Source organism: Nisaea denitrificans DSM 18348 (assembly GCF_000426505.1).
GTDB classification, from domain to species: domain Bacteria; phylum Pseudomonadota; class Alphaproteobacteria; order Thalassobaculales; family Thalassobaculaceae; genus Nisaea; species Nisaea denitrificans.
On sequence record NZ_AUFM01000015.1, the window covers coordinates 397,918 to 455,588 of the forward strand.

General features: G+C 61.2%; 51 protein-coding genes (1 of these 51 running past the window's edge). 26 read left to right on the forward strand and 25 right to left on the reverse strand.

The window, feature by feature from the left end; all coding sequences use genetic code 11:
* Positions 1-31: 31 nt before the first annotated feature.
* Together K328_RS0112345 and K328_RS23805 are read left to right on the forward strand one after the other, a co-directional pair.
* Positions 32-1,555 (forward strand): YifB family Mg chelatase-like AAA ATPase, encoded by a 1,524-nt coding sequence (locus K328_RS0112345; RefSeq protein WP_028466239.1) that lies wholly within the window; start codon positions 32-34, stop codon positions 1,553-1,555.
* Positions 1,556-1,628: 73 nt separating this feature from the next.
* Positions 1,629-2,456 carry a DNA/RNA non-specific endonuclease gene (locus tag K328_RS23805; RefSeq protein WP_051284837.1) on the forward strand — a complete coding sequence of 276 codons (828 nt, stop codon included), beginning with the start codon at positions 1,629-1,631 and terminating at the stop codon, positions 2,454-2,456.
* A gap of 4 nt (positions 2,457-2,460) precedes the next feature.
* Here the strand turns inward: K328_RS23805 and gshB are convergent, their stop codons facing one another.
* The 5 genes from gshB to rsmI all read right to left on the reverse strand — a co-directional run bounded on the left by gshB (position 2,461) and on the right by rsmI (position 6,236).
* On the reverse strand, positions 2,461-3,399 hold the full coding sequence (gene gshB, locus K328_RS0112355; protein WP_028466240.1) for a glutathione synthase: 939 nt from the start codon (positions 3,397-3,399) through the stop codon (positions 2,461-2,463).
* Between the two features lie 81 nt (positions 3,400-3,480).
* Complete coding sequence (locus tag K328_RS0112360; RefSeq protein ID WP_028466241.1) at positions 3,481-4,302, reverse strand: SirB1 family protein; 822 nt, start codon at positions 4,300-4,302, stop codon at positions 3,481-3,483.
* A 3-nt stretch (positions 4,303-4,305) separates the two neighbouring features.
* Complete coding sequence (locus K328_RS0112365) at positions 4,306-4,896, reverse strand: BON domain-containing protein (protein WP_036553986.1); 591 nt, start codon at positions 4,894-4,896, stop codon at positions 4,306-4,308.
* 9 nt (positions 4,897-4,905) lie between these two features.
* Positions 4,906-5,325, reverse strand: a complete 420-nt coding sequence (locus K328_RS23810; protein WP_281169433.1) for a YraN family protein — start codon at positions 5,323-5,325, stop codon at positions 4,906-4,908.
* An 8-nt stretch (positions 5,326-5,333) separates the two neighbouring features.
* The gene (gene rsmI / locus K328_RS23815) at positions 5,334-6,236 is read right to left on the reverse strand and encodes a 16S rRNA (cytidine(1402)-2'-O)-methyltransferase (RefSeq protein ID WP_245577518.1); all 903 of its coding nucleotides are present in this window, start codon (positions 6,234-6,236) and stop codon (positions 5,334-5,336) included.
* Between the two features lie 275 nt (positions 6,237-6,511).
* On the opposite strand from rsmI, the gene K328_RS23820 reads away from it, so the two are divergent.
* Positions 6,512-7,810 carry a penicillin-binding protein activator gene (locus tag K328_RS23820; protein ID WP_169721206.1) on the forward strand — a complete coding sequence of 433 codons (1,299 nt, stop codon included), beginning with the start codon at positions 6,512-6,514 and terminating at the stop codon, positions 7,808-7,810.
* A 16-nt stretch (positions 7,811-7,826) separates the two neighbouring features.
* Here K328_RS23820 and hemW read toward each other — a convergent pair whose 3' ends face one another.
* The 3 genes from hemW to rph are packed head-to-tail and all read right to left on the reverse strand — an operon-like array spanning position 7,827 to position 10,413.
* Positions 7,827-9,023 (reverse strand): radical SAM family heme chaperone HemW, encoded by a 1,197-nt coding sequence (hemW, locus tag K328_RS0112385; protein ID WP_028466243.1) that lies wholly within the window; start codon positions 9,021-9,023, stop codon positions 7,827-7,829.
* Between the two features lie 7 nt (positions 9,024-9,030).
* A complete protein-coding gene (gene rdgB, locus K328_RS23825) occupies positions 9,031-9,678 on the reverse strand; it encodes an RdgB/HAM1 family non-canonical purine NTP pyrophosphatase (RefSeq protein ID WP_051284840.1) in 648 nt (215 codons plus the stop codon).
* Between the two features lie 3 nt (positions 9,679-9,681).
* Positions 9,682-10,413, reverse strand: a complete 732-nt coding sequence (gene rph, locus K328_RS0112395; RefSeq protein WP_028466244.1) for a ribonuclease PH — start codon at positions 10,411-10,413, stop codon at positions 9,682-9,684.
* 231 nt (positions 10,414-10,644) lie between these two features.
* On the opposite strand from rph, the gene hrcA reads away from it, so the two are divergent.
* Both hrcA and grpE read left to right on the forward strand, forming a co-directional pair.
* Positions 10,645-11,691 (forward strand): heat-inducible transcriptional repressor HrcA, encoded by a 1,047-nt coding sequence (hrcA, locus tag K328_RS0112400; protein WP_028466245.1) that lies wholly within the window; start codon positions 10,645-10,647, stop codon positions 11,689-11,691.
* A gap of 119 nt (positions 11,692-11,810) precedes the next feature.
* Positions 11,811-12,434: a nucleotide exchange factor GrpE gene (grpE, locus tag K328_RS0112405; protein ID WP_028466246.1), complete on the forward strand. Its 624-nt coding sequence runs from the start codon at positions 11,811-11,813 to the stop codon at positions 12,432-12,434.
* A gap of 53 nt (positions 12,435-12,487) precedes the next feature.
* Here grpE and K328_RS0112410 read toward each other — a convergent pair whose 3' ends face one another.
* Complete coding sequence (locus K328_RS0112410; protein WP_028466247.1) at positions 12,488-13,375, reverse strand: DUF1848 domain-containing protein; 888 nt, start codon at positions 13,373-13,375, stop codon at positions 12,488-12,490.
* 178 nt (positions 13,376-13,553) lie between these two features.
* Here K328_RS0112410 and dnaK point away from each other — a divergent pair, with 178 nt between their 5' ends.
* A complete protein-coding gene (gene dnaK, locus K328_RS0112415; protein WP_028466248.1) occupies positions 13,554-15,497 on the forward strand; it encodes a molecular chaperone DnaK in 1,944 nt (647 codons plus the stop codon).
* Positions 15,498-15,622: 125 nt separating this feature from the next.
* Entirely contained in the window at positions 15,623-16,744 is a 1,122-nt protein-coding gene (gene dnaJ, locus K328_RS0112420) for a molecular chaperone DnaJ (RefSeq protein ID WP_028466249.1), read from the forward strand.
* Positions 16,745-17,217: 473 nt separating this feature from the next.
* Here dnaJ and K328_RS0112425 read toward each other — a convergent pair whose 3' ends face one another.
* Positions 17,218-17,754: a PadR family transcriptional regulator gene (locus K328_RS0112425; RefSeq protein WP_028466250.1), complete on the reverse strand. Its 537-nt coding sequence runs from the start codon at positions 17,752-17,754 to the stop codon at positions 17,218-17,220.
* Positions 17,755-17,900: 146 nt separating this feature from the next.
* Between K328_RS0112425 and dapB the strand changes: the two genes are divergently transcribed.
* Positions 17,901-18,707: a 4-hydroxy-tetrahydrodipicolinate reductase gene (gene dapB, locus K328_RS0112430; RefSeq protein WP_028466251.1), complete on the forward strand. Its 807-nt coding sequence runs from the start codon at positions 17,901-17,903 to the stop codon at positions 18,705-18,707.
* A 12-nt stretch (positions 18,708-18,719) separates the two neighbouring features.
* Here dapB and K328_RS0112435 read toward each other — a convergent pair whose 3' ends face one another.
* The gene (locus K328_RS0112435) at positions 18,720-19,217 is read right to left on the reverse strand and encodes a DUF2244 domain-containing protein (RefSeq protein ID WP_028466252.1); all 498 of its coding nucleotides are present in this window, start codon (positions 19,215-19,217) and stop codon (positions 18,720-18,722) included.
* 156 nt (positions 19,218-19,373) lie between these two features.
* Here K328_RS0112435 and nth point away from each other — a divergent pair, with 156 nt between their 5' ends.
* Complete coding sequence (nth, locus tag K328_RS0112440; RefSeq protein ID WP_051284875.1) at positions 19,374-20,015, forward strand: endonuclease III; 642 nt, start codon at positions 19,374-19,376, stop codon at positions 20,013-20,015.
* A 6-nt stretch (positions 20,016-20,021) separates the two neighbouring features.
* Here nth and K328_RS0112445 read toward each other — a convergent pair whose 3' ends face one another.
* The 3 genes from K328_RS0112445 to K328_RS0112455 all read right to left on the reverse strand — a co-directional run bounded on the left by K328_RS0112445 (position 20,022) and on the right by K328_RS0112455 (position 21,887).
* Positions 20,022-20,504, reverse strand: a complete 483-nt coding sequence (locus K328_RS0112445) for a hypothetical protein (protein WP_156901305.1) — start codon at positions 20,502-20,504, stop codon at positions 20,022-20,024.
* A 10-nt stretch (positions 20,505-20,514) separates the two neighbouring features.
* Positions 20,515-20,961 carry a bactofilin family protein gene (locus K328_RS25845; RefSeq protein WP_169721207.1) on the reverse strand — a complete coding sequence of 149 codons (447 nt, stop codon included), beginning with the start codon at positions 20,959-20,961 and terminating at the stop codon, positions 20,515-20,517.
* A gap of 257 nt (positions 20,962-21,218) precedes the next feature.
* The gene (locus tag K328_RS0112455; protein WP_028466255.1) at positions 21,219-21,887 is read right to left on the reverse strand and encodes an EI24 domain-containing protein; all 669 of its coding nucleotides are present in this window, start codon (positions 21,885-21,887) and stop codon (positions 21,219-21,221) included.
* 234 nt (positions 21,888-22,121) lie between these two features.
* Between K328_RS0112455 and K328_RS0112460 the strand changes: the two genes are divergently transcribed.
* Both K328_RS0112460 and K328_RS0112465 read left to right on the forward strand, forming a co-directional pair.
* Complete coding sequence (locus tag K328_RS0112460; RefSeq protein ID WP_028466256.1) at positions 22,122-23,114, forward strand: adenosine kinase; 993 nt, start codon at positions 22,122-22,124, stop codon at positions 23,112-23,114.
* A complete protein-coding gene (locus tag K328_RS0112465) occupies positions 23,107-24,444 on the forward strand; it encodes an AmpG family muropeptide MFS transporter (RefSeq protein ID WP_028466257.1) in 1,338 nt (445 codons plus the stop codon). Before K328_RS0112460 ends, K328_RS0112465 begins: the two co-directional genes overlap by 8 nt.
* 24 nt (positions 24,445-24,468) lie before the next feature.
* Here the strand turns inward: K328_RS0112465 and phoB are convergent, their stop codons facing one another.
* From phoB to K328_RS0112505, 8 genes are all read right to left on the reverse strand, one after another.
* On the reverse strand, positions 24,469-25,167 hold the full coding sequence (phoB, locus tag K328_RS0112470) for a phosphate regulon transcriptional regulator PhoB (RefSeq protein ID WP_416366266.1): 699 nt from the start codon (positions 25,165-25,167) through the stop codon (positions 24,469-24,471).
* 35 nt (positions 25,168-25,202) lie between these two features.
* Positions 25,203-25,919: a phosphate signaling complex protein PhoU gene (gene phoU / locus K328_RS0112475; protein ID WP_028466259.1), complete on the reverse strand. Its 717-nt coding sequence runs from the start codon at positions 25,917-25,919 to the stop codon at positions 25,203-25,205.
* 23 nt (positions 25,920-25,942) lie between these two features.
* The gene (gene pstB / locus K328_RS0112480; RefSeq protein WP_245577532.1) at positions 25,943-26,689 is read right to left on the reverse strand and encodes a phosphate ABC transporter ATP-binding protein PstB; all 747 of its coding nucleotides are present in this window, start codon (positions 26,687-26,689) and stop codon (positions 25,943-25,945) included.
* Positions 26,690-26,777: 88 nt separating this feature from the next.
* On the reverse strand, positions 26,778-28,076 hold the full coding sequence (pstA, locus tag K328_RS0112485) for a phosphate ABC transporter permease PstA (protein ID WP_051284878.1): 1,299 nt from the start codon (positions 28,074-28,076) through the stop codon (positions 26,778-26,780).
* Between the two features lie 7 nt (positions 28,077-28,083).
* Entirely contained in the window at positions 28,084-29,466 is a 1,383-nt protein-coding gene (gene pstC, locus K328_RS0112490) for a phosphate ABC transporter permease subunit PstC (protein ID WP_028466262.1), read from the reverse strand.
* 138 nt (positions 29,467-29,604) lie between these two features.
* A complete protein-coding gene (locus K328_RS0112495) occupies positions 29,605-30,645 on the reverse strand; it encodes a PstS family phosphate ABC transporter substrate-binding protein (RefSeq protein ID WP_245577520.1) in 1,041 nt (346 codons plus the stop codon).
* A gap of 120 nt (positions 30,646-30,765) precedes the next feature.
* Complete coding sequence (locus tag K328_RS23835) at positions 30,766-32,280, reverse strand: ATP-binding protein (protein WP_169721208.1); 1,515 nt, start codon at positions 32,278-32,280, stop codon at positions 30,766-30,768.
* A gap of 189 nt (positions 32,281-32,469) precedes the next feature.
* Positions 32,470-34,734 carry an NADP-dependent malic enzyme gene (locus tag K328_RS0112505; RefSeq protein ID WP_028466264.1) on the reverse strand — a complete coding sequence of 755 codons (2,265 nt, stop codon included), beginning with the start codon at positions 34,732-34,734 and terminating at the stop codon, positions 32,470-32,472.
* A gap of 330 nt (positions 34,735-35,064) precedes the next feature.
* Between K328_RS0112505 and mutS the strand changes: the two genes are divergently transcribed.
* A complete protein-coding gene (mutS, locus tag K328_RS0112510) occupies positions 35,065-37,710 on the forward strand; it encodes a DNA mismatch repair protein MutS (protein ID WP_036553997.1) in 2,646 nt (881 codons plus the stop codon).
* Here the strand turns inward: mutS and K328_RS0112515 are convergent.
* The gene (locus tag K328_RS0112515) at positions 37,707-38,900 is read right to left on the reverse strand and encodes an NAD(P)/FAD-dependent oxidoreductase (RefSeq protein WP_028466266.1); all 1,194 of its coding nucleotides are present in this window, start codon (positions 38,898-38,900) and stop codon (positions 37,707-37,709) included. The genes mutS and K328_RS0112515 overlap by 4 nt on opposite strands.
* Positions 38,901-39,056: 156 nt before the next feature.
* On the opposite strand from K328_RS0112515, the gene K328_RS23840 reads away from it, so the two are divergent.
* From K328_RS23840 to trpS, 3 genes are all read left to right on the forward strand, one after another.
* Positions 39,057-41,885: a [protein-PII] uridylyltransferase gene (locus K328_RS23840; protein ID WP_036554000.1), complete on the forward strand. Its 2,829-nt coding sequence runs from the start codon at positions 39,057-39,059 to the stop codon at positions 41,883-41,885.
* An 84-nt stretch (positions 41,886-41,969) separates the two neighbouring features.
* Positions 41,970-43,535 carry a murein biosynthesis integral membrane protein MurJ gene (gene murJ, locus K328_RS0112525; RefSeq protein WP_028466267.1) on the forward strand — a complete coding sequence of 522 codons (1,566 nt, stop codon included), beginning with the start codon at positions 41,970-41,972 and terminating at the stop codon, positions 43,533-43,535.
* 80 nt (positions 43,536-43,615) lie between these two features.
* A complete protein-coding gene (gene trpS / locus K328_RS0112530; protein ID WP_028466268.1) occupies positions 43,616-44,617 on the forward strand; it encodes a tryptophan--tRNA ligase in 1,002 nt (333 codons plus the stop codon).
* Here the strand turns inward: trpS and K328_RS23845 are convergent.
* Entirely contained in the window at positions 44,607-45,848 is a 1,242-nt protein-coding gene (locus K328_RS23845) for an adenylate/guanylate cyclase domain-containing protein (RefSeq protein WP_156901307.1), read from the reverse strand. The two genes, trpS and K328_RS23845, sit on opposite strands and share 11 nt — an antisense overlap.
* 295 nt (positions 45,849-46,143) lie before the next feature.
* On the opposite strand from K328_RS23845, the gene K328_RS0112540 reads away from it, so the two are divergent.
* Together K328_RS0112540 and K328_RS23850 are read left to right on the forward strand one after the other, a co-directional pair.
* On the forward strand, positions 46,144-46,701 hold the full coding sequence (locus K328_RS0112540; RefSeq protein ID WP_028466269.1) for a NifU family protein: 558 nt from the start codon (positions 46,144-46,146) through the stop codon (positions 46,699-46,701).
* A 99-nt stretch (positions 46,702-46,800) separates the two neighbouring features.
* On the forward strand, positions 46,801-47,799 hold the full coding sequence (locus tag K328_RS23850; RefSeq protein WP_156901309.1) for a glucosaminidase domain-containing protein: 999 nt from the start codon (positions 46,801-46,803) through the stop codon (positions 47,797-47,799).
* A gap of 10 nt (positions 47,800-47,809) precedes the next feature.
* On the opposite strand, the gene K328_RS0112550 is transcribed toward K328_RS23850, so the two are convergent.
* On the reverse strand, positions 47,810-48,844 hold the full coding sequence (locus K328_RS0112550) for a polysaccharide deacetylase family protein (protein WP_028466270.1): 1,035 nt from the start codon (positions 48,842-48,844) through the stop codon (positions 47,810-47,812).
* Between the two features lie 170 nt (positions 48,845-49,014).
* Between K328_RS0112550 and tsaB the strand changes: the two genes are divergently transcribed.
* The 9 genes from tsaB to lnt form a co-directional block, all read left to right on the forward strand.
* A complete protein-coding gene (tsaB, locus tag K328_RS0112555) occupies positions 49,015-49,716 on the forward strand; it encodes a tRNA (adenosine(37)-N6)-threonylcarbamoyltransferase complex dimerization subunit type 1 TsaB (protein ID WP_028466271.1) in 702 nt (233 codons plus the stop codon).
* The gene (rimI, locus tag K328_RS0112560; RefSeq protein ID WP_051284846.1) at positions 49,713-50,189 is read left to right on the forward strand and encodes a ribosomal protein S18-alanine N-acetyltransferase; all 477 of its coding nucleotides are present in this window, start codon (positions 49,713-49,715) and stop codon (positions 50,187-50,189) included. The genes tsaB and rimI overlap by 4 nt, the downstream gene beginning before the upstream one ends.
* A 361-nt stretch (positions 50,190-50,550) precedes the next feature.
* Positions 50,551-51,366 (forward strand): GNAT family N-acetyltransferase, encoded by an 816-nt coding sequence (locus K328_RS0112565; protein ID WP_036554204.1) that lies wholly within the window; start codon positions 50,551-50,553, stop codon positions 51,364-51,366.
* Positions 51,363-52,280 (forward strand): lysophospholipid acyltransferase family protein, encoded by a 918-nt coding sequence (locus K328_RS0112570; RefSeq protein WP_245577523.1) that lies wholly within the window; start codon positions 51,363-51,365, stop codon positions 52,278-52,280. The genes K328_RS0112565 and K328_RS0112570 overlap by 4 nt, the downstream gene beginning before the upstream one ends.
* A gap of 196 nt (positions 52,281-52,476) precedes the next feature.
* Positions 52,477-53,913 (forward strand): tRNA (N6-isopentenyl adenosine(37)-C2)-methylthiotransferase MiaB, encoded by a 1,437-nt coding sequence (miaB, locus tag K328_RS23855; protein WP_084608269.1) that lies wholly within the window; start codon positions 52,477-52,479, stop codon positions 53,911-53,913.
* Complete coding sequence (locus K328_RS0112580; RefSeq protein ID WP_245577526.1) at positions 53,910-54,932, forward strand: PhoH family protein; 1,023 nt, start codon at positions 53,910-53,912, stop codon at positions 54,930-54,932. Before miaB ends, K328_RS0112580 begins: the two co-directional genes overlap by 4 nt.
* A gap of 110 nt (positions 54,933-55,042) precedes the next feature.
* Positions 55,043-55,522 (forward strand): rRNA maturation RNase YbeY, encoded by a 480-nt coding sequence (ybeY, locus tag K328_RS0112585; protein WP_028466276.1) that lies wholly within the window; start codon positions 55,043-55,045, stop codon positions 55,520-55,522.
* On the forward strand, positions 55,519-56,481 hold the full coding sequence (locus tag K328_RS23860; RefSeq protein ID WP_084608271.1) for a hemolysin family protein: 963 nt from the start codon (positions 55,519-55,521) through the stop codon (positions 56,479-56,481). The genes ybeY and K328_RS23860 overlap by 4 nt, the downstream gene beginning before the upstream one ends.
* On the forward strand, positions 56,478-57,671 hold the 5' portion of the coding sequence (gene lnt / locus K328_RS23865) for an apolipoprotein N-acyltransferase (protein WP_051284847.1). The gene runs 414 nt beyond the window's last position; only the first 1,194 of its 1,608 coding nucleotides appear in the window; it begins with the start codon at positions 56,478-56,480; the stop codon falls past the right edge of the window. Before K328_RS23860 ends, lnt begins: the two co-directional genes overlap by 4 nt.

Consider the following 57,671-nt stretch of genomic DNA (forward strand, 5'->3'; position numbering starts at 1 on the left):
CCAACCGGGAGATACTCTTGGTGGAGCGGTTATGGTTGCGCGGGTTCGGACGGTGGCGTTTCAGGGGGTCGATACGCTTGATATCGATGTCCAGGTGCATATGGGAAACGGGCTCCCGGCCTTTTCCATCGTCGGGCTTCCGGCCAAGGCCGTAGACGAGAGCAAGGACCGGGTCCGGGCGGCGCTGAGCGCGCTTGGTCTGGCTCTGCCGCCACAGCGCATTACCGTCAATCTTGCCCCCGCGGATGTCACCAAGGAAGGCAGCCACTACGATCTGCCGATCGCCGTTGGAATACTGGTTCAGATGGGCGTCCTTCCGGCGGAGGAAGTCGCCGGTTACCTGGTGCTTGGCGAGCTGGCGCTGGACGGGAAATTGACGGAAGTTTCGGGGATATTACCGGCAGCGCTCGGGGCGGTTTCCCGTGGCGTCGGTATCATCTGCCCGGAAAAGGTCGGACCGGAAGCCGCCTGGGCCGGGGATCTGGACGTGCTGGCGCCACGAACGCTGCTTTCCCTCATCAACCATTTCAAGGGCAGTCAGGTGCTCACCCCGCCCGAGCCCGCAGGGGCTGAGGAGCCGGGCCTGTTCCCCGACCTTGCGGATGTGAAGGGTCAGGAAAGCGCCAAGCGGGCGCTCGAGATCGCAGCAGCCGGTGGCCATAACCTGCTGATGACCGGACCACCCGGTGCGGGCAAGTCAATGCTGGCCGCCCGGTTGCCGGGACTTTTGCCGCCGCTCGACGCGCGGGAGGCACTTGAGGTCAGCATGGTGCGCAGCGTCGCCGGCGACCTGAAGGGCGGCCGGATATCGCGCGCCCGTCCGTATCGCGATCCGCATCATTCCAGCAGCATTCCGGCGCTGGTCGGCGGTGGTCTGAAGGCCCGGCCGGGGGAAGTCTCCCTCGCGCATTGCGGTGTCTTGTTTCTGGACGAGCTGGCGGAATTCCCGCGCACGGTGCTGGATTCACTGCGGCAATCGATCGAGACCGGGCAGGCGGTTGTCAGCCGGGCCAATCACCGGGTGACCTATCCGGCCCGCTTCCAGCTTATTGCGGCAATGAACCCCTGCCGGTGCGGCTATCTTCCCGACCCGTCTCAGGCCTGCGGCCGGGCGCCTAAATGCGGGCTCGACTATCAGGCGCGCCTCTCCGGCCCGCTGCTCGACAGATTCGATCTGCGTATCGAGATTGAGCCGGTATCGATCCAGGAGCTGGGGCAGCCGCTCGATGCCGAGCGGTCGGAGACGGTGGCCGCCCGGGTGGCTGCCGCCCGTCGGCTCCAGAGCCGCCGGTTCGAGGGTGTCGAGGGGGCCTCTGGCCGGGTCAATGCGGACCTCGGCGGAAAGCTGCTTGAGGAGCATGCCCGGCCCGATCCGCCGGGACAGGCGCTGATGGAGGAGGCTGCCGCCCGCCTTGCTCTGTCGGCCCGTGGCTATCACCGCATATTGAGGGTTGCCCGGACCATCGCCGATCTTGAGCAGTCAGGGCCGGTTCGACGGCACCATATAGCCGAGGCACTGGCCTATCGAGGCCTGGTGCTGAAAAGGGCCGCGTAAGGAATATATTTCTACTCAAGCGAGTGAATAATATGATATTCGATCGTATCGATAACCATCGGTGCGATTGTTTATGCGCTCTCTTCGCTTGTTGCATGCCTGGGTCCTTGCGGCCGCCCTGCTTCTTGTTCTCATGCCTGTTTCGGGGCTCCGGGCGGAACCGCTGGATCCAAACTGCTTCCAGCAATGCCCGGCCACGACGACGGATAATCGGGTGGTGGTAAGGGCCAGCCACACGCTCTCCAACAATGCCGCAACGAAGTTCGCAGACTGGGTGGCCTATGACGTTGTTCCGGCAGGGATCGGAAAGTCCCAACGCCGGGTCTGGCGCCCCGATCCCATGCTGCCGCCGGATGAAACGCTGGAGCCGGCGGACTACAAGGGCGCGCACAAGGCGCTGAAAACGGACCGTGGACATCAGGCGCCGCTTGCCAGCTTCTCTGGGGCGCCGGGCTGGAAGGCGACAAACACTCTCTCGAATATCACGCCGCAGAAAAGTGCTCTCAACCAGGGTCCCTGGAAGAGGCTTGAGGGCGCTGTCCGGAAACTAGCCAAGTCCAGGGCCGGACATGTTCATGTCGTTACAGGGCCGCTCTATGAGCGTGATATGCCGCTGCTTCCGCAGGCGGACGAGGCGCACCGCGTGCCGAGTGGTTACTGGAAAATCATCTCGCTGTTGCGCGGGGGTGAGCTTGAGGTCGCGGGGTTCGTGCTGGATCAGGAAACGCCGCGAAAAGCCGATTTCTGTGACAAGGCTTACACGGTTCCCGTTGCTGAAATTGCCTCGCGGTCCGGCCTGACGTTTGCCTCGGACCTGGTAAGCAGTCCGGTCAAAACGCTGCGGGCGCGCCTCGGTTGCGCGGCGATCATCTCGTCGTCCGAGGTGGCGCCGCGCAGCTGAGGGGTCAGCGTTTGGACTCGATGGCGTCCCAGAGCTCGGTCTCGATGGAACGGCCCTCGAAACGGCCGAGTTCCTGCAGCCCGGTCGGCGAGGTTACATTGATTTCCGTCAGATAGTCGCCGATCACGTCGATGCCGACGAAGATCAGTCCCTTCTCGGCCAGGGTTGGGCCGATGATCTCGCAGATTTCCGCGTCGCGCTTGGTCAGGCCGATCTTCTCCGCCCGGCCGCCAACGTGCATGTTGGAGCGCGCTTCGCCAGCAGCCGGCACCCTGTTGATGGCACCCACCGGCTTGCCGTCGATCAGGATGATCCGCTTGTCGCCCTGCCGCACTTCCGGCAGATAGCGCTGCACGATCACCGGCTCGCGATACATTTCGGTGAACAGCTCCAGCAGCGAGTTGAGGTTCTCGTCGCCGGGCTTCAGGTGGAACACGCCAGCCCCGCCATTGCCGAACAGCGGTTTGACGATGATGTCTTCATGCTCGGCCCGGAAAGCCTGGATCCGTTCCCGGTCATGGGTGATCAGGGTCGGCGGCATGACATTGTCGAAATGGGTGACGAACAGCTTTTCCGGCGCGTTCCGGACTTCCACCGGATCGTTCACCACCAATGTCTTTGGGTGGATGTGTTCCAGAATGTGGGTCGCAGTGATGTAGGACATGTCGAAAGGCGGGTCCTGCCGCATCAACACCACGTCCATCTGGGAGAGGTCGATCAGTTCCGGGGCACCCAGCGTGAAGTGGTTGCCCGCTTCGCGGCGCACATCGAGAGCCCGTACACGGGCCATCACCTTGCGGTCCTGAAAGCTGAGGTCCTTCGGCTGGTAGTGGTACAGCGTGTGGCCGCGCCGTTTGGCTTCAAGTGCCATGGCGAAACTGCTGTCGCCGCTGATGTCGATATGTTCGATGGGATCCATCTGGATGGCGACGCCGAGACCCATTGCTTCCTCCGTCAGGTAAGCGCTTTTTACGAGCCGGGACTATGTGGCGATCCGGCATGCCGGATCAACCGGATTTCCGGCTCAGTTCAATTGACTTTCAAGAACTTGAAGAACCCGCGTGACATCCACGCGCTCCGGCTCGCGGATATTGTCACGGGTCAGGAAGTCGCGCAGGCAGCTGATTGCCGCCCTGCGTTCTCCCTTGCGGGCCAGCAGCAGACCCTCCTCGCGCAGCAGGCTCGGAATGCCGGGCGCGAGCAGCCGCATGTCGCGGATGACCTGCAGGGCAGGCTCCAGTTGGCCATCCCGCAGCAGGCGCAACTTTATGTTGTTTTGAAGGCGCAACAAAATGTTGAGATCGCTGACATCGCTGTAGTGGTCTTGGCTGAGTTCTGCGTTCGCCCCCTGAAAATGGGTGAGCAGATTGCGCAAGGCGCGGGCATCCAGAGTGACGCCGCCATTGAACGGATCGACAATGGCGCGTCCACCGTCCCATTGCAGCCGGATCAGGAAATGGTTCGGGAAGTTCAGTCCGCAGGCCTCAAGCCCGAGCGCGCGGGCCGTCGCGATATAGAGTATGCCGAGTGAAACCGGCAGGCCCTTGCGCCTGTCAATCACCCGGATCAGGTTCGCGTTTTGCGGATCGTCGTAGGTTTTCTGGTCGCCTTCATAGGCAAATTCGCCAGCGATTGTCTGACGCAGGGCGGAACTTGGATCATCGGCGGATAAATTCGCCGCCGTCTTGGCGATGGAAGCTAGGTGGTCGCGATACTGGTCCAATGTCACACCGGGGCAATCCAGCGAGGCGAGCAATAGAGCGGCTTCGCCGAGATCGCCATCGGTCAGGTCTGACTGACCGAACCGTCTGAGTGTGGCGCGGGTGGATTCCGGGTCGGGGGCCATGATTTACGGGGCGCCGCGGATACGCACATAGCTGATGACATTGCGGACATATTTGAGATTGCGCGCGTGATTGACGACGCGCAGATGTTCCGCATTATCCTGGGCCGTTCCGAAGATATAGACGGTGCCGTTGACCGTATCGATGTCATAGTTGATCGACTGAACCGCGCCATCGAACAGAAGCTTTGTTTCAAGCTGGGTTTCGATCCAGGTGTCGCGCGCCTTGTCGATGATGTCCGAATTGTCGACGACCTGAATTTCGTTGATCACCTCCCGGACACCATCGGCCTTCCAGGCAAGCCGCGCTGCCTCAATCCGGTCTTCCGGTTTCGCCACCGAGCCGGTCAGCAGGACGCGCCCGTCTTTGATGGAAAGCCCAACCGCGGAAAACAAATCGACATTGCTCTGGAACAGATAGTGATTGATCTCCGTACTGAGGGCGATGTCCTTGGCCGTTCCCTCAAGCCCGCGTTCCGACTGGCTTGCAGTTGCGGCGGTCGCTCCAGCACCGATGGCGACGCCGACGGGCGTGCAGGCGCCAAGCCCAAGCGGGGTGAGCAGGAGAAGCAGAATGAAAACGAGGCGATGCATCATCGGGTCACTCTATCGGTTGGGATCGACGGTCCAAGCATTCTGAATATGGCGAGGAATGCGCCAGTGTGCCACTGCGAAGAGGTCGAATCTAAGGCAATGGTTCGAGAGCCGGCTGTTTCCGCGCTGGACCCAGAGGGCGGCGCGTTCGAGGCGTCGCCGTTGCGATATCGAAACGGCCTCAAGCGCCGCCGCTTCGGTTGGCCTTGCCTTCACCTCAATGATGGCGAGGACGCGGCCCCGCTCGGCGAGAATATCGATTTCTCCAACCCGCGTGCGCAAGCGGGTCGCCAGGACTTTGTACCCTTTCAGGCGCAGGATCAGGCGGCAGAGTCCTTCGGCCAAGGCTCCGTAGCGGAGCGCTCGGCGTCTGACCTCCCGTTGACCGCCCCTCTGACTGGACGCATTGCCGGGGCCAAGAGGGCAGGTCAGGCGGGACATCACCCGGCACCGTCCTTCAATTGCACGGCCCGGTCATAGAGCGTCTTGCGGGGCAGCCCGGTCTTCGCGGCTATTTCCTTTGCCGCATCCTTGACCTTCAGCCGGGTGAGGGCTTCCGTGAGCATGTCGTCCAGATCCGCTTCCTCGATCACGTCGTGCTGTTCCGGAGGGCCGAAAAGCAACACGGCCTCGCCCTTCGGCGGCTCGGTTTCCGCATAGTGGCGGGCGAGATCTTCAAGACGGCCCCGGTTCACATCTTCGAACCGCTTTGTCAGCTCCCGTGCGACGGCCATGTCCCGGGGCCCAAGAATTTCAGCGGCCACAGCAAGGGATTCGGCCAGTCTGCGCGGCGCCTCGAAAAATATCAGTGTGGCGCGCAGGCCGGAGACCTCTTCCAGAATACGGCGGCGTTCGCCCTGCTTGGTCGGCAGAAAACCACCGAAAAAGAACCGGTCGGTCGGAAGGCCGGATATGGATAGGGCCACGATCGGTGCCGCCGGGCCGGGCACCGACGTTACCGGTGTGCCCTGGGCGGCGGCTTCGCGGACCAGCTTGTAACCCGGATCGGAAATGGTCGGCGTACCGGCGTCGGTCACCAGTGCAATGCTTTTGCCCCCGGCAAGCAGGCGCAGCAGTTCGGGGCGGCTGCGCTCCGCATTGTGATCCTGGTAAGCGAGCATGCGGGCCTTGATGGCGAAACGCTGCAGCAGGCGACCGGTGAGCCGTGTGTCCTCGCAGGCGACGATGTCCGCCGTGGCGAGGGTTTCCAGTGCCCGGCGCGAGATATCGCCGAGATTGCCGATTGGCGTCGCAACCAGAATCAACCCCTCGACAGGGCGTCCCGGTGCCTCGACAAGAAGCTCATTTTCCGGCTCTGGCGCAGTGGTTACAGCAGGGGTCACAATGGTGCCATCTTGCAGCGGTTTACTCTCGTCGCTGGCTTGATTAGCCTTTGGCGCCAAAGAGCGGGAGGAGATCTGAGGTGTACGAGTCTTCATACCGTACCGAAAGTGACTGGAGCGACAGTCGAGTTATGGGAGGAACCGGGCGGTTTCTCCAAGCCCTTTTCGCCAGCGCGGGTGGGGCGGGCCGACTTTGTCTGCTTCTGGTCTGTGTTGCATTGACGGCTTGCCAGACGCCGAATCCCCTTGCAGGCTTCGGGCAGCAGTCCAGCACTGTGCCTGCTGCGACAAGGGAGCCGCAACCGATCACCCCGCCGTCGGGCGTGGCGGGAACGGGTGCCGAGGCATCGGGTGCTGGCAAAGGGCCGGTGGTTCCTGAGACTGAGCTGTCGCTCGAGACTCCTGCCGTGCCGTTGCAGTTGGTTGAACCGGAAGGAACAACTGTTGGCGTTGCCATGTTGCTGCCATTGAGCGGCGCCCGCGCTTCGGTTGGGCAGAGCATGCTCGACGCCGCGCAGATGGCGGTGTTCGACATTGCCGGCAACGATTTCAACCTGATGGTCTACGACACGCAAGGCACGCCTGAAGGTGCTGAGGACGCGGCCAAGCTCGCCGTTGCGGATGGGGCAAGGATTGTGCTCGGGCCGCTCTATGGGCGCTCCGCTGCCGCCGTCCGGCCGATTGTCGCGGCTGCGGGGATCAATGCTGTTGCCTTTTCCAACGACCGCACCGTGGCCGGAACACCGGTTCACCTGATGGGCCTGATGCCGGAGCAGCAGATCGAACGGGTGATCCGTTATGCCGTTCAGCGCGGGTACCGGCGGATCGGCTTGTTGCTGCCGCATGGCGGATATGGAGATCTGGTACTGGAAAGCGCCCGCGCCTCCGCCATCGCGTCCGGGGCCGAGATCACCCGGATTGCCTATTACGATGCTCTGGCAAGCGATTTCACCGAGACCGCGCGCTCCTTTGCCGAATATGACAGCCGGCGGGAATCCCTGAAGATTCAGAAGGACGAGCTGGCAGGCCGGACCGACGAGATTTCCCGGCAGACCCTCGCGCGCCTGGAGGCGATGGATACGCTTGGCGATCCGCCCTATGACGCGATCCTGATTCCGGAAGGCGGCAATGCGCTGCGTACGATCGCGCCGCTGCTTGCTTTCTACGATGTCGACACGCGGCGGGTGAAGTTGCTTGGCACGGCGCAATGGGAAGATCCGAGCCTCGGCACGGAGCCCAGTCTGGTCGGCGGCTGGTTCGCCGCGCCACCGTCTCTCTACCGGGAGAATTTCGCGGTGCGCTACGAGGCAGCGTTCGGTAAGCGGCCTTCGGGGCTGGCTGCTCTCGCCTATGATTCGATCGCGTTGAGCGTCTCGCTGCAGCGTGGTGAGAACGGCGCGAACTTCGGTGGTGCAGCCTTGATGTCCAAAGGCGGGTTTGTCGCGCTTAACGGTCTGTTCCGCTTTGTCGAGGATGGCACCAATCAACGCGGTCTTGCCGTTTTCGAGATCGGTGACAGGGCACTTGATGTGGTTGACCCGGCGCCGGAGCAGTTCACGGATCTGACGAACTAGACACCGGGCTTGATGCTCAGGCCTTGTCTCCGAGTCGCTCGGTCAGCGCGGCGATGACTGCGTTCAGCCGTTGTCGACCTTCCAGGGTCGCGGCAAGCCGTGTGTGCGGCGGCTCTATGTAGCCGGCCGCTTCCAGGTCCGACAGCAGGCCGGCGCCGAACAACGTCTCCAGATTGCGTCCGGCCTCCTGTTCCAGCCGGTCTTTCTCGACTCCGTCGCGCAATCTGAGACCCATCATCAGCATTTCAGTCAGGCGCCCGGTTCGGCCGACAGCTTCTTCCTCGGCAATGCCATGACCCTGCTTGCCGACCCGGTCGAGCCAGATGGCCGGCGCCCGCACTGTTTGGATCGCTTTCGTAATGACCTGACCGTCAGCACCGTCGGTCCGTATCCTGGAATGGGCGCCTGGTCCGACGCCTGCATAGTCGTGATATCGCCAATAGACCAGATTGTGCCGGGACTCAGCCCCGCTGCGGGCATGGTTGGAGATTTCGTAGGCCGGCATGCCTGCCAGCTCCAGCGCTTCCTGCGTCGCTTCGTAGAGCGCAGCCTGGGAATCGTCCTTCGGCAGTTTGATTTCGCCCTTTGCGTGGCGGGCGAAGAACGGGGTCTCCGGCTCTATGGTCAGCTGGTAGAGCGAAATGTGATCGACGGCGAGATCCAGCGCTTCTTTCAGCTCCGTGCGCCAGGCCGACACTGTCTGTCCCGGCCGGGCATAGATCAGATCGAAAGACATGCGCTCGAATGTGTCCCGGGCGATACCGATCGCGCGCCGGGCTTCGGCTGCGTCATGCGTACGGCCGAGGAAATTCAGATCCGCGTCGTTCAGCGCCTGGATACCGAGGGAGACCCGGTTCACGCCGGCCTCCCGGAAAGCAGCGAATTTTCCTGCCTCGACCGAGGTCGGGTTTGCTTCGAGGCTGATCTCGACCTGGTTTGTCCAGGGCCAGAGCCGTCGGATCTCGGAGATCACCGCATCCACCGTCTCTGGCTCCATCAGCGAGGGCGTGCCGCCGCCAAAAAAGATGCTGGAAACCGTGCGTTCCGGTGCCAATGCCTTGAAATATCGAAGTTCTTCAGTCAGCGCCGTGCGCCAGCGCGCATGATCCACTTTTGCGGAAACATGACTGTTGAAGTCGCAATAGGGGCATTTCGAGAGACAGAAGGGCCAATGCACATAGACCCCGAACGGCTCCGCCGAGGCGGTGCTCATGTCGGCCCTATCCAGCATTGTCTCCGGCGCCTGCCGGTGGCTGTTCCAGCCCAACCTGTTTCAGGAGTTTCTCGAAAGCGATGGCTCGGTGGCTGACGGAATGCTTCCAGCCGGCATCGACTTCACCGAAGGTCTTGTCGTGCCCCTCCGGAATGAACATCGGATCGTAGCCGAAGCCGTTTGTGCCGCGCGGCGGCCAGACCAGATCGCCGTGAACACGGCCTTCGACAGATTCCGTGTGCCCGTCCGGCCAGCAGATGGTGAGGGCGCAGACAAAGGCGGCGGAACGGTCATTGTTTCCGGCCGCAGCCTGTTTTTGCAGGCCGTCCTCGACCTTTTGCATGGCCAGGGCGAAATCCTTCTCCGGTCCGGCCCAGCGGGCGGAGTAGATACCGGGATCGCCGTCCAGCGCGGTCACGCTCAGCCCGGAATCGTCCGCCAGTGCCGGCAGACCCGACCCCTCCGCAGAGGCGCGGGCCTTCAGTTCGGCATTGGCGATATAGGTGCTGCCGGTCTCTTCCGGCTCCGGCAGGCCGAGTTCGCCCGCCGAGACCACCTCGATCCCGAGCGGGCCGATCAGATCACGGATTTCCCGCAGCTTGCCCTGGTTGTGGCTGGCAATGACCAGTTTTTTTTCGGAGAAGGTGCGGCCCATGGATCAGCTCCCGATAGCGGCTTTCTGCAGGTCCACCAGCTCGCCGATGCCCTTGCGCGCAAGGCGCAGCATATCGGTGAAGGCGGCGTCCTCGAACGGCTCTTCTTCGGCGGTGGCCTGGATTTCGACGATACCGGCTGTGCCGGTCAGCACGAAATTCGCATCGGCCTCGGCATTGGAATCTTCCGGGTAATCGAGATCCAGCACCGCTGTGCCCTGATAGATGCCGCAGGACACGGCCGCGACATGGTCGGTCAGCGGGATGTCTTTGAGGGCGCCGAGCTTGACCAGTTTCTGCAACGCGAGATGCAGGGCGACGAATGAGCCGGTAATTGCGGCTGTTCGGGTTCCGCCATCGGCCTGCAGAACGTCGCAATCGACTTTGATCTGGCGCTCGCCCATGGCCTTCAGGTCAGTGACCGCGCGCAGCGAGCGTCCGATCAGGCGCTGGATTTCCTGGGTCCGGCCGCTCTGTTTGCCGCGCGCCGCTTCCCGGTCGGTCCGTGTATGGGTCGATCGGGGAAGCATGCCGTATTCGGCAGTTACCCAGCCGGAGCCGGAATTGCGCAGGAACGGAGGGACCCGATCGTCGACCGAGGCGGTGCAGAGCACGTGCGTGTCGCCGAATTTGATGAGGCAGGACCCCTCGGCATATTTGGCAAAGCCCGGCTCAAGCGAGACCGCGCGCATATGGTCGGCGCTGCGCCCGGAAGGGCGTTTGGCTGTTCCGGTCATGACAATACTCCTGTTTTCCGGCCATTACGTGGCCCAGGCGGTGCGAGTCTGCACCAGCCATTGAATGTGTCTGTTCGAAAGCGCGCGCAACCTACTATCGGGTCCGGGATGCGTCCATGACTTTGCTTGGCACGGGGCTTGGCACGGGCCCGGATGCGGGAAAGGGGGTGCCATGCATTCTGTCGCATTGACGGGCAGGGGGGCGCTCCCTAGATTCCGGTCATGGAACATATGTCAGGTATCGGTGCACTCAACGCCCGTTCGCGGGAAATTCTGCAGCACATTGTCGATACATATGTCGAGACCGGCGAGCCGATAGGCTCGCGCACCATTTCCCGGCGTATTGGCGACGTGCTTTCCCCGGCGACTATCCGCAACGTGATGGCGGACCTCGAAGAAGCCGGCCTGCTCTATGCCCCTCATACGTCTGCCGGGCGGCTGCCGACGGATCGTGGTCTACGGATCGTGGTCGACGGGTTGCTTGAAATTGGCGGTGATCTCACCGAGAGCGAGCGCGGAACGATCGATTCCATGCTCGGCGCCACCGGACGCGGCTACGATGAAGTCCTTGAGGAAGCAACCAGCGCGCTTGCCGGCCTCTCGGCCTGCGCCGGGCTGGTGATTTCCCCGAAATCTGACCCGTCCCTGCGCCATATCGAATTCGTGCCGCTGACGGCCGGCCGGGCGCTGGTGGTGCTGGTGAATGAGCTTGGCCTGGTAGAAAACCGGGTGATCGAGCTGCCGCCTGAAGTGCCGGCATCGGTTCTGGTTCAGGCAACGAATTTTCTGAACACCCGCTTCCACGGCGCCTCGATTGATCAGGCGCTCAAGGATATCAAGGCGGAGATGGAGCAGCGCCGGAGCGAGCTGGATGAGTTGACGGCGCGGGTGGTCGAAAATGGCCTTGCCCTGCTTGCCGGTGGTGGACCTGATAGCGGATCGCTGATCGTGCGCGGCCAATCCAAGTTGCTCGACGATGTGAATGCGGTCGAGGATCTGGAGCGGATCCGGCTTCTGTTTGATCAGCTTGAGCAAAAGCAGGGCATGTTGCGGCTGCTGCAGGCGACCGGGGATGCCGATGGGGTGCAGATTTTCATCGGCGCCGAGAACCAGCTATTCGATCACACAGGCTGCTCGATGATCCTCTCGCCCTACCGGGATACGAAGAAACGGGTAGTCGGCGCCATCGGTGTGATCGGTCCGACTAGGATGAATTACGCCCGCATCATTCCCATGGTCGATTATACGGCCCGGCTGATCGGTCGTGTCATCGGTTGATTGCAGGGCCCAGCCGGGGTAAAGCAGGCTCTGCAGGCCCGGAATGATTGATTTCCCGTTCCGGTCGCCCACATTTGGGCCTGACTTTCAGGATCTACAGACGAGAAAGAGCCGGGATTATGGCCGAAGACGACAAGAAAACAGAGCAGCACGCCAATCAGGACGCGGAGCCGCTGGTCAATCCGGATGACGGCATCATCGACATGGACGCCCTGACAGGCGGTGAAGCGCCACAGGAAGCGGATGCGGATTCCGATGAGGATAGTGAGGCTCAGCAGCTGAAAGACCAGCTGATGCGGACTCTGGCCGAGCTCGAAAACACGCGGAAGCGGGCGGAGCGTGACATCGCCCATGCGCGCAAATTCGCCATTACTGATTTCGCGCGTGACCTGCTCAGTGCTTCCGACAATCTCCGCCGCGCCGTTGAATCAGCTCCGGAAGACCGGGACGAGCTGGATATCACGCTGAAGAACCTGGTGATCGGCGTCGAGATGACCGAGAAGGAAATGCTCGGTGCGTTCGAGAAGCACGGCATCCGCAAGATCGACCCGATGGGCGAGAAGTTCGACTACAACCTGCATCAGGCGATGTTCGAGGTTCCGGATGCGAACAGTGAGCCGGGCACCGTGGTTCAGGTAATGCAGCCGGGTTACGTGCTGCAGGACCGGTTGTTACGTGCCGCGATGGTCGGGGTCTCGAAGAGCCCCGAGGCGCAAAAGGAACATGTCGACACAACGGCCTGACTTCAGATTGCAGGCCTGACCACAGAGCTGGGGCCTGATTCCAGAATTGGGGCCTAGCCGACCTGCGCCGGAAGCAAAGTCTCTCCGGCGGGGTCGTGGCGCTTCAGAGCGTCCTTTGCCCGCTGCCGGTTTCCGACCGCATAACAATAGACGCAGCCGTGCGGGCAACTGTCATAGCCCCCGATATCGCGGGATTCCGCACAGAGGCAGCCCGGGCGGTTGCCTTTCTGGCGGGACTTGAACGGCTGTCCCGCAATATCCGCCAGACGCTCCGCGTCGATGCATCTTGCGGGCTTCAGGCCATCGGTGAGCAGGGCCGGCTGGGAGCAGAGCGTTGCTGTCATGCCGACGTCAGCCGCAAGAGCGGCAAGATCACCCAGCAATGCGATCTTCTCGTCCTCCGCCGGATCCCACCATGTGAAACCTGCGCGTTCGGCACTGTCATCCGTGTTCCGGCGGGTCTTGCGATAGATATGCGCGGCCGAGAGCGTGACCTCGTCGACGGAGCCGCGCAGCGTGGCGGCAAGCGCGGCAAAATTCTCGCGATGAAAATCGGCAGGCGTCAGGCTGGACCAGAACACCGGATCATAGCGCCAGACTACAGCGCGCGGCCCAAACCGGTCCGCCAGCGCTCTGATATCGTCGAGCGCCGTTGTTACCGGGGGTACACTGGTTTCAAGCGCGGTGGGGTACCCCGTCACAGTATATTGCACCACGAAAGGCACGCCGTTCCTGGCAAGCCAGCCAAAAATGTCGCGCGCGGGCCGGGCATTTCTGGTCCAGAATACAAACCCGTCGACATCCTTTCCCGTCAGGGCGACCCGTGACGGCTTGCCTCCATGAGGATTGGGCACGACTGCATATCCGGCATCGAGCCGGGCCCGCAGCCAGTCACTGTAAAAGGCAGGGATATCGGTCCGGTAGCTTGCTGAAATGATCATCCGGGCGCAGATTCTCGAAAAATGATGGGTTTCATCCACATTCTGATGCGAAATCCTATCCCACTTGGTTGCAGCGCGGCCAGACCCCGCCTATATAGCGGGTTGCCAAACACACCAATCGGGAACGGATGCGGCGCTTTCATAAGGCCGCTGGCGTTTGCTGAAGGATGAGGAAAACATGAGCAAAGTAATCGGTATCGACCTCGGGACCACGAACTCCTGTATCGCGTTCATGGACGGCAAGGACGCGAAAGTCATTGAAAACGCTGAAGGCGCGCGCACCACGCCGTCGATGGTTGCCTTCGCTGAAAGCGGCGAACGGCTCGTCGGTCAGGCTGCGAAGCGACAGGCAGTGACCAACCCGGAAAACACCCTGTTCGCGATCAAGCGCCTGATTGGCCGCCGGTTCGACGACAAGGCCTCCAAACGCTTCAACGATCTCGTTCCCTACGAGGTTGTCGCTGGCGAGAACGGCGATGCCTGGGTCCAGAGCCGTGGCGAGAAGTACAGCCCGAGCCAGGTTTCCAGCTTCACCCTTCGTAAGCTGAAGGAAGACGCGGAAGCTTATCTGGGCGATACGGTCGACCAAGCCGTGATCACGGTGCCTGCCTACTTCAACGATGCCCAGCGTCAGGCGACCAAAGACGCCGGCAAGATCGCGGGCCTTGAAGTCCTGCGCATCATCAACGAGCCGACGGCAGCCGCGCTGGCCTATGGCCTCGACAAGAAGAACACCGGCATCATCGCGGTTTATGACCTTGGTGGCGGTACCTTCGACGTTTCCATCCTGGAAATCGGCGATGGCGTGTTCGAGGTGAAGTCGACCAACGGCGACACCTTCCTCGGCGGTGAAGACTTTGACCAGCGGGTCATCGATTATCTCGCCGACGAGTTCAAGAAAGAGAACGGCATTGACCTGCGCCAGGACAAGCTTGCGCTGCAGCGTCTGAAGGAAGCTGGTGAAAAGGCCAAGATCGAGCTCTCCAGCTCGATGCAGACGGAAATTAACCTGCCTTTCGTTACTGCGGATCAGAGCGGTCCGAAGCACCTGAACATCAAGCTGACCCGGGCAAAGCTCGAAGCGCTTGTGGACGATCTGGTGCAGCGTACGGTCGATCCGTGCAAGGCGGCTCTCAAGGATGCGGGCGTCAGCGCCGGCGAGATCGACGAAGTGATCCTGGTCGGCGGTATGACCCGCATGCCGAAGATCGCGGAGACGGTGAAGAGCTTCTTTGGCCGTGAGCCGCATCGCGGCGTGAACCCGGACGAAGTCGTGGCGCTCGGCGCGGCGATCCAGGCCGGCGTGCTTAAGGGCGACGTCAAGGACGTCCTGCTGCTCGACGTGACCCCGCTGTCGCTCGGCATCGAGACCTTGGGCGGTGTCTTCACCCGTCTGATCGATCGCAACACAACGATCCCGACGAAGAAGAGCCAGACCTTCTCTACCGCTGAAGATAATCAGACCGCGGTTACCATCCGGGTATTCCAGGGTGAGCGCGAGATGGCGGCGGACAACAAGGTCCTCGGCCAGTTCGATCTGGTGGGCATCCCGGGCGCTCCGCGCGGCATTCCTCAGATCGAGGTGACCTTCGACATCGATGCCAACGGTATCGTCAACGTGTCCGCCAAGGACAAGGCGACCGGCAAGGAGCAGCAGATCCGCATCCAGGCCTCCGGTGGTCTGACCGATGACGATATCGAACGGATGGTTCAGGAAGCTGAAGCCAATTCCGAAAGCGACAAGGCCCGGCGCGAGAGTGTCGAGGTGAAGAACCAGGCCGATAGTGCGATCCACGGCACGGAGAAGATGCTCGCCGATCACGGCGACAAGATCTCCGAGGAAGACCGCCGCGAGATCGACGAGCAAATGGCTGCCTTGAAGACAGCCATGGAAGGTGACGACGTCGCCGACATCAAAGCCAAGATGGATGCACTCCAGCAGGCGTCGATGAAGCTCGGCGAGGCGATGTACAAGGCCTCGCAGGAAGCCGGCCCCGACGCGGCTGCCGGTGATGCTGGTGAGAGTGCCGGTGGCGATGACGGTTCTGCGGCGAGCGACGATGTCGTCGACGCGGACTTCGAAGAAGTCGACGATCAGAACCGCGACAACAAGTCCGCCTGATCCCAACGGTCCGGGCGAAGGAGCCGATGATACTGCGGCATACTTCGCCCGTTTCCGACCAGGAACGGCAAACGGCAGATAGATTTGCCGGACTGCCGACACCGTTGCGGGGACAATGACGCGCTATGGCTAAAAGAGATTATTACGAAGTTCTGGGGGTCGAACGCGGCGCTTCGGATGCGGAAATGAAATCCGTATACCGCAAGCTGGCGATGCAGTACCACCCGGATAGAAACCCCGATAATCCCGACGCCGAAGCCAAGTTCAAGGAGTTGAACGAGGCCTATGACGTCCTGAAAGACGAGCAGAAGCGGGCAGCATATGACCGCTTCGGGCACGATGCCTTCGAAGGTGGTATGGGCGGCGGCGGTGCTGGCGGTGCCGGGTTCGGCGGCTTTGCCGATATCTTCGACGAGATGTTCGGAGATTTCATGGGTGGCCGTCGCGGTGGCGGCGGTCGGCGTGGCTCTGACCTGCGCTACAATATGGCCATCAGCCTCGAAGAGGCCTTCAAGGGCAAGCAGACCGAGATCCATATTCCCAGCTCCGTCCAGTGCGACGAGTGCAATGGTTCCGGTGCGGAAAAAGGCAGCGAACCTGTCACCTGTACGACCTGTCACGGTCACGGCAAGGTGCGGGCCCAGCAGGGTTTTTTCACTATCGAGCGGACCTGCCCCCATTGCGGAGGTAATGGCACGCGGATTGAGAAGCCGTGCAAGAGCTGTGGCGGCAATGGCCGGGTTCAGAAGGAAAAGACCCTGTCGGTCAATATTCCGGCGGGTGTTGAGGACGGCACGCGTATTCGCTTGAGCGGAGAGGGCGAGGCCGGTCCACGTGGCACGACGCCAGGCGATCTCTACCTGTTTCTCGCAATCGCTGACCATCCGATCTTTCAGCGTGAGGGAGCGGATATCTACTGCCGCGTTCCATTGCCGATGACCACAGCCGCACTTGGCGGCCAGATCGAGGTCCCGACGATCGAAGGCGGGCGTGCCCGTATCACCGTCGGTGCTGGAACCCAGAGCGGCAAACAGTTCAGGCTGAAGGGCAAAGGCATGTCCGTGCTCCGCAGCCCGGCCCGGGGCGATCAATATGTCGAAGTGATTGTCGAGACTCCGGTTAACCTCAATAAGCGCCAGCAGGAGCTTCTCGAGGAATTTGCCGCCGGTCAGAACGAGAAGACCAGCCCGCAATCAGCTGGCTTCTTTGATCGGGTGAAGGAACTCTGGGACGATCTCAGGGACTGATTTTATCTCACAGAGCACTTCGAGCGTGTGAACGCCGGTCCAATGGGCCGGCGTTTTTCGTATGGCCACGATGCTGTCAGCTGTTCGAGTTATTGCGATCAGGGCAAAGGGGGGCGGGCAGCCGTTCTTCACCAATGAACGGACCCCGCAGCTCGGGCCTGGCCGATCAATAGGCCGGCGTGATTGTTGAAACTCGGATCAATCTGGATAAGTGCCAGCAGGAGATCCTCGAGGACTGTGCCGACGGGCAGAGCGAGAAGACCAGCCCGCAATCAGCCGGCCACGTTGTCCGGTTCGCGGAGCTTCTGGGACGATCTCAGGGACTGACTTTACCGCCACGAGAGCATTCTGAGCGCTTGAACACCGGCCCAATGGGGCGGCGTTTTTCGTAGGGCCTCGCTCTAAAATGGTAGTTTGCCATACTATAAAAAACAGGGGATGCCCCCGGTATTCCCGGTACTATTTACTTCTAACTATCTGTTGTTTCTGGATTCTATGTCGATCGCCGTTGCGATGGCACGACCCTCGTGGCGAAGGAACTCCAGCCCTGCGCGACGCACCGCCAGGGCGTAGCGCACTGTGAAGCGTTCGGTATTAGTCATGGATTGAAGGGGTAAGGCCAGAAGTGCCCGGATCTCCTGGTTGAGGGCCCCGGCCCTCTCCTCGATGAGGCGTACGGTTTCTTCCGGACCGGCGCTTTCGGAGAAATAGACAGCGGCCAGGAAATCGGACCTCAGTCGCTCACCCGCTCCTGCTTCCTGCACCTTTTGACGTAACATAGTACGTCCGAGGTCGGTAATGGCGAATGTGCGGCTGTCGAGGGACCCATTTGCCGATCCAGTCTCGGTAATGGCGCCGCGCGCCTTCAGCTTGCTCAATGCCGGGTAGAGACTACCTGTGCTGACTGACTGAAAATGGGCAAAATCGCTATTGATCCGGCGACGGACCTGATAGCCGTTCGCAGGGCTCTTCGACAAGGCACCAAGGATAATATCACTGATTTCAAACATGATTTCAGCTCGATATATCAGGAAGAAAACGGAAAAGCGAGCCTTATGTTGCGTTGAGCCCGAGGGGAGAACAAGCAGGCTCGACAGGTGCGGGAAAGCAGGTTAGGACCATCAGGAGCAGTGGCTGACCATTCAGGAGAGCGTCGATGGGCACGACAAAGATCGGAATCATGGGGGTCGCCGGTTTTATGGGCCGGATGATTGCCAAACAGGTCCATGAGCACCCAAAAGCGGTGATCTCCGGCGGCACTGTTCTCCAGGGTAGTGCTGAAGAAGGCATTGAAATCGCAACACTTTGTCAGTTGCACGGCGAGATGGTCAAAACTGTCTCGGACCCACGTTCAGTCATTTCTGCATCTGATGTGGTGATCGATTTCACGCTTCCCGAGGTGACCGTCGCGCATGCCCGGATCGCGGCAGAATGCGGCACGGCGTTCGTTGCGGGCACAACCGGCCTGACGTCGCAGCAGGAAGCGGATCTTGCCGAGGCGGCTAAAACCATCCCGCTGGTCTATGCGCCGAACATGAGCCTTGGGGTTAACCTGCTGTTCGACCTGGTGAAGAAGGTCGCGGCTGCTCTGGACGATAGTTACGATATCGAAATAGTAGAGATGCATCACAAGCGGAAGATTGATGCCCCATCGGGGACGGCACTCGGCCTCGGCAAGGCCGCCGCGGCCGGTCGGGGCGTTTCGTTCGACGAGAAAGGGGTGCTGTCACGGGAAGGCATCACGGGCGCGCGTGAAGAGGGCCAGATCGGCTTTGCCACCCTGCGTGGCGGCGACGTGGTTGGTGAGCACACGGTGATCTTCGCCGGCCCGAACGAGCGGATCGAGCTTACGCACAAGGCTGCAAGCCGGGATATTTTTGCGGCTGGGGCCGTGCGTGCGGGTATCTGGGCCGCCGGACGCAAGCCTGGGTTCTATTCCATGACGGACGTGCTCGGAATCTGACGCAAAAGCGCGTCAGGCGGACCGCACTTTCGCCAGGGCGTCGGTGAGATTGACGGCGAAATCCTGCTTTTCGGGGGGAGAGAGGAAGGCGCCTATCTCGAGTGCTTGCCCGTGGCTGCGCAACATCAGCCGGTCCGGCCCCGTGCGCTCTTCCTCGACGCGGACGTTCAGCCAGTATGGCTGAAGTTGCTTCTGCATAACCTGGCGCCCGCGCACGAAACGCTCGATCGTCAACTCGGTGCGGGTGAGTCGGATAATTTCGTACCGCCTCGCGTCGCGGTAACTCAGTCGGAAAGCAACATAGATCAGCAACACGTCGAGCCCGAAAAATCCAACGACAGGCCAGGCACCGGCGATCCAGAACACAGCGCCAAGGGCAATGCTGCAGCAGGAGATGGCTGTCATCAGGATAAGGAAGCCGGCCGGTGACAGGCTCCGGTGCGGGTAGAGAACCGCATCGAAGAGTGCGCCATCAAGAGCGGGGCCATTGCTGTGCTCAACTCGTGTCACTGCCAGCCGTCCGGACTGTTGCATCGTGATTCATCAAGGCCCTAACTTGTGATCGGTGCAGGGTAAAGGCAACCTGAAAACAGGGCGTGTCCGGAGCAACCGCCGGAAGCAAGCGTCCGGAAGTAGGCGAGAGAGTGTAGTGTTATGGCGAAACGGATGACGAACGCGGCGGTGGACAGTTTTTTTCAGCGCCTGAGCGATCGCGAGCCGGAGCCGAAAGGCGAGCTCAATTACGTCAATCCCTATACCTTGCTGGTTGCCGTTGTGCTCTCCGCGCAGGCCACCGATGTCGGCGTCAACAAGGCGACGGGGCCATTGTTCGAGGTCGCGGATACTCCCGAGAAGATGGTCGCGCTGGGCCTTGAGCGGGTGCGCGACTACATCAAGACCATCGGTCTCTTCAATTCAAAGGCCAAGAATGTCATCGCGCTTTCGGAAATTCTGATCCGGGAGCATGACAGTATCGTGCCGCAGGATCGGGAGGAGCTGGAGAAACTGCCGGGGGTAGGCCGGAAGACAGCGAATGTGGTGCTGAACATGGCGTTTGGTCAGCCAACCATCGCTGTCGACACCCATCTTTTCCGCGTTGCCAACCGGACCGGGATGGCGAGCGGGAAGACGCCGCTTGCGGTGGAGCTGGCTCTGGAAAAACGCATTCCGGCGAAATGGATGCTTCATGCGCATCACTGGCTGATCCTGCACGGTCGCTACATCTGCAAGGCGCGCAAGCCCGTCTGCCCGGTTTGCCCGGTTTCCGATCTGTGCAACTTCAAAGATAAGACGCTGGAGCCTGCCTGAGCCGGATTAACTCTGTGCCGCACGCGAGATGCCGCGCTGCAGTAAGTTGACAAAGCATTCGTCCCGCACAAGTGCCCCATCGCGTCGCGGGCGGAACTCGTAATAGGTCACGGCGAGGTCTTGATCGAGTTCATAGAGAAACAGATCAAGCACACAGACATCCGTGCGGTACTGCCAAACCACGGCGGACATATCGCGCCGGATGAAGGCGGGTTTGCCGAGGATGCTCGAAAGGTCGTGCTGCCCGAGATCGAGCAATCTGCTTGGGTCGCGCTCTTCTTCACTGAAAGCCGGTGCGCGCGGACTCGCCGGCGCGGGCAGGCTGGCGACCGAAGCGGAGTCTCCCGGCTCGGCCTGTTTCGTAGCGGCGGCCGCAGATTTCTCGGCAGAGATCGGCTGCTGAACGCGTCCGGTGCTTGCCGTTTTCTGGACGGCTCCGCCGCAACTCGACAGGCTGACAGCAATCAGGAGAAGGAGAAGAGAACGCACCGGAATCAACCTATTCCGGCGTGTTCACAGGCTCGTCTTTGAAAACCGAGATATCGCCGTCGATCTGACCGCCGAGTTCGACCTCGAGCTGGCCGAAGCGCACAGACCCGGTAACCCGACCGGTACTCCGAACATGCAGGGTTTGCCGAACCACCAGGGTGCCTTCGAAGCGCCCCCCGATGATGGCTTCGTCTATCACCACCTTGCCCTTGAAGTGGCCGGATTCGGTGACTTCGAGATGGCGGCTGTTTTCCAGGGTCGCGTCAACGGTGCCCTCGACAACGAGGCTGTCGCAGGCCGTGATCTCACCGGTCAGGGAGATCTCTGGGCCGACCGTAAGCTTCTTGCTCTCGGAGCGGGGCGCGCCACCGCGCCGGCTCGATGAGCCCGGAAGATCGAGAGTCCGGCGCGGGATTTCCGGTACAAATCCCGATGAGGATGGCTTGCTCGGTTGCATTCTGGACTCCTCGTCCGGTTTTCTGGTTGTGACCGCTTCGGAGACAGGCGCCGCCGGGTCCAAGCGCGCCTCCGTGGGAGATTTCCGGTCCTGGGATCCGGAGGTCTGCTGTCCGTCTGTCGCGCCGGTGCCGAATGACGGGCTTGTGCGCTCGGTGGTGTCCGTACCGGATTTTTTACGCCGAAACATCAGATCGTCAACTCATATAATTGCAGAAGAGACCGTGGCCATCGACCTTAATACTCAAGGACTTATTATCATTTCTTCATGTCGCTCCGCAAGCGCTCGAAACGATGTAGCATAAAAGCCGTCGCAATGACCGGACCGGCGAAGTTCACGATCGGGATGGTCATGACCGCGGCGATCAGCACGCCACTGACAAAAACCGACCCTGCCTTACGCTTCCGCAGTTCCTTGGTTTCTGCGGGAGTCAGCCGCCTCATGGCAACCATTTCGAAGAATTCCCGCCCCAGAAGATAGCCGTTCGCGCCATAGAAAACGACCAGGTTAAGCCCGGGGACGAGCAGATAGATCGGTAGAAGCAGAACGTTAACAAGTACAGTAATACCGAGAAACTTCAGACTTTCCAGAACGGTTTCGATGAAAGGCTGAGGGCGCGCGGGACCGAGTGCCGGATAATGCCGCGCTTCCACTGCCTTACAGACTGAATCCAGAAACAGCCCGGAAATTATGTTCGCGGCGCCTGGGAAAAAGAGAACGCCCAGGATCACCACGATCAGGCTGGCGACCCAGGCCGCCGCGTCATCCAGCCAGCCGCCGAAGAACGAAAACCAGTCGAGGACGTACCAGACCGTCGCCCCGAGCAACAGGATTGCCGTGATCGATCCGACGACACTGATGATGATCGGATTGCGGAGCCGGGGATCCGTCAGCTGACCGATGGTGGCGGACAAGGCTGAAAACATAGTCGATCTCTTCTTCTTTCTGGCGTTGTCACCGGATCAATTGGGGCCGGAAGCCGTGCGGTCCAATGCATTTCGACCGAAAAAGCATAGGAACCCTGTCCGCGCAAGAGCCGTGGCGCCATTCGGTGATAGCAGCCTTTCCTTGCTGTCTCTGCTCCAGTACCTTGTCGCCGCATTGAGCGGACATCCGGTCCGCCAACCTTTTTTCGCCCTGTTTTCGGGAGCCTGGTCCGCATGGCAGCCAAACCCATCGATGTCACCTGTATCGGCAACGCGATCGTCGACGTTTTCGCCCAAGCCACCGATGTATTTCTCTCCGAGAACGGCATCGAAAAGGGGGCGATGAACCTGATTGATGCCGAGCGCGCCGAGCTGCTCTACAGCAAGATGGGTCCCGGCATGGAAATGTCGGGTGGGTCTGCCGGCAACACGGCCGCAGGTCTTGCGTCCCTTGGCGGCAAGGCCGGTTATATCGGCAAGGTACAGGACGATACGCTCGGCAAGGTCTTCCGGCATGACATCACCGCCGTCGGCGTGCGCTTCGACACAGCGCCGACCCTGGACGGGCCGCCAACCGCCCGATCCCTCATCATGGTGACTCCGGATGCCCAGCGCAGCATGAACACCTTCCTTGGCGCTTGCGTGCAGCTCGGCCCGGAGGATGTCGATCCGGACCTGATCGCGGACAGCCGCGTGGTGTATCTGGAAGGCTATCTGTTCGATCCGCCGGAAGCCAAGAAGGCCTTCGTGAAGGCGGCCCGGACCGCGCACGAGACCGGGGGCAAGGTTTCGCTCACCCTCTCCGATCCGTTCTGTGTCGACCGTCATCGTGATGCCTTCCTCGAGCTGGTCGATCACCATGTCGATATTCTGTTCGCCAACGAGGATGAGCTGAAATCTCTCTATCAGACGACGGATTTCGATGAAGCATTGCAGAAAGTCCGAGAGAATTGCGAGACGGCTGCGATCACGCGGGGGCCGAAAGGCTCCGTCGTTCTGCACAAATCGGAAGTCCATGTGATTGATGCCGAGCCGGTGGCCACGGTGGTGGACACGACCGGCGCGGGCGATCTTTTCGCCGCAGGTTTCCTGCACGCCTATTGCCAGGGTATGGAGCCGGCTGACTGGGGACGGGCAGGCGGTGTTGCCGCGGCCGAGATCATCTCGCACTACGGCGCCCGGCCGGAAGCCAATCTGAAAGACCTTCTGGCCGCGCGGCTTGGCTGAGACCTTGTCCGGCGCCCGGGGTTGGCTGGTGGAGACGGCGGCGCTTTATCTGAAGCGCCGCGTCCTGGTGGTTTTGCTTCTCGGGTTTTCCAGCGGATTGCCGCTGCTTCTGTCCTTCTCCACGCTCAGCGCATGGATGCGTGAGTCCGGTGTGGATCTGACCACCATCGGCCTGTTCGCTCTGGTCGGGACGCCCTACACGCTGAAATTCATCTGGGCGCCGGTGATGGACAGTCTGAAGGTGCCGATCCTGGGCCACCTGTTCGGCCGCCGCCGTGGCTGGCTGATTTTCACTCAGCTCTGCCTGATGCTGTCGATCACTCTGCTTGGCGGCACTGACCCTCTGGCCAGTCCCGCACTGATGGCGACGATGGCAGTTGCGGTGACCTTTTTTTCCGCCAGCCAGGACATTGTTGTCGACGCCTATCGGATCGAGACGCTCCCTGAGGAAGAACAGGGGGCTGGAGCGGCCGCTTATACATTCGGATACCGGATCGGCGTCCTCGCCGCTGGTGCCGGCGCGCTGTTCCTGGCGGATGCTGTCGGTTGGTTCATCGCTTATCTGGCGATGGCTGGCCTCATGCTGGTTGGCTTGATCACGGTCCTCGCGAGCCCGGAGCCAAAGTCCGGCGCGGAAGACGAAGCAGCCGAGACGCGCGAAGCAAAGCCAGCTCCGGGCGCAATTCTCGATTGGACGAAGCGGGCCGTCGTGGCGCCCTTCTCGGAATTTCTGCTTCGGCGCGGCGCATTGCTGATCCTTGCCTTCATCCTGTTTTACAAGCTCGGGGATGCTTTCCTCGGCACGCTGACCAACCCGTTCTATATCGATCTCGGTTTCACAAAGACCGAGATCGCCCAGGTCACCAAGGTTTTCGGGCTGGTCGCTCTGCTGGCGGGATTGTTCGCAGGCGGCGCGCTGGTCAAGCATATGGGGCTTCTGAAAGCGCTGCTGGTCTGCGGAATTCTGCAGGCGGTGTCTAATCTGGTGTTCGTGGGGCAGGCCGTGGCGGGGCACGATCTCTGGATTTTGACGGTGACGATCGGGGTTGAGAACTTTACCGGGGGCATGGGAACGGCCGCTTTCGTCGCCTATCTCTCGAGCCTGACGAACATCGCCTTTACGGCAACCCAGTTCGCCCTGCTCTCGTCCTTCATGGCTTTCGGGCGCACCATCCTCAGCTCTGGCGGCGGATGGGTGACGGATCATATCGGTTGGATCGGGTTCTTCCTCGCCTCGACGGCGATTGCCGTGCCCGGTCTGATCCTGCTGCTGGTGCTGATGCGGATGTTTCCGCCGGAGCCTGTGTCCGGCGGAAAGCAGGCAAGCTAGTTGCCGACAGGGCCTGGGACCGGGTCAGGCCGGGGTGGTCGACCGGTCGAGGGCGTATCCGGCAGAGCGGACCGTGCGGATCAGGTCGGACTCGGCCTCGATATTGATGGCTTTGCGCAGACGGCGGATATGCACGTCGACGGTGCGCGGCTCGACATAGATGTCGGGGCCCCAGACCCGGTCCAGCAATTGCTCTCGCGAGAACACCCGGCCCGGATGCTCCAGGAAATAGCGCAGCAGCCGGAATTCGGTCGGGCCGAGATGAATCTCCCGGTTGTTCCGCCGCACCTTGTGGGATGCCAGATCCATTTCGAGATCTTCGAATTCCAGGGTCTCGGCATCGCTCGCCGGGCGTGTCCGGCGCAGCACGGCGCGGATGCGGGCGATCAGCTCGCTCGGGCTGAAAGGCTTGGTGATGTAATCGTCCGCGCCGGCATTGAGGCCACGGATACGGTCACCTTCGTCGCCACGGGCTGTCAGCATGATTACCGGTATGCCTTTGGTCTCGGGCGTCCGGCGCAGTCTGCGGCAGACCTCGACACCGGAGAGAAGCGGCAACATCCAGTCCAGCAGGATCAGATCGGGGGTTTTCTCCATGGCCAGCAGTATGGCTTCTTCACCATCGCCGGCTTCGAGGACTTCGAACCCTTCCCGCTCAAGGTTGTAGCGCAGCAGAGTGACGATAGGGGCTTCGTCCTCCACGATCAGGATTTTGGGACTCATCATGTTCATAGGACACTAACTCTCGATATGAACGCTCATTCGGGCATCGTCACGACATAGCTGGCGTCCTCGCCCTTGGGGCGATCGGCCTGCATTTTCGTGCCTTTGATCTGGAAATGCACGGTCTCAGCGATGTTGGTCGCGTGATCGCCCATGCGTTCCAGATTCTTCGCGATGAACAGAAGATGGGTGGAAGCGGAGATGTTCCGCGGATCTTCCATCATGTAGGTTAGCAGTTCTCGGAACAGGCTGGTGTAGAGCTCGTCGATATCCTCATCCCGGTGCCAGGCGGCAACCGCGAGATCAAGATTATCGTCCGCGTAGGCGTCCAGCACATCCTTGATCAGGGACTGGACCAGGCTGCCAATGCGCACGATGCCATTGGCAGGCGGGATCTCTGGCAGGCTGCTCAATACAATGGCCCGCTTGCCGATATTCGCGGCGTAATCGCCGATGCGCTCAAGGTCGCTGACGATTTTCAGGCTGGCCACGACCGTGCGAAGGTCGCCCCCGAGCGGCTGGCGCAGCGCCAGCAGCCGGAGGCTCATGGCCTCGACCTCTGTCTCCAGAAGGTCGATCGGAGCATCGGCTTCGCGCACCCGCTGAGCGAGCGCCTGATCCCGCCGATGCACGGCACGGACGGCTGCTTCGCATTGACTTTCGACAAGGCCGCCCATCTGGGCGATCTTGGCTTTGAGGGCTGCAAGATCCTCGTCGAAAGAGCTGACTATGTGGTCGTTGTTCGAACCCATTGAGATATTTTCCGTGGTCTTTCTTAGCCGAACCGGCCGGTAATATAGCCTTGCGTGCGGGAGTCGTTCGGGTTGGTGAAGATCTGCTCGGTATCGCCGACCTCGACCAGCTCGCCCAGATGGAAGAAGGCGGTGCGCTGGGAAACCCGTGCAGCCTGCTGCATGGAGTGGGTGACGATGACGATCGTGTAGTTCTCCCGCAGCTCGTCGATCAGCTCCTCGATCTTCGCCGTGGCGATCGGATCGAGGGCCGAGCAGGGCTCGTCCATCAGGATCACTTCCGGATTGACCGCGATGGCGCGGGCAATGCAGAGGCGCTGCTGCTGGCCGCCGGAAAGGCCTGTGCCGGGTTCCAGCAGGCGGTCTTTGACTTCCCCGAAGAGGCCGGCCTTGGTCAGGCTGGTCTCGACGATCTCATCGATGTCGGCCTTGCTCTGGGCTGTGCCGTGAATGCGCGGGCCATAGGCGACATTGTCGTAGATCGATTTCGGGAACGGGTTCGGTTTCTGGAACACCATACCGACGCGGGCCCGAAGCTGCACCGGGTCAAGCGTGGAGTCGTAGATATCCTCGTCATCGAGGGTGATTTTGCCTTCGACGCGGCAGATGTCGATAACGTCGTTCATCCGGTTCAGGCAGCGCAGGAAAGTGGACTTGCCGCAGCCGGACGGTCCGATCAGCGCTGTGACTTCGTTCGGTTGAATGTCCAGGTCGACATCCATCAGGGCCTGCTTCTCACCGTAGAAGACCTTGACCTTGTCGCCCTTCATCTTTGGTGTCGCATTCGGGGGCGTCGCTTTCGAGGCCGGGGAGGCGTCGGACTTAGCCATCTTTTTTTTCTCGCTCATGGGGATACCTCTACCAGCGCCGTTCGAATTTCTTGCGGAGCATGACTGCCAGAATGTTCATGAAAATCAGGAATGCAAGCAGCACCATGATCGCGGCGGAGGTCCGCTCGACGAAGGCGCGCTCGGGGCTGTCCGCCCAGAGATAAATCTGCACCGGCAGCACGGTTGCCGGATCGGTAAAGCCGCCGGGAACGTCGACGATAAAGGCGATCATGCCGATCATCAGCAACGGAGCGGTCTCACCGAGGGCCTGGGCCATGCCGATAATCGTACCAGTCAGTATGCCGGGCATGGCCAGTGGCAGGACATGATGGGTTACGACCTGCAGCGGCGAAGCGCCGAGCCCGAGTGCCGCTTCCCGGATCGAGGGCGGCACCGCTTTCAAGGCAGAGCGGGAGGCGATGATAATGGTCGGCAGTGTCATCAGCGCCAGCACCATGCCGCCGACCAGCGGGGCGGAGCGCGGGAAGCCGAAGAAGTTCAGGAACATGGCAAGGCCAAGCAGACCGAACACGATGGAGGGCACTGCGGCGAGGTTGTTGATGTTCACCTCGATCAGGTCGGTCCATTTGTTCTTTGGCGCGAATTCCTCGAGATAAATCGCAGCCATCACTCCGATCGGGAAGGACAGAAGCAGCGTGATAACCAAGGTCAGCAGGGAGCCTGTCACGGCGCCGAGGATGCCAGCTTCTTCCGGCTCGCGGCTGTCCGCTTTCACGAAGAAGTCCGTATTGAAGCGCGATTCAATACGGTCATTCGAGTCCAGCTTGTCGTACCAGACGAGCTCGGTGTCGGAGACCCGGCGGTTGCTTTCCTCAAGAGTGCGATCGACATATCCCTTGGTCAGCATGTCGATGTCATCGGATGCTTTTATCCAGAGATCGAGGCTTTGGCCGACCAGGGACGGATCATCAATCACCATGGTACGCAGATCGAAACCGGCGTTCGGCGAAACAAAGTTATACAGCTTGCGCTTGTCTCTGCGGCTGGTGACTTCGGGGAAGTTGTCGCGCAGGTTCTTCTTGACCATTCCGCCATAGTCCGCGGACGCGAGTTGGGCGACGTCGCCCGTGCCGGCCGGGTCCAGAAATTCCGGATCGAACGAAATGTTCAATTTGATGTAGGTCTGCAGGAACGCGGTGTAGCCGGTTCCGGTAATGCTTCCCACCAGAAACACCAGTATCAGCCCAGCCGTCAGAATGCTGCCGAGCCCGTAGAGCCGGAACCGGCGCTCCGCGGCATAGCGCTTCTTGAGCCGCTCGCCGGTCAGTGTCGGCCGGCGGATTTCGGTGCCTGGTTTCGAATTCATGGTCGCGTCAGTCATATTTTTCCCGATATTTCCGGACCACCCGCAGGGCGACCACATTCAGACCGAGGGTGACGAAGAACAGCACAAGACCAAGGGCGAAGGCCGCGAGTGTCTTGGCGGAGTCGAATTCCTGATCGCCGACCAGCAGGGTGACGATCTGCACCGTCACGGTGGTGACGGCTTCAAACGGGTTTGCCGTCAGGTTCGAGGCAAGGCCGGCAGCCATCACCACGATCATGGTCTCGCCGATAGCGCGGGAGACGGCAAGCAGGAAGGCACCGACGATGCCAGGAAGGGCGGCCGGAATGATCACGTGCCGGATGGTCTCGGACTTGGTGGCGCCGAGCCCGTAGGAGCCGTCGCGCAGTGACTGTGGAACCGAGTTGATGACGTCATCGGAGAGCGAGGAGACGAAGGGAATGATCATGATGCCCATGACCAGACCGGCAGCGAGGGCGCTTTCCGAGGAAACGTCGAGCCCGACGCCTTCACCCCAGCCGCGGATCATCGGAGCCACGGTCAGGGCCGCGAAGAAGCCGTAGACCACGGTCGGAATACCCGCCAGCACTTCCAGCATCGGCTTGGCAATGCCCCGGAATTTGGGATTGGCATATTCCGCCATGTAGATTGCCGAGAGCAGACCGATCGGCCCGGCGACCAGCATTGCGATCAGGGTAATCAGCATGGTGCCGGCAAAGAGCGGCACCGCGCCAAAGCTGCCGGAGGCTCCGACCTGCTCGGCGCGGATTGCTGTCTGTGGGCTCCAGTGAATCCCGAAGAGAAAGTCGAAGAAGGGAACACGGGCAAAGAACCGGATGCTCTCGAAGATCAGCGACAGAACGATGCCGACGGTGGTCAGGATCGCGATCATGGAGCAGACGATGAGCAGAGCACGAATGATCTTCTCGACCGCGTTGCGCGCCCGGAAATTCCGGCTGATCTGCGAGCGGGCCCAAGCGAGGCCAAGCATAGCTATGCAGACGACGCCGACCACCATGGACCAGAAACCGATGGATTGCAGCGCCAGATACCGTTCGGTTGCGGCGACGATGGCCGGGCTGGCCTCCCGGCTGGTGGCATTGCCACTGGAGAGGTTCCGGATATCCGTCAGCATGAGGGAATATGCGTCCGCGTTTTGCGGCATGATCGACGGGTCGAGGCCCGACATCACCATGTGATCGACGATCTGCGGCTGGATGATCAGCCAGATCGCCAGCAGGAGGATCGCAGGCAAGCCGCAACCGAGCGCTACGAACATTCCGTAGTAGCTTGGCAGCGAGTGCAGGATACGGACATCCCCGGCTGCGGCAAAAACGGATCTTGCCCGGCCGACTGCGTAGCCGGCGACGGACAGTCCGATGACAACCAGAATAAGGAAAAAGCTGTTCATTGTGCCCCGCCGGCGGAGGTTGCTCGTGGCCGCGGCGGGAGGTGCCGGGCCGAATAAATGCTGTCTTTATGGACCCACGCTGCTGTGCGGGCCCATAAAGACAGGGGAGAGGCGGCGGACCGCCTCTCCCGTGACCAATTACATGGTCAGGTTGGTCTTGTTGGCAGCGGCCGCGCGATACTTCTCGCGGTCGGCGCCCGGCAGCGGGATCAGACCCTTGTCGGTCAGGTATCCTTCGTCGCCGATGGCTTTTTCACTGGTGAACTCGGTGACATATTCCTGGATGCCCGGAACCACGCCGATATGCGCGGACTTCACGTAGAAGTAAAGGGAGCGGGAGATGCCATAGTCGCCGCCAGCGATGTTTTCGAAGGTCGGGGAAACGCCGGCGACGTTCGCGCCTTTGATCTTGTCGCTGTTCTGATCAAGGAAGCTGAAGCCGAAGATACCCAGGGCAGCCGGGTTGGCCTGGAGCTTCTGAACTATCAGGTTGTCGTTCTCGCCTGCTTCGATGAACTTGCCGTCTTCCCGCATGGAGTCGGAAATCTTGCGGAAGCCCTTCTTGTCGGCCTTGCGCATGTCAGCAAGCATCTTGAAGGACTTGGCGCCCGGGCGCATGGCCAGCTCGACGAAGGCGTCGCGGGTACCGGATGTCGGGGGCGGGCCAAGAACTTCGATGGCCTGATCCGGCAGGGACTTATCGATGTCGGACCACTTGTTGTACGGGTTCTTGACGATCTTGCCGTCAACCGGAACTTCAGCGGCGAGAGCCAGGAAGATCTGCTGCTTGGTCAGGTTGAGGGTGGCGCCGCTTTTCGCGTTGCCGATGACGATGCCGTCAAAGCCGATTTTCACTTCAACGATGTCGGCGACGCCGTTCTTGGCGCAGAGCTCGACTTCGGACTTCTTGATCCGGCGCGAAGCGTTGGTGATGTCGGGATGCTGGACGCCCACACCTGAGCAGAACAGCTTCAGGCCGCCACCGGAACCGGTGCTTTCGACAACCGGCGTCTTGAAGCCGCTGGTCTTGCCGAACGTTTCAGCAACGGTCGTGGAGAACGGGAAAACAGTCGAGGACCCGACGATGCGGATCTGGTCGCGGGCTTCAGCGGCCGCGGCAACAGCGATAACGCCAGCGAGAGCGAGCGGGATAGCCTTGATAATAGAGTTCCTAAGCACGATTTTGCCTCCGGGACAAAGGAGTGTGATCGATCAGGCCCGGCACATTGCAGGCCGGGTCGCCCCGTTACCTACGCCTGTCAGGAGTCCTAATTACTACGAATATGTGAAGGTTTTGTTTCAGCCGGCGGCGAAAGTTTGCGATTTTGTGACGGCAGGGGCCCTGCACGGAATGTAGACCGTGAAAGTGCTGCCTTCGCCGACCTTGCTGTCGATGGTCAGGGCGCCGCGGTGGCGGCTGACAATGTGCTTCACGATGGCCAGACCGAGGCCGGTGCCGCCCATCTCCCGAGAGCGTGCGGTGTCCACACGGTAGAAGCGTTCGGTGAGGCGCGGGATATGTTCCCGCGGAATGCCATCACCCTGGTCCGAGACAGAGATCGTGGCGACATGATCCGCCTGCAAACTTAACGATGCGGGCAGATCGCTGGCAACATCTGCACGGATGGTGACGACGCTCTTATCACGGCCATACTTGATCGCGTTCTCGAGAAGATTCTGAAGCACCTGAGAGATTTCATCACTGTTCGCGATCAGCGCCGGTAGATCGGGATTGATATCGAGCGCGATGCGAATTCCGCGCCGTGCCGCGGTGAGTTCCGCGGCCGCGGTCAGATGCTCTGCCAGCGGACGCAGTGCCACTTCTTCATTCGGGGCCGTATGCTCTGCTGTCTCGATCCGGGAGAGTGACAGCAAGTCCGTGACCAGCCGGGTCATGCGGCTGGTCTGTTGCTCCATGATCTCAAGAAACCGCTCATGCGCGTCCAGATCGTCCCGTGCCGGCCCGCGCAAGGTTTCGATGAAGCCATGCAGGGTTGCCAGCGGCGTCCTCAGCTCGTGGCTGACATTGGCAACGAAATCGACCCGCATGCTTTCGATCCGGCGGATTTCGGTCAGGTCCCGGAAAATCACCAATGCAGAGCGTTGCTCGTCCTGTTCGTTGGGAAGGGCTTCGATCCGGACATTGAAAACCCAATGCACCGGGTCCGAGATGGAGATCTCGACCGTCCGATGGCCGCCCTGGGCAAGCACCGCGTTGCCGGCCTCGAGCAAGGCAGGGTCGCGTGCGACATGGGAGAGTTCACGCCCCATGATACGGCCGCCAAAGCGGTCGCGGGCAGCCTTGTTCATACTTTGAACGCGGCCTTTGACATTCAGGAAGATAAGCGGGTCCGGGATATTGTCGATGATTGAGACATGACGCTCGTTCAGTGCCTGAAGCTGTGTGCGCCGGTCTGCTGTCGCCCGGAACAGGCGGGTCAGAGCGGCAGCGAGCTCTGCGGTTTCCCCGATCCCTTCCGCAATATTCGAAAGCACGTCTCCGGCCTTCGAGGCGCGTTCGGGCGCGCTTGAACCTGCGCGGCGCTGGATATTGCGCTTGATGGCGTCCAACAGACTGTAATGCCGCCGCACGATGCCCATTGCGATAATCAGTGAAACGGTCCAGGCGCCTGCCGCATGCCAGGGCTCGACGGCATCGAGAGCGGTGATCAGGCCGAGTGCGATTGCGGCCGGCATCGAGACCACCAGGCCGCCACGGAACACATCCCAAAGCGGCAGGGCCACGGGACTGTCATTCTTTATTCCGGAATCCGTATCGTTCGGGTGTTCGCTCATCGATTTTTTTTTGGTCAATTGGCGGTTCTGGGCTGGCCGGCCAGCACTCTTGCGCATTGATCTCGATCTCTAGCGCCTGCGGTATGACAGTTTCTATCATACGGGTCAGAAAATACGGACCCCAGTGTAAAATAGGCTGAAGAAGGTAAAAATAGAGGCCTTTCGCGCCGGTTATGGCGCGAAAGGCGGATCAATGTGGCGAGAGGTCTATTTCCCGAGTGCGGTATGGGCTGCGATGGCCGCGGCGTTGACCAGATCGGTGACGGTCGCGCTCATCTGTACGATCTGCACCGGCTTCTCCAGTCCGACCAGCATCGGCCCGATGACGGCGGCGCCGCTCATCGACTGCAGCATCTTGTAGGTGATGTTGGCGGAATGCAGGGCCGGCATGACCAGAACATTGGCCGGGCCGGTGAGACGACAGAACGGATAATTCCGCTTCATCGCCTCGTAATCGAGGGCGATATCCGCGGACATTTCGCCGTCATATTCGAAATCGACACCGCGTGCGTCGAGGATTGCGACCGCATCGCGGATACGCACAGCCTTCTCACGGGGCGGATAGCCGAAATTGGAGAAGGACAGCAGCGCGACGCGGGGAGTGTGACCAAAGGCGCGCGCATGTTCTGCCGTCTGCACGGCAATATCGGCGAGTTCCTCGGCGCTTGGCAGCTCGTTCACATTGGTATCGCTGATGAAGATAGTGCGACCCCGGTTGATGACGATGGAATAGGTCATCAGCTGCTGACCCGGCTTCGGGTCGAGCACGCGGGTGACATATTCGTGGGTCACGCCGAAATTACGGGTCAGGCCGGTCACCATCGCCTCGGCATGCCCGGAGGCAACCATGCAGGCGCCGAACACATTACGGTCCTGATGCACCATGCGCTGGCAGTCGCGCTGGATATGCCCTTTGCGCTGCAGGCGCTTGTAGAGCATCTCCGTATACGCTTCGTTGTGTTCAGACAGCTTGGCGTTGTTGATTTCCAGCGTCTCGGCGCCCTTGATGCCGAGCTCGGTGATCTTCTCCTTGATCACATCCTCCCGACCGACCAGCACCGGAATGCCGTAGCCGCCATTGCGGAAGGTAACGGCGGCGCGGATCACCCGCTCCTCCTCGCCCTCAGCGAAGACGACGCGCTGCGGATTGGCGCGGATCCGGTCGAAGATGACCTGCAGGCTGGAGGAGGTCGGGTCAAGCCGGGCGCCGAGTTCGGCCCGATAGGCATCCATGTCTGCGATCGGATTGCGGGCAACGCCGGTATCCATGGCGGCCTGAGCCACGGCGGAGGAGACCTTGACGATCAGGCGCGGATCGAACGGCGCCGGAATGATGTAGCCCTCACCGTAGTGCAACGTGCGGCCATAGGCCTTGCCGACCTCGTCCGGCACGTCCTCGCGGGCGAGTTCCGCCAGAGCGTTTGCGGCGGCGATCTTCATCTCGTCATTGATCTCGCTCGCCCTGACGTCGAGAGCGCCTCGGAAGATGTATGGGAAGCCGAGCACGTTGTTGACCTGGTTCGGATAGTCGGACCGGCCGGTGGCGACAATGGCGTCCGAGCGGACTGTGGCCACATCCTCCGGGGTAATTTCCGGATCCGGGTTGGCCATGGCGAAGATGATCGGCCGGTCGGCCATGTCTTTCACCATGTCCTTGGTCATGGCGTCCTTCGCCGAGAGACCGCAGAAAATGTCCGCGCCTTTGATCGCTTCGGCAAGCGTGCGCATCGGGGTGTCGACGGCGTGCTTCGATTTCCACTGGTTCATACCGGCATCGCGGCCCTGGTAGATTACGCCGCGGCTGTCGCACAGGATAACGTTCTCGTCCTTCATACCCATGGATTTGAGCAGTTCGACGCAGGCAATGGCGGCGGAACCGGCGCCGTTCACGACCATCTTGGAGTTCTCGAGCGTGCGGCCGGTCAGGTCCAGCGCGTTGATCATGCCGGCGGCGGTGATAATCGCCGTGCCGTGCTGGTCGTCGTGAAAGACGGGAATGTCCATCAGCTCTTTCAGGCGCTGCTCGATGATGAAGCAGTCCGGAGCCTTGATGTCTTCGAGATTGATGCCGCCGAAGGTCTTGCCGAGGAAGCGGACGGAATTCACGAACTCGTCGACATCCTTGGTGTCGACCTCAAGATCGAAACCATCGATATCGGCGAACCGCTTGAACAGCACCGCCTTGCCTTCCATCACCGGCTTCGCCGCCTGTGCCCCGATATCGCCCAGGCCGAGGACGGCAGTGCCGTTCGAGATGACGGCGACGATATTGCCCTTCGCCGTATATTCGTAGGCCTTGCTCTCGTCCTTGTTGATGGCGAGGCAGGGATAGGCCACTCCAGGGGAGTAGGCGAGCGCCAGATCGCGCTGCGTTGTCAGGTTTTTGGTCGCGGCGATTTCAAGTTTACCGGGGCGGCCGGAGGCATGAAATTCCAGTGCTTCGGTCTCAAGCATGCGCTTCGCATCATCCATGACGCTTCCCCCAAGGGCTTGGTTTATTGGGCAGACCGCCATCGGTCCGCGCAGAACAATCGGAACCAAATTACTGAACGATAGGCCCGGCTCGCGCCACGGGCAATTTCATATCATGGGAAGAGGTTCCAAAAATGTAGGGAAACAGGTGTCGTTCGGCATTGGAAGTTGCCTCGAACGTCGTGTTATGGTCGCCGCCTTTTCCCGCAATCATCTGGCCCTAGCGACTTTTTGGCAGTGAACACGATCTCCCCAACAAATCCGCAGACAGGGGGCGGGCAGACCGCCGCCACTGGCGCAGCGTCCCATGACCGCGCTGCTGCGACCCCTATGTTCCAGCAATATTTCGAGGTCAAGGACGCCCATCCGGACGCTCTCCTGTTCTATCGGATGGGCGATTTCTACGAGATGTTCTTCGAGGATGCCGAGGCGGCAGCCGCTGCTCTCGACATTACGCTGACGAAACGAGGTCAACATGGTGGCGAGCCGATCCCGATGTGCGGCGTGCCCCATCATGCCGCCGAGGGCTATCTGGCGCGCCTGATCCGCAAAGGGTTCCGGGTTGCCATCTGCGAGCAGACGGAAGACCCGGCGGAAGCCAAGAAGCGTGGCGCGAAGTCGGTGGTCCGGCGCGCAGTCGTGCGCGTGGTCACGCCTGGCACCATTACCGAAGACGCGCTGCTCGATGCCCGCAGCAACAATTACCTGGCGGCCCTGGCCATGGCGCAGGGTGGCCTTGGGCTGGCCTGGATCGATGTTTCGACGGGCGATTTCCATGCCCAGCCTGTTGCCATGAACGGCATTGGCGCGGCTCTCGCCCGGGTTGGGCCCAGCGAATTGCTGGTTCCCGAAACTCTGATGGAAGCGTCGAGCGGTCTCGGCGGCGTTCTTGAAGACTGGCGCGCGGCGGCAGTGCCGCAGCCCGCCAGCCGTTTCGATAGCGAGAATGGCCGGAAGCGGCTCGAAGCGCTGTTCGAAGTCGCGTCGCTTGAAGGGTTCGGAGCATTTGAGCGGGCCGAACTGGCGGCGGCCGGGGCCTTGGTCGACTATCTCGAATTGACCCAGATCGGCTCCATGCCACGACTGTTGCCGCCGCGCCGCTGGCAGGCCGGTGGTCTCGTCGAGATTGATGCCTCTACCCGGCGGAATCTGGAGATCTTGCGGACTCTTAGTGGCGAAAAGCGTGGCGCCCTGCTGAATGTCATAGACCGCACGGTGACAGGTGCCGGTGGGCGCTTGCTGGCCCAGCGTCTTTCCGCGCCGGTGACCGATGTCGCGGAAATCGGTCGCCGTCTTGATGCGGTGGCGCATTTCCGGGAGGGCGAACGGCTGCGCGGAGAGATCCGTGAGACGCTGAAGGCCTTGCCGGATGTGGAGCGTGCTCTCTCCCGTGTCGCGCTTGGACGCGGCGGGCCGCGCGATTTGGCAGCGATCCGTGACGGGCTGTCCGGAACCGGCCCGTTGCGCGATCAGCTGGCCCGGGCCGATGCCATGGCCGGCGGTCTGACCGGCGATGTCGGCGGCGCGCCCGAGGAAGCGCGGTCGATCTTCGAGGAGCTCGGCTATCACGAGGTGCTTGTCGACCGGCTGACCCGTGCCCTGGCGGCTGATTTGCCGCTGCTTGCCCGCGACGGCGGCTTTATCGCGTCCGGCTATGCGCCCGAGCTGGACCGGCTGCGCACGCTGCGGGACGAAAGCAGACGTCTGATTGCCGGGCTGCAGGCTCGTTACGCAACGGAAACGGGAGTCAGTGCGCTGAAGATCAAGCACAACAATGTGCTTGGGTATTTCATCGAAGTGACGGCAGCGCATGGCGAGAAGCTGATTGGCCGGGAGAACTTCATCCATCGCCAGACCATGGCGAATGCCGTGCGTTTCAGCACTGTGGAACTGGGTGAGCTGGAACGGGATCTGTCTCAGGCGGCTGACAAGGCCGTGGCGCTGGAGCAGGGCCACTTCAAGGAACTGGTCGAGGGTATCCTGGCCGAGGCCGGGGCGGTGTCCCTGGCGGCGGCAGCGCTGGCCCGGCTCGACGTGGCGACCGCGCTGGCGGAGCTTGCCGTCGAGCGCCGGTATTGCCGTCCCGAGGTGGACGGCTCGCTCGCTTTTGAAATCCGTGGCGGTCGGCATCCGGTGGTCGAGGCACTCAATCCCGGAGACAGCGGGTTTGTGCCGAACGATTGCGTGCTGGGAGATGCGCAGCGCCTCTGGCTCATCACCGGCCCGAACATGGCCGGTAAAAGTACATTCCTGCGCCAGAATGCCCTGATCGCCCTGATGGCGCAGGCCGGGTCCTTCGTCCCGGCGGAAGCGGCGCATATCGGCGTTGTCGATCGTCTGTTCAGCCGGGTCGGGGCTGCGGACGACCTGGCTCGTGGCCGCTCCACCTTCATGGTCGAAATGGTGGAAACCGCGACCATCCTCAATCAGGCGACGGAACGCTCGCTGGTCATTCTCGACGAGATCGGCCGGGGCACGGCGACGTTTGACGGCTTGTCCATTGCCTGGGCGACGGTCGAGCATCTGCATGAAATCAGCCGGGCGCGGGCGCTTTTCGCGACCCACTATCACGAGCTGACCGGCCTTGAAGCGAAGCTTGGCAGCCTGTCCTGCCACACCATGCGCATCAAGGAATGGAACGACGATGTCGTCTTCCTGCATGAGGTGGTGGCTGGTGCGGCCGACAGGTCCTACGGCATCCATGTCGCCAAACTGGCCGGCTTGCCGCCGGCGGTGGTCGCGCGGGCGGAGGAAGTGCTGAAGCTTCTGGAACAAAGCAAGGCGTCCAGTAACGCTTCCAGCCTTGCCGAGGAGTTGCCTCTGTTTCAGGCGATGGCGCCGGCAAGGCCGCAGGTGCAGCAACGGGTCAGCCCGCTCGAAGCGCGACTCTCGGAGATCCGGCCGGATGACCTCACGCCGCGTGAGGCGCTCGATCTGCTGTATGAGCTGATTTCGTTACGAAATCAGAAGAATTAGACGATATTGCGCTCCAGAACCAGGGCGCCGCTTTCGAACCGCTCAAAGCAGAGGCGGGACAAATCGATGGTTTTGAATGCGCCCGAGATCAGCAATTCCGCCATTGCCCGGCCGACGGCCGGTGCCTGCTGCAGGCCATGGCCGGAAAAGCCGTTGGCGAAGTAGAAATTCGCAAGCGCGGGATGTGCGCCGACAATGCCGTTCTGATCGACACTGTTGTAATCGTAATATCCGGCCCAGGCTCCGGACAGTTTGATGGTTTCGAAGGCTGGTATCCTGTGTGCGAGGGTCGGCCAGACCACCTCCTCGAACCAGTGATAATCCACGTCGATATCGTTGGTATCCCCGTCCTGATCCTGATCCGCGGGGGGCGAAACCCCGCAAATATACCCGCCGCTCTCGGGCCGGACATAGACGCCAGTCGGGTCGATCAGCAGAGGCACCGCCGGGTCCAGCGGCTCACGGCAATCGAAGACGAAGACATTGCGTTTGCGGGGGGAGACCGGCAGCGCGACGCCGGCCAGTGCCGCGACCTTGCCTGCATTGGCGCCCGCTGCATTCACAACGGTACCTGCGGCAATGCGCTGTCCATCTCCGAGGATCACCGCTGCGATCCGGCGGTAGTTATGCTCCAGAGCAATCACTTCGCCTTCAAGATACAGAACCCCGAGGCTGCGGGCCTTGCGCTTGAAGGCCTGCATCAGGGTGTTCGGGTCAATCCAGCCCTCGCCCCGCCTTCCAAACGCAGCACCGGCAATGCCGTCAAGATTGAGCCAGGGGAATTGTTTCTCAAGTGAAACGAGATCAAGCAGGTCAATCTCGCATCCATGGCGAGTCTGCTCTTCGTGGTTCTGACCAAGGACCTCAAGCCCGTCCGGTCCGGCAAGGAAGAGATAGCCGCCCTCGCGGAAGCCGGGATCGGGGCATTCTCCGTCCACGGACAGATATTCCGCGAGGTGGGTCACGAAGTGATGGCCGAAAAGGCCGATCTCGATGTTTTCGGGATTGGAGAATTGCTGACGGATGCCGCCCGCGGACCGCGGTGTTGACGCCTTTTCGTAACTCGGGTCCCGTTCAATCACGGTTATCGTGCCGGGCCCGGCCGGGTTGGCGGCAAGAAAATACGCAATCGCGCTGCCGATCACGCCGCCTCCGATGATAACAACATCGCTGTTTCGGTGATCTGCCAAGGCGCCCTACTCCGGAAAATCAGGGGAACATACCGTGCTCGTCATATCGCTCAGCTGTTCGCGCGTCCAGCCCGCTCCAAACCCGTGCGGGACATGGCGCGCCTGGAGAAATTGCACTAAGGTTCGTTAAGAATTTATGCGAGGTGTGAGGATTATATGGCTTCCGATCAATCACTGCCGGTGAGCGAGCCGGTTACGGATGCTGCCATCGTCACGCCGCCTCCGAAAATCAAAAGCCGAAAAAAAATTATCGACCCCGTAGAGCTCGAAAAGGCCGTCGACGCCCTGTGGGAGGCAGCCGACAAGCCGGAAGGTTTCCGCACCGAGCTGCTCGCGCTGTTGCGCCGGACTGTAGATGAAGGCCGTTCCGAGATCGAGCGCCGGTTTCTTGACAGCAATGACGGCGCCGAGGCGATCCGGGCCAATGCCTACCTGATGGACGTACTCGTCCACAGCGTCGCCGAGACGGCGACGCAGAAGATCTACAAGAACGCCAATCCAACCCAGGGCGAGCAGATCTGCATTGCGGCGGTCGGCGGTTACGGGCGTGGCGAGATGGCACCGTTTTCCGATCTCGATCTGCTTTTCCTGCTACCCTACAAGCAGACGCCATACAGCGAGCAAGTCGTTGAATATATTCTCTATTTGCTCTGGGATTTGCGACTGAAAGTGGGTCACTCGACCCGTTCCGTCGATGAATGCGTGCGGCAGGCCAAGGCGGATATGACGATCCGCACCTCCCTGCTCGAACTGCGCTATCTCTGGGGCTCAGAGCCTCTCTTCGCCGATCTTCGCGAGCGTTTCCGGAAGGATGTCGAAACAGGCACCGCGATGGAGTTCGTCGAGGCCAAGCTGGCGGAGGCGGAAGAACGACACGAACGGCTCGGCGACAGCCGTTACGTCATCGAACCGAATATCAAGGAGGGTAAGGGCGGGTTGCGTGATTTGCACCGCCTGTTCTGGATCGGCAAGTACGTTTACAAGGTCGACAAGGTGAAGGATCTGGTGGACCGGGGTGTTCTGACGGCGGCGGAGGCTCGCAAGTTCGCCAAGGCCCAGAAGATGCTCTGGACCATCCGTTGCCACCTGCACTATCTGACCGGCCGGGGTGAGGAACGCCTTACCGTCGATCTTCAGACCGAGATCGCGAAGCGTATGGGCTATACCAACCGGGCCGGAGCGGTCGCGGTGGAGCGCTTCATGAAACACTATTATCTGACCTCAAAGGATGTGGGCGACCTGACACGGATCTTCTGCGCCAATATCGAGGCTGAAAATCAGAAACGGCCGCGCCTCAGGCTCTCCTGGGCGTTTTCCCGCAAGCCCGATGTCGGCGATTTCCGGGTCGACGGTGACCGTCTCAACGTCACCGATGACGAGATGTTTTCGCGTGATCCGGTCAATCTGATCCGCTTCTTCCACACGGCCCAGAAACATGACCTGGAACTGCATCCCTATGCGCTTCGGCTGGTGACGCAGAACCTGAAGAAGATCGACAAGGAATTACGGAAGAACGAGGAGGCAAACCGGCTCTTCGTCGAGATGCTGGAGGCGCCGCAGGGGCCGGAGCGGATCTTCCGGCGGATGAACGAAGCCCAGGTTCTTGGCCGATTCGTGCCGGATTTCGGCCGGGTCGTCGCCCAGATGCAATACGACATGTACCATGTCTATACGGTCGACGAGCACACCATCGTCATGCTCGGTATCCTGCACAAGGTCGAGAAGGGCGAGTTGGCTGACGCGGCGCCGATCGCCAGCGAGGTCGTACACAAGGTGCTGTCGCGCCGGGCGCTCTACGTCGCTGTCTTTCTGCACGATATTGCCAAGGGGCGTGGCGGGGACCATTCCAAGCTCGGTGAGCGGGTGGCCCGCCGGCTGTGCCCGAGACTGGGGCTCACGGATGAGGAAACCGAGACTGTCGCCTGGCTGGTGCGCTGGCATCTGCTGATGACCTATGCGGCCTTCAAGCGTGACGTGAACGACCCGAAGACAGTACAGGATTTCTCCGCCATCGTGCAGTCGCCGGAACGGCTGCGTCTGCTGCTGGTGCTGACTGTCGCCGATATCCGGGCGGTTGGGCCGAATGTCTGGAATGGCTGGAAGGCGGCGTTGCTGCGCGAGCTTTACTGGGCGGCTGACGGGACTCTCTCCGGCCTCGGTGAGGAGGCAGGCCGCAAACGGCGCACGGAAGAGGCCAAGAACGCTCTGGCGGAAATGCTGCCAGACTGGTCGCAAAAGGAAATCGAGTGGTATCAGGCCCTCGGCTATCCGGATTATTGGCTGGCCTTCGATGCGGAAGCTCATGTCCGCCATGCCCGCATGGTGCATGCGGCCGAGGCCGAACAGCGGGACCTGGCGGTCGAGAGCCGTGTCGACACTGCCCGCGAGGTGACTGAAATCACCGTCTATACCTCTGACCATCCGGGCCTGTTCTCGCGGGTGACCGGGGCTATGGCCGTTTCCGGCGCGAGCATTGTCGATGCCCGGATTGCGACCTTCAGCAATGGCATGGCGCTGGATGTGTTCTGGATCCAGGACGAGGACCGCAAGGCCTTCGACCGGCCGGACAAACTGGCGAAACTCTCCGTTGCCATTGAACAGGCCCTGACAGGCCGGCTGAACCTGCTGTCCGAACTGGTAAAGCGCCGGCGCAACATCGAACGCCGGGCCCGGGTCATGAAGATTCCGACCCGCGTTCTGATCGACAACAAGGCAAGCGTGACCCACACCGTGATCGAGGTGAACGCGACGGACCGTCCCGGCGTGCTCTACCGGATCGCGCGGGCACTCCGGGAGATCAAGCTGCAGATTTCGTCCGCCAAGATCTCGACCTACGGGGAAAGCTTTGTCGATGTGTTCTATGTGAAGGATCTGTTCGGGCTGAAGATAGACTCGGAAACCAGGATCCAGGAAATCCGCAGCGCCCTGCTGACGGCTCTTGCCGAGGACGCCGCCTCCCCCCCGGGAGAAAGCAATTCGTCTTGAGCGCCGCGATCACGCCCAGATTGAAGCGCATTCCTCTCCCGCGCTCGACCTGAAGCCCGTTCCCGATTTGAAGACAGAGCTGACATGTCCCTGATCCGCGCCGCTGCGACCGTTGGCAGTTTTACCATGATGAGCCGCGTTACCGGCTTCGTTCGCGATGTCCTTATCGCCGCCATTCTTGGTGCGGGGCCTGTGGCGGATGCGTTCTTCGTCGCTTTCAAGCTGCCGAACTTCTTCCGGCGGCTGACGGCGGAGGGCTCCTTCACGGTCGCCTTTGTGCCGCTTTTCGCCGGGACTCTGGAAGCAGACGGCGTGGCGGCGGCCAAACGCTTTGCCAGCGAGGTGCTGGCCATGATGTGCGCCGTGCTGTTGGCCCTGACCCTTGCCATGCAACTGACCATGCCCTGGGTGATGCATGTGATGGCGCCAGGGTTCGTTGCGACTCCGGATCGTTTTTCGCTGGCAGTCGAGCTGACGCGCATCACCTTTCCCTATTTGCCGCTGATCTCCCTGGTCGCGCTCTATGGCGGCATTCTGAATAGCCTTGACCGGTTCGCGGCCATGGCGGCGGCGCCGATCCTGCTGAACCTGATCCTGATCGGCGCCATGGTCGGTTTCGCGGACCGGCTGGAGACGCCGGGCCATGTACTGGCCTGGGGGGTGGCGGCCGCCGGTCTGGCGCAGTTGGTCTGGCTGATCGCGGCTGCACGACGGGATGGCTGGACCCTCACGCTCCGTCTGCCAAAGGCGACACCGGGTGTCCGCAAGCTGTTCCGCCTGATGCTGCCGGCCATGCTGGGTGCCGGTGTGGTGCAGATCAATCTGCTGATCGATATGGTACTGGCCTCGACCCTGCCGCTCGGCTCGATCTCCTTTCTCTATTACGCGGACCGGGTGAACCAGCTTCCGCTCGGGGTCATTGGTGTTGCCATCGGCACGGCGCTCCTGCCGATGCTGTCCCGGCAATGGCGGGCGGGCGACGGCGCGGCGGCGCTTGAAACGCAAAACCGGGCGCTGGAATTCGGCGCTTTGCTGACTGTTCCGGCCGCCGTTGGCATTGGCGTGCTGGCAACCCCGATCATCACGGTCCTGTTCGAGCGTGGTGCTTTCGAGGCTGCGGATACGGCCGCTACGGCCGCTGCGATGATCGCTTTCGCCAGTGGCTTGCCGGCTTTCGTGCTGGTGAAGGTATTGCAGCCGGGCTTTTTCGCCCGGGAGGATACGAGAACCCCGGTTAAGGTCGCGGCGGCGGCAGTTGTGCTCAATCTCGTGCTGAACCTGATCCTGATGCAGTATCTCGCCCATGTCGGGCTCGCTCTGGCGACGGCGATTGCCTCCTGGATGAATGCCCTGATGCTGGCACGTCTGCTCGGCCGGGATGGTGCTTTCCATCTGGATGCCCGCTCCCGCAGGCGTCTGCCTCGGATCCTGCTCTGCGCACTGCTAATGGGCGGCTGTCTCTATGGTGCGCTTCAGCTTGCGGAGCAAACGGTCCCGGGTCTTTTCTCGGGCGCAACCGCAGGAATTGCCGGTCTGATAGCCTTGATCCTGCTGGCACTGATTGTCTATTTCGGCTCGGCGCTTATTACAGGAGCCATGCGTTTGTCGGATATGCGCGGGGCGCTCCGCGGTAATCGTCGCCAGAGCTGAACCAGTCCGGCCTTGACCGCCAGCCAGCCTCCCGCAATAAATCAGGCCCTTTTTCGCTTCAAACCTATGGATCGCGTCAGATGAACCGCATCTTCTCGGGCGTTCAGCCCACCGGTAACCTGCATCTCGGCAATTATCTGGGTGCGATCCGCAACTGGGTGCAGTTGCAGCGTGACTATTCATCGATCTTCTGCGTCGTCGACATGCACGCGATCACCATGCCGCCGCACGATCCTGCAGAGCTGCGCCGCGCCACCCGCGAGGTTGCTGCCGGCATGATCGCGGCCGGGGTTGACCCCGACGATTGCATCATCTTCAACCAGTCGCAGGTCCCGGCCCATGCCGAGCTGACCTGGATCTTCAACTGCGTCGCCCGCATCGGTTGGCTGAACCGGATGACCCAGTTCAAGGAGAAGGCCGGCAAGAACCGCGAGAACGCGACCGTCGGGATCTATGACTACCCGATCCTGATGGCCGCCGACGTGCTCGTCTATAAAGGCACCCATGTGCCGGTAGGCGACGACCAGAAGCAACATCTGGAGCTGATGCGCGATACCGCGCAAGCCTTCAACAGCATGTATGGCGTCGATTTCTTCCCGCTGCCGGAGCCGATGATTTTTGGATCCGCGACCCGGGTAATGAGTCTGCGTGACGGCACCAAGAAGATGAGCAAGTCCGATATCTCGGAATATTCGCGCATCAATATGACCGACGAGGCGGACGACATCGCCCAGAAGGTCCGCAAGGCGAAGACTGACCCGCTTCCGATCCCGGAGACGGCGGAGGAACTGGCGGACCGGCCGGAAGCCCGGAACCTGATCTCGATCTATGCGGCGCTTTCGGGTGTCGAGACGGATGCGGTGCTGAAGGATTTCGCCGGTAAGGGCTTCGGCGATTTCAAGAAATCCTTCGCTGAGCTGGCGGTCGAGGTTCTCGGGCCGATCGGCTCCGAGATGAAGCGCCTGACGGACGATCCGTCCTCGGTCGATGCGGTTCTCCGCAAGGGTGCCGAACGGGCCCGGGAAATCGCCGAGCCGGTTATCGAGGAAGCCAAGGAAATCGTCGGCTTCCTCAAGCCGTAACGGTTTCCACACCGTAGGGCGCGAAGATTTCCACTGGATTGCGCAGGCCGCGGATGGGATGTCGTCCAAGCGGTTTCACCGGCAGCTTCACCATCCGGGCGATCAGATCCGATGCAACGATCGGGTGGCCCAGTTCCTTGGCAAGACCCTGTAGCCGGCTGGCCAGATTGACCGCCGGTCCGATGACGGTGAAGTCCAGCCGGGTCGGGCTGCCTATATTGCCGTAGCTGACGTCGCCGACATGCAGGCCGAGCGCATGTTCGATCACCGGCTTGCCATGTTTTTTGCGGATGGCATTGCGGCCGCGCAGCAGAGTCTGCGCTTCGATTGCCGCCTTCAGTGCCGAATCGGCGTCTTTTTCGGCGCTGTCCGGGCCGAGCGGGAAGATGGCGAGCAGTCCGTCGCCGATGAATTTCAGAATTTCGCCGCCGCGTTCCTCGATCGATTGCGACATTACTTCAAAGTAATCGTTCAGCAACGAGATGATCTCGGGTCCGGGCAGGGCGTCCGAGGCCGCGGTGAAGCCGCGCACATCGGCATAGAGGATGGCCGCACGGATAGTTTCCGTGCTGCCGCGCCGGATCGCACCGTTCAACACCCGCCGGCCGGTATCGTGCCCGAGATATACCTGCAGCAGTTCCTCGGTCAGTTTCTGGCGTTCCAGGATTTCGATCCTGAGAGCCAGCACCGGAAGCAGGCTATCGAGGATGCTCAATTGCTCGGTCGTAAAGCCATGCTCGGTATCCGTCGTCCAGGTAACGAAATTGATCTCACCGTCACTGAATTTCAGCGGCATGGCGACATAGTCGGTCGCGCCCTGCTGTTTCAGGTCCATCAGAACGGGATAGTCCAGCGGGACGGTGGGATCCGTCAGCCGGCGGCGGATGGCGCCCGCACCGTTGAAGATCACGGGCAGGGGGCTGGTCTTGAAGCTTTCCGTTTCCTCGATGCCGTGCAGCACCATCAGCTCTTCCGGATCGCGCATTGTCTTGCGCCAGATAACGCTGCGGCCGTTTGCCTGCGGATGCAGCGTGCGGATGAAGCAGGAGGCCCGCTGAAGCGGCATGCCCTGGGCGACCAGGAGATGGCAGAGATCCCGCATCAGGGCGCGCATCGAGAGGATGCCGGTCGAGCGCTCCAGCAGCCAGCGTCCGGGCGGCAAAGCCAGGTCATCTTCGGTGAGCGCACTGCCGGTCGGGAGCAGGTCCGCCGGGTCGGCACCGTGATGCATGATGCGGATATGGGGCCGCGCGGAGTCTTCGGGAAGGTTCTGCGCCAGGGTCGCTCTCCGTTGCTTGATTGGGTGCCCGGTATGGAAAGACTGTCTTTCCTTGCGCCCGAAATGCAATTTGATGATAAGGCAGGCGGACGATTGCAAAAAGTGGGCTTGAAATCCGCGCCGGCAAGGTCACTCTATATGGTACCAATTTGGTGCCCGGCGATATGCGGCACTGTAAGGACGTAACGGCACTGGCGCCCGGAAAAGAAGGCGCCGACCGGAGCGAGCCTCTCAAGGAGAGAACGAAATGTTCATTCAGACTGAAGAAACGCCGAACCCGGCAACGCTCAAGTTCCTTCCTGGACGGGAAGTCATGGGAGCCGGAACTGCGGAGTATCGCTCCGAGGAAGAGTCGGCCGGCAAATCGCCGCTGGCGGAGCGCCTGTTCGATGTCGACGGTGTGAGCGGCGTTTTCTTCGGCGGTGATTTCGTCACTGTGACGAAACGGGATGACAAGGAATGGTACCTGATGAAGCCGGCTGTGCTCGGCGTCATCATGGAGCATTTCACCGCAGGCCGTCCGGTCGTGACGGAAGATTCCAATTCCGGCCATGCCAGTGACGGTGAGGACAGCGAGGTGGTCTCCCAAATCAAGGAACTGCTGGATACGCGCGTGCGCCCGGCTGTCGCCATGGATGGCGGCGACATCGTGTTCGAAAGCTTCGACGAAGGTGTGGTGACGCTCTTCATGCGCGGCGCCTGCGCCGGCTGCCCGAGTTCGACTGCGACCCTGAAAATGGGTATCGAGAACATGCTGCGCCATTATATCCCGGAAGTCCGCGAGGTTCGCGCCGCGGCCATGTAAAGACCGCATGCCGCGAATGGCAGCTATGCCGTAAACGCGGTGGCGGGGAATAAACGACACAGTTATCTAAAATGCCGTCCACTGTCGGCAGAATGCGTCGTGGCACTCCCCCTCACTGAACGTTGCGTGCACATGCCGTCATTTCACACGGCCGCTCTTGTCGGCGGTATCATTCTGCTGGCAAGTCAGGTCCCCGGACTAATCGACAGCACCCAGCCGGCCCCTGCCAGCTTTTCTGCAGAGAAGCCGCCTGCCGAGCGCGTGGTTGCTCCTGCAAACGCCCCTCTGGACGTTGCGAAAGCGGATGACTTCGAGGTGGTTCTGCAGGAGACCGGGTTCGATTTGAACGATATCCGGCGGGGCTCCGACTTGGTGCCTGCGGTTTATCTTGCCAGTCTCCCGGAAGATCTCGGCAGTCTTGACCAGGTCAAGCGCAAGAAGCAGCTCTTCTTCTCCGCGGTCCTGCCTCTGGTCCTGCGCGCCAATGAAAAAGTAGCGCGTGAGCGCGTGAAGCTGATCCGGTTCCGGGACCGTGCCCTTGACGGCGCCCAGCTGCGGCCGGTTGAGCGGGAGTGGCTGCTGGAGCTTGCCGACAGCTATGGGGTTGATGCAGAGGGTGCTGAAATCGGCCCCGGCCTGTTTGCCAAACTTCTGCTCAAAGTCGACGAAATCCCGGTTTCGCTCGCTCTGGCGCAGGCGGCTGTGGAAAGCGGCTGGGGAGCCTCCCGCTTTGCCCGCAATGGCAACGCACTGTTCGGGCAACGGGCATGGACAGAGAAGGCAGGCATCGCTCCGAAGGAGCGCGCCAGTGGTGAAAAGCACGTCGTGCGCAAGTATGACAGCCTGCTGGGTTCCGTTGCGTCCTATATCCACAACCTGAACAGCCATCCGAGCTATCGAGATCTCCGGTTGCGCCGCGCCTCGCTGCGGGCAACGGGACGAGCGCTCGACGGCAATGTGCTTGCCGGCGGACTTCTGTCCTATGCGGAAATCGGCCAGGAATACGTGGATATGCTGCGTCTCGTGATCGCCAAGAACAGGCTGGGCGATTTCGAGGGAGCAATCCTGGAACGCCCCCTCGTAACCGTATCCGGCTAAAGCCCCGTTCTTATCTCGGCACGACGAACTGTGTGCCGAACCAGCGCCATCTGTTGTCCGGTCCGGGCATCGTGCAGTTGATGCGCGAACGGCCCGGCGGGAAGGCTTGCTTCAGCCGAACCTCGACCCGCTGCTCCAGATATTCGAGATGTGTCTCGCCTTCGCTCGACGCGAAGCATGACAGGCTGCCCGGGTTGCCGACAGAGCTGTCCAGGGTAAAGCCAAAGGCCGGCGGGTTTTCGCCCAGCAGCGGGTCCTTCGGCAGAACGTCGGATACAGGCAACGGCAGGGCGTTGGTGACCAGGCGGAATCGGTCGATCCCGCCATACCGTTCGTTCAGGGCGAAACGAGGCAGCGTCAACGGGTCCATGCCGTCATAGGCAACACCGGAATGCTGACCGAAAGCCGCGTTGAATCCCGCATCGGCGACTGCCTTGCGAACCATCAGGCTGTATTCACCGTACGGATAGGCGAAAAGCGCAGGCCTTTCCTTGAGTTCCTCGACGAAACGCTGGTTTGAATCGGCCAATTCGCGATCCAGCGCCTGGCGGTCCAGCGTGGTCATGTGAGGGTGTGACTTGGTTTGGCTGCCGATAGTTACGCCACCGTCTTTCAGCTCCCTGATCTGGTCCCAGCTCATATATCCCTGGACCTTGCGGTCGATGACGCCGGTGGCAACAAAGAGGGTGAACGGAAGGCCGGCGGCTTTCAGCCGGGGCCATGCGTGCTCGTAGACCGAGAGATAGGCGTCGTCGATCGTGATCGCGATGGTGTGATCGGCGAGCGGTTTGCCGGTTTTCAGCGCTTCGATGATTTCCGGCAGCGGACGGACCTTGTACCGCTCCTTCTTCAGCTCCTCGAGATGCTCCTCGAATTGAGCGATGCGAATGCTGGTCGAAGGATAATCGTTCTCTCCGAACCGGTGATACATGGTCACGACGGCGCCGGAAACCTCTTCGGCTGCTGCGGGCCCATCCATAGGGTTTGCAAGACAGGCGACAAGTGTCAGGGCGGCCGTGATGGCTGTCCGGATCTTTCTTGGCATGGAAGCTCCACTACGGAAGGCGCGGTGAAAATGCATGCGGTATGGCATAAACGCTATATTCCCTTGCTCTCGTCCGCCAACGTGGTTTACAGGCGGCGATGCGATTGGAAAAGTTGCACTTTCAGGCCGCTCTGTCACCCTAACATACGCTATTTGCGGCGGAAATTAAGATGCTCTCTACTTCCGGTACAATTATCGGCATCGATTCCAGCACCGGTGCCTGCTCTATTGCGGTGTGTCGTGGCGGCACAATGCTGGCTCATTTCCACGAAGACATGACGCGCGGCCAGTCCGAGCGCCTGGCGCCAATGGCGGCAGCCGGACTCGCGGCGGCCGGGCTTGGCTTTCCGGATCTGGATGCCATAGCCGTAACGCGCGGACCGGGCTCCTTCACGGGACTTCGAATCGGTATGGCTTTCGCCAAGGGTCTTGGCCAGGCACTTGGTATTCCGGTTTTCGGGGTTACGGGGTTTGACGCGGTTGCCCGCGCGGTTTTTGCAACAGAAGCCGCCGCTGGCCATGGCGTCGCCGTTATTCTGGAAAGCCGGCGGGCGGACCTGTTTCTGCAGGTATTCACCACCGGCGGGACTCCGGACGGTCCTCCGGTTGCGTTGCCGCCGGAGGATATTGCAGCCAGGCTTTGCCAGGCAGGCGCCGCTCCGTTGCTGCTTGCCGGCGACGCGGCGGACAAGGTGCTGGCGGTTCTCGATCAGGAGAGCGCGGCAATGCTGCGCAGCAGCTCGATCACCGCTCCGGATGCCCGGGAGGTTGCCCTGATCGGATTGGAAATGGCGGCGGGCGGAGATGATCCGGCACCAATACAGCCGCTGTATCTCCGGGCGCCGGATGTAACGGCGCCGAGGGCTGGATGACGGAGCTGGACGGCTACAGGCTCATCGGGGATATCGAAACCTATCTCGACGATGCAGCAGCACTGCATCAGGCTATTTTTGACAGGCCCTGGTCGCAGGACGCTTTGCGGGACTTGCTTGCGATGTCCGGTGCGGACGGCGCGGTTGTCCTGTCCGGCACGCGCGATCCGGCATTTGCCGGATTTGTCCTTTTTCAGTGCATCGGCGATTCTGCCGAAATTCTGACCCTTGCCGTTGCCCCGCATCATCGGGGAAGGGGGCTGGCGCGCTCTTTGGTGCAGCAGGTGTTCGCGCGTGCCCGCGAAACCGGGGCCGAAAAGGTGATGCTTGAGGTGCAGGACGGCAATTTGGCGGCAATCCAGCTCTATGAAAGCCTTGGAATGACAGCTTTCGACCGGCGCCGAAACTACTATAAAGCGGCGGACGGTAGCCATGCCGATGCCATAATGATGCAGCTATTCTTCGATAATTGATGGCCCGAGAGGCCGCACGCCTTGCAGAGGGCCGGAAATCATCCGGATTTATGCGGGTTCCGAGTGCAACCAGTTTGTCATCAGAGTGTGTGAAAACTGTCACCGTTCAGTCGGTATAAGCCGATACCGGGTGGCTTCTTGGGGTCCCGTCCGGCGCGCGGTTCCCATACTGTTCGGGGGATGTTCCTCGTAACGGGATTACGCGTAGCTATATCTGAAGAATGAGAGTGCCGCTGCGCGGTACAATTGGTTCCGATAGCCTGTGGCCTCGATAACAGGGATGCGACAAATCATGGGATTCTCGATTCCGACGAGAACAGCACTTTCCGAAACCACTGCGGCCGAAACCGCACCGGTCGTGATGTCCGGGACGGCGCCGCTGTCTGACCAGACGCTCGTCTCCGGCTCGCTCGAAGTAAAGATTGCGACGACCGAGGAAGATATCCACGCAGCCAAGCGCCTGCGCTATCAGGTCTTCTATGAGGAAATGGGCGCGATTCCGTCCCCGGCTGCACGCGCGAGCCGTCTGGATGAGGATCCGTTTGACGATGTCGCGGATCATCTTCTGGTGCTGGACCACACGCGCGGCAAGGGCCCCGAGGCCGTGGTCGGGACCTATCGCCTGATCCGCCGCGCCGGTGCTGTTGAGGCGGGCGGTTTCTATACCGCCGACGAATTCGATATTGCCAAACTCGAGGCGCAGCCTGGCGAGATTCTCGAGCTCGGGCGTTCCTGCACTGCGGATGGCTATCGCACCCGCCCGACCATGCAGCTGCTCTGGAAGGGCATTGCCGCCTACGTGTTCCAGAACGACATTGCCGTGATGTTCGGCTGCGCCAGCCTGCCAGGCAATGACGCGGCCGCGCTTCGGACTCAACTCGCCTATCTGCATCACAATCATCTGGCGCCGGAGCGGATCCGTGCTTCCGCGCTGGCGGAGCGCTACACCGAGATGAATCTGGTGCCGGCCGAGGAAATCGATGCACGTCGCGTTGCTGCCGCGCTTCCGCCTCTGATCAAGGGGTATCTGCGGCTTGGCGGCTATGTCGGTCACGGGGCCGTGGTCGATCATCAGTTCAATACGACCGATGTCTGTGTCATCGTCGAGACCAGCAATGTCTCCGACAAGTACTACAAGCATTATGAACGCGAGGCGCGCGGGGTCGTTATACAATGAGTGTCGCCGGTGCCCTTGAGGAGTTGAATGAAGACGACGTCTTTGTTGATTCCGGATTGCTCGGGACCTGGGATCGTGGGGCCGAACCGGCGGAAGCGGCGGGCATGATCGCTCCGTCCCGGAGCCTGCTATGGCGCAGGCTCGCGCTCTATAGCGCCCTGACGCTTGGCCTGCTGCCGGTCCAGATGCTGGCACTGGCTCTCCGGGCGCCGCTATCGGCCAGTCTGCCGCTTTTCTATCACAGCCTCTGCGCCCGCCTGCTTGGCTTCCGGGTCCGTACCCGCGGCACGCCGCTGCGCAAGGGATCGGTGCTCTATGCCAGCAACCATGTCTCCTATTTCGACATTGTCGTGCTGGGCAGCCTGCTGCGCGCCAGTTTTATCGCCAAGAGCGAGGTCAAGACCTGGCCGGGTTTCGGTCTGCTTGCGACCCTGCAGCGCACTGTTTTCGTTGAGCGGCAAAGAGCCCGCTCGAAGGAACATGCGGACGTCATCGCCGACCGTCTTTCGTCGGGCGACCGGCTGATCCTGTTCCCCGAAGGCACGAGCAATGACGGTAACCGCACGCTGCCCTTCAAGAGCTCGTTGTTCGCCGCCGCCAAGCCCTCTCGGAGCGACGCATCGACCCGTTCCGACCTGCGCATTCAGCCGGTCTCTGTGACCTACACCCGGCTGAACGGCATGCCGATGGGGCGCGGGCTCAGGCCGTTCTATGCATGGTATGGCGACATGGATCTGCTGCCGCACCTGCTCGACGCGCTGGCGCTCGGCCGGGTTGATGTCGATGTCGAATTTCATGAGCCGGTGGACCCTGCGGAATTTCGAAACCGCAAGGAACTGGCCGCGCATTGTCAGCGCATTGTCGCCAATGGTGTTTCTCGGGCGCTCTCAGGCCGCAGTGACGCTACGTCCTGACACCACATCCTGACGCGGGAGTGCCTTTCAAAATTCCTCACATCAGAACGGTTACGCGGCTTGACTGGACGCTTCCCGGTGTTAGCATTTCGGGGATGAACAGAAACGCACGCTGGAATTTCAGTTGCACTCGGCGTATTGCTCCCGCCGTACCCATGAAATTCGACCCTTCGAGCGACCATAAGGCGCGGCGCGCGTGAGCAAAAAACTTTATATCAAAACCTACGGCTGCCAGATGAACGTCTACGACAGTGAGCGTATGACAGACAGTCTGGTGTCTCTCGGCTATGACCCTGTAACCACGCCGGATGATGTCGACATGGTGATCCTGAACACCTGTCACATCCGGGAAAAGGCAACGGAAAAGGTCTTTTCCGAACTCGGTCGGATCCGCAAGGAAAAGGAAGCCCGCGCAGCGGGCGGAAAGCCCTTGCTGATCGCGGTCGCGGGCTGCGTTGCCCAGGCCGAGGGCGAGGAAATCGTCAAGCGCGCACCCTATGTCGATCTGGTGTTCGGACCGCAGACCTATCACCGTCTCCCGGAGCTGGTCCGCGCGGCTGAAGAAAAAGCGGCGGATTACCGGGCGACATCGGGCGGACGCGGTTCCCGCGGTGCCGGTGTCGTCGACACCGATTTTCCGGCGGAGAGCAAATTCGATCATTTGCCGGAAGAACGTCATTCGAATGCTGCGGCCGCGTTTCTCAGCATCCAGGAAGGCTGCGACAAGTTTTGCAGCTTCTGTGTGGTGCCCTATACGCGTGGCGCGGAGTTTTCCCGTCCGGCGGATCAGGTGATCGCCGAGGCGCGACGGCTGGTGGCCTCAGGTACGTCGGAGCTCACCCTGCTCGGTCAGAACGTCAACGCTTATCATGGCGAAGCAGGCGGCGGTGAATGGGGTCTCGGCAGGCTGATCCGGGCGCTGGCCGAGATCGACGGGCTGGAACGCATTCGCTACACCACCTCGCATCCGAACGATGTGGATGACGACCTGATCGCCGCGCATCGCGACGTGCCGCAGTTGATGCCTTTTCTGCATCTTCCGGTGCAATCCGGCTCCGACAGTGTGTTGCGGCAGATGAACCGAAAGCATGATGCGGATTCCTATCGCCGCATCGTCGACCGGCTGCGCGAAGCCCGCCCGGACCTGGCCCTGTCGTCCGATTTCATTGTCGGGCACCCGGGCGAGAGCGACGTGGATTTTGCCGATACACTCAGACTTGTAGCGGATGTCGGATACGTTCAGGCCTATTCGTTCAAATACAGTCCGCGCCCCGGCACACCGGCGGCCGGGACGGACCTGCAGATCGACGACGCTGTGAAGTCAGACCGTCTGGAAACCCTGCAACAGCTGCTGAATGCGCAGCAGCTTGCCTTCAATGTGGCCAGTGTCGGCGCTGTCCAGCCGGTGCTGGTCGAGCGCAAGGGACAAAAAGAAGGTCAACTTGTTGGCCGGGGTCCCTATATGCAGGCCATACACTTTGCCGGACCGGACCGGCTGATCGGTGCGATTGCCGATGTCCGGATTGAACAGGGACACGCCAACTCTCTTTCGGGAACCGCGGTGATCGGCGAATGGGCCGGCGCGTCAGGCCCGACAACGCTCACCTCCGACCATGAAAGGGCGATTGCTTGAGCATCATTGACGAGGCCACCGAAGTCATTCATCTGGAATTTGCCGACCATGATCTGGTGCCGGCTTTGCTCGGCGAGCATGACCGCAATCTGGCGCGAATCGAACAAAAGCTTCAGGTTTCGATTTCCTGCTTCGGAAACAAGGTCACCGTTGAAGGTGAAAAAGATGCGGTGGTTACGGCGCAATCCGCGCTGACCTCGCTTTATCGCCGCCTTGAAGGTGACATCAAGGCCGGTAAAAAGCTCAAGGCCCTCGATTTTGGGACTGTCGACGCCGCAGTGAAGTGGGCGCAGAACACGGGCGACGCCGCAAACGGCGACAGCAACGGTTTTAATGACCGCTCTGCCTTCGTGCCGACGTGGAAACGGGCAATCCAGCCGCGTTCACCGAACCAGCACCGCTATATTCAGGCCCTGTCGAAAGACGAGCTCGTGCTTGGCCTTGGACCGGCCGGTACAGGCAAGACCTATCTGGCGGTTGCCATGGCTGTTTCCATGCTGATGGAACGCAGGGTCGAGCGGCTGATCCTGTCGCGTCCGGCGGTGGAAGCGGGCGAACGGCTCGGCTTCCTGCCCGGCGATATGAAAGACAAGGTCGATCCCTATCTTCGTCCGCTTTATGACGCGCTTTACGACATGATGCCGGGCGAGCAGGTCGAGCGGCGGCTTGCGGCCGGTGAGATCGAAGTGGCGCCGCTCGCCTTCATGCGTGGCCGGACGCTCGCTAATTCCTACATCATCCTGGACGAAGCGCAGAACACAACGCCGACCCAGATGAAGATGTTTCTGACCCGTCTCGGCGAGAATTCGCGGATGGCGATCACCGGCGATCCGACGCAGGTCGATCTGCCTTTCGGAGCGAAATCGGGTCTGACGGATGCGATACATGTGCTTGGCCGAATTCCCGATGTCAGCCTCATCGAGTTCACGGCCAGAGACGTTGTGCGCCATCCGCTGGTAACGAAAATCGTCAATGCGTACAGTGAACGTGAATCGACCCGTCTTGACGGGTCCAGTTAGAGAAAACAATGGAGTGTCCGCGCGTGCCCGACGAACCGGAGCCGAGTAGTAGCAGCCGCAGCGAGATCGCGGCGCAGGATCCGCAGGAAGAGCCGGAGCAACCGGACTCTATTTACGATATTGCCGTCACCGTTTCCGACCCTGCCTGGGAGGTGGCGCTGCCCGACGCTGAGCGACTCTGTGTCGATATTGCCGTTGCGGTACTCGGGCCGGTGACAAAGCCGATCGAACTCAGCATTGTCCTGGGCTCCGACGCTGAAGTCCGCTTACTGAACCGCGATTACCGCGGTAAGGACAAGGCAACCAATGTGCTGTCCTTCCCTTCAGGCCTTTCATCGGATCTGTCGGGAACGGATATGCTTGGCGATGTGATTCTCGCCTTCGAAACCGTTTCCATGGAAGCGGCTCGCGACGGAAAACCCCTGGCGTCCCATCTGCGGCACTTGGTGGTGCACGGCATTCTTCATCTGCTCGGATACGATCACGAGACGGAGGAAGAGGCTTCTGAAATGGAGCGGCGGGAAGTTGAGATTCTCGACGGATTTGGCATTTCCGACCCCTATAATCCCGTGCTGGAGCCGGTCCAATGAATTCAGGTCCGGATAACAGGCCGGTAAGCGTGGATATCGTCGGCGTGACGGATGGCGACGATTTCGAGTCCGAAGGTCAACGGGAGCCGTCATGGACCCGTTTTCGGCAATTTTTCAAGGCGTTGAAGCTCAAGCGTAATGGCGGTGCGTCCGCTCGCGACGCTCTTGAAGAACTGATTGAGGACGACGGCGGGACGATGGACGAGGATCTCGCCATCGACACGCATGAACGGGCGCTGATCCGTAACATTCTCGGGCTGCGCGACATCACGGCTGAAGATGTGATGGTACCGCGTGCCGATATCACCGGTGTGGCGATCGATACCAGTCTCGATGAGCTGGTAACGGATATGGTGAAGGATTCCCACAGCCGGGTGCCGGTCTACCGCGAGACGCTCGACGATGTGGTCGGCATGATCCACATGAAGGATGTTCTGGCGCATGTCCATGCCGGCAAGGATGTGCCGCTCAGTTCCCTGTTGCGGGAGGTCTTGTTCGTTTCGCCTTCTATACGAGCGATGGACCTGCTGCAGGAAATGCGTCTGACACGCCGCCATCTCGCGCTCGTCGTGGATGAGTTCGGCGGGATTGACGGGCTGATCACCATTGAGGATCTGATTGAGGAAATCGTGGGCGACATCGTCGACGAGCACGATGTCGAGGAAGGTCCGAAAATCGCCATGGTCGGGCCGGATACGGCGGTTGCCGATGCCCGCGCCGAAATCGAGGAATTTGAAGCTCTTTTCGGCAATGTGCTGACTGAGGAAGAGCGCGAGGAAATCGATACGCTCGGCGGGCTCGTCTTCTCGCTCGCGGGCCGTGTTGCGGCTCGGGGGGAGCTTCTGGCACACCCGGCCGGTGTCGAATTTGAGGTGCTTGAAAGTGACTCACGCAGGATCAAGCGGATCCGTATCCGGCGTGTGTCGACGGACGAGCCTGAGGCGGAGGTCAGTCTGTGAGTGCATGGGCGTCTGTCGCCCGGTGGGGTGATGGCGTCCGTATTGGCATCAACCGGCTTGCAGGGCTGACCGGTTTCCGCAGTGTGGCCGTGATGACACTGGTCGGCGCGCTTGCCGCATTGGCTCTGCCGCCGCTTGACGTGCTGCCGGCTCTGTTCGCCTTCACCCTTATGCTGCTGACGCTCGATCGCCGCCGGACACTCACCGGGGCTTTCTTGACGGGCTGGGCGTTCGCCTTCGGGTATCACGTCGCCGGCCTTTATTGGATCTCCAACGCGCTTCTGGTCGACGGCGACCGGTTTGCCTGGCTGGTGCCGTTTGCCGCAGCGGGCCTTCCCGCCGTTCTCGGAGTTTTTGGCGGTCTGGCGACCCTGCTCTATGGCTGGCTCCGGCCGCGCGGATGGGTAAGGGCACCTGCGTTGGCGGGGGCCTGGACTTTCTCGGAAATGCTGCGGGGGCATGTCGCCACTGGGTTTCCCTGGAACTTGCCGGCTTCTGCCTGGTCTTTTTCCGATGCGCTGTTGCAGCCCTTGTCCCTGATTGGTGCCTATGGGTACGGCTTTTTCGTGGTTCTCTTCGCGCTGTCGCCGCTCATGCTGCTACGGCGCACCGGGCGCTGGGAGCGTGGTTTCGGTGCTGTCTGTTTGCTCTTACCGGTGTTTTTCGCTGGATATGGCGCGGTACGGCTTGCCGGCGCCGCCGATCCCGACATCAGTCGTCCCACAGTCCGGATCGTCCAGGGGAACGTTGCCCAGACGGAAAAGTGGAAGCCGCAGCTCTTGCAGGGGCATTTGGCTAAATACGCCACGCTGACGCGGGCAGCACGCGCCACTGTCAAGCCCGCTGGGGTGGGTGATCTTGCCCCGCCCAGTCTTGTGGTCTGGCCGGAAACTGCCGTTCCCTATGCGCTCAATCGCGAGCCGCGGCTGGCGGCTTATCTGGGCTCCCTGCTCCAGCCGGGGGGGCTGCTGATGACCGGAGTGCCGCTACGCGATCAGGTTTCCGATGATCCGGCGGAATCTCTGAGTTTCAATGCGGTTGTTGCTCTCAATGAGCGTGGGGAAATGGTCGCCAGGCTGCACAAGTTTCACCTGGTCCCGTTCGGTGAATATGTGCCTCTCAGTCAATGGTTGCCTGTCGAGACGATTGCGAAGACCGGTCGTGGATTTACGGCAGGGCCCGGGCCCAGC

Bases quoted from the DNA above. Each gene is read 5' to 3' on its own strand.
- nth (WP_051284875.1), top strand. From the start codon at position 19,374: ATGACGAACGCGGCGGTGGACAGTTTTTTTCAGCGCCTGAGCGATCGC.
- K328_RS0112345 (WP_028466239.1), top strand. From the start codon at position 32: ATGGTTGCGCGGGTTCGGACGGTGGCGTTTCAGGGGGTCGATACGCTT.
- grpE (WP_028466246.1), top strand. From the start codon at position 11,811: ATGGCCGAAGACGACAAGAAAACAGAGCAGCACGCCAATCAGGACGCG.
- pstC (WP_028466262.1), bottom strand. From the start codon at position 29,466: ATGAACAGCTTTTTCCTTATTCTGGTTGTCATCGGACTGTCCGTCGCC.
- mutS (WP_036553997.1), top strand. From the start codon at position 35,065: ATGTTCCAGCAATATTTCGAGGTCAAGGACGCCCATCCGGACGCTCTC.
- dnaJ (WP_028466249.1), top strand. From the start codon at position 15,623: ATGGCTAAAAGAGATTATTACGAAGTTCTGGGGGTCGAACGCGGCGCT.
- trpS (WP_028466268.1), top strand. From the start codon at position 43,616: ATGAACCGCATCTTCTCGGGCGTTCAGCCCACCGGTAACCTGCATCTC.
- K328_RS23845 (WP_156901307.1), bottom strand. From the start codon at position 45,848: ATGCATCACGGTGCCGACCCGGCGGACCTGCTCCCGACCGGCAGTGCG.
- phoB (WP_416366266.1), bottom strand. From the start codon at position 25,167: ATGAGTCCCAAAATCCTGATCGTGGAGGACGAAGCCCCTATCGTCACT.
- K328_RS23840 (WP_036554000.1), top strand. From the start codon at position 39,057: ATGGCTTCCGATCAATCACTGCCGGTGAGCGAGCCGGTTACGGATGCT.
- hemW (WP_028466243.1), bottom strand. From the start codon at position 9,023: ATGAGCACCGCCTCGGCGGAGCCGTTCGGGGTCTATGTGCATTGGCCC.
- K328_RS23860 (WP_084608271.1), top strand. From the start codon at position 55,519: ATGAATTCAGGTCCGGATAACAGGCCGGTAAGCGTGGATATCGTCGGC.
- K328_RS0112565 (WP_036554204.1), top strand. From the start codon at position 50,551: ATGTCCGGGACGGCGCCGCTGTCTGACCAGACGCTCGTCTCCGGCTCG.
- hrcA (WP_028466245.1), top strand. From the start codon at position 10,645: ATGTCAGGTATCGGTGCACTCAACGCCCGTTCGCGGGAAATTCTGCAG.
- K328_RS0112570 (WP_245577523.1), top strand. From the start codon at position 51,363: ATGAGTGTCGCCGGTGCCCTTGAGGAGTTGAATGAAGACGACGTCTTT.
- pstB (WP_245577532.1), bottom strand. From the start codon at position 26,689: ATGAAGGGCGACAAGGTCAAGGTCTTCTACGGTGAGAAGCAGGCCCTG.
- K328_RS0112550 (WP_028466270.1), bottom strand. From the start codon at position 48,844: ATGCCAAGAAAGATCCGGACAGCCATCACGGCCGCCCTGACACTTGTC.
- K328_RS0112460 (WP_028466256.1), top strand. From the start codon at position 22,122: ATGGCAGCCAAACCCATCGATGTCACCTGTATCGGCAACGCGATCGTC.
- dapB (WP_028466251.1), top strand. From the start codon at position 17,901: ATGGGCACGACAAAGATCGGAATCATGGGGGTCGCCGGTTTTATGGGC.
- pstA (WP_051284878.1), bottom strand. From the start codon at position 28,076: ATGAATTCGAAACCAGGCACCGAAATCCGCCGGCCGACACTGACCGGC.
- K328_RS25845 (WP_169721207.1), bottom strand. From the start codon at position 20,961: ATGCAACCGAGCAAGCCATCCTCATCGGGATTTGTACCGGAAATCCCG.
- K328_RS0112540 (WP_028466269.1), top strand. From the start codon at position 46,144: ATGTTCATTCAGACTGAAGAAACGCCGAACCCGGCAACGCTCAAGTTC.
- K328_RS0112360 (WP_028466241.1), bottom strand. From the start codon at position 4,302: ATGGCCCCCGACCCGGAATCCACCCGCGCCACACTCAGACGGTTCGGT.
- murJ (WP_028466267.1), top strand. From the start codon at position 41,970: ATGTCCCTGATCCGCGCCGCTGCGACCGTTGGCAGTTTTACCATGATG.
- dnaK (WP_028466248.1), top strand. From the start codon at position 13,554: ATGAGCAAAGTAATCGGTATCGACCTCGGGACCACGAACTCCTGTATC.
- K328_RS0112410 (WP_028466247.1), bottom strand. From the start codon at position 13,375: ATGATCATTTCAGCAAGCTACCGGACCGATATCCCTGCCTTTTACAGT.
- tsaB (WP_028466271.1), top strand. From the start codon at position 49,015: ATGCTCTCTACTTCCGGTACAATTATCGGCATCGATTCCAGCACCGGT.
- rdgB (WP_051284840.1), bottom strand. From the start codon at position 9,678: ATGGGCCGCACCTTCTCCGAAAAAAAACTGGTCATTGCCAGCCACAAC.
- K328_RS0112505 (WP_028466264.1), bottom strand. From the start codon at position 34,734: ATGGATGATGCGAAGCGCATGCTTGAGACCGAAGCACTGGAATTTCAT.
- K328_RS0112455 (WP_028466255.1), bottom strand. From the start codon at position 21,887: ATGTTTTCAGCCTTGTCCGCCACCATCGGTCAGCTGACGGATCCCCGG.
- rph (WP_028466244.1), bottom strand. From the start codon at position 10,413: ATGACCGGAACAGCCAAACGCCCTTCCGGGCGCAGCGCCGACCATATG.
- K328_RS23805 (WP_051284837.1), top strand. From the start codon at position 1,629: ATGCGCTCTCTTCGCTTGTTGCATGCCTGGGTCCTTGCGGCCGCCCTG.
- K328_RS0112365 (WP_036553986.1), bottom strand. From the start codon at position 4,896: ATGATGCATCGCCTCGTTTTCATTCTGCTTCTCCTGCTCACCCCGCTT.
- gshB (WP_028466240.1), bottom strand. From the start codon at position 3,399: ATGGGTCTCGGCGTCGCCATCCAGATGGATCCCATCGAACATATCGAC.
- K328_RS0112425 (WP_028466250.1), bottom strand. From the start codon at position 17,754: ATGTTTGAAATCAGTGATATTATCCTTGGTGCCTTGTCGAAGAGCCCT.
- phoU (WP_028466259.1), bottom strand. From the start codon at position 25,919: ATGGGTTCGAACAACGACCACATAGTCAGCTCTTTCGACGAGGATCTT.
- rimI (WP_051284846.1), top strand. From the start codon at position 49,713: ATGACGGAGCTGGACGGCTACAGGCTCATCGGGGATATCGAAACCTAT.